Below are 57,671 nucleotides of genomic sequence, written 5' to 3' on the forward strand. Positions count from 1 at the left end.
GCGCCCAACGATTTTGGTTACCCATGACCTTGCCGCCGCACAGATGCTCGGCTGGCCGATACGAGAGTTCTAAGAAAAAACAGGAGTGACCCTGCAAAAGGCCACTCCTGTTTTGTTATTGATTTTTCTCCCACAGCAACGCCAACCCCTTAAACAGCAAATCGGCATCGTACTGCACGGGAAATCTGCAGCAGGGGGTAATGTGGGGCGCCAGCCCGCCCGTGGCAATGACCGTCAGCGGTTTGCCCAGTTCCGCCTGTACGCGCTCGGCCAGGCCGTCCAGCATGGCGGCCGTGCCGAACATGGCGCCGTTGTTCAGCGCCTCCACCGTGTTGCGGCCAATCAATACATCAGGCGGTTCGGGGGCAATGGGCGGCAGCTGCGCCGTTCCCTTGCTGATGGCGCGCAGGCTGGTCTGTACGCCCGGCACAATAAACCCGCCCAGAAACTCGGCGTTTTCCGAGATGACGTTGTAGGTGGTCGCCGTGCCCAGATCCACGGTCATGCAGGGCAGGGGATAGTACGCCGCGGCGGCTGCGGCATCGGCAATGCGGTCACGCCCCACGCGGGAAGGCTCGTCCACCTTAAAGGTCATGCCGCAGTCCAGTTCGCAGCTCACGATCATTGCAGCGCGGCCGGTAAGGCGCTCACACGCCGCTGCCAACACGCTTGTCAGACCGGGCACAACGCTGCAGACGATCACGCCCTCGCACCCGCGGGGGTCGACCTGCAGCCGCGCCAGCAAAAAGCGCAGCTCGGCGGCGTATTCGTCGGAGGTGCAGCGGGGGCGGGTGACCATGCGCACGGTGAACAGAATGTCCCGATGCCCTGTGCCGGCAAGCCCGCCGATGCAGATGTTGGAGTTGCCTATATCTACTGCTAAAACCATGGATTCGGCCTCGTTTCTGAAAAGCTGAACCCATTATAGCAAATCCCGCGCAAAATGTAAATTGACGCCGTGCAGAAAATGGCTTATACTGATAGCATAAGGATGTGATTGCTGTGAATTTACAAGGAAAAACCGTTGTCCTTGGTATTACCGGCGGCATTGCTGCCTATAAAATGCCCAATGTGGCGCACGCGCTGGTCAAGCTGGGTGCGGATGTCCATGTGCTGATGACCAAAAACGCCACCGAATTCATCACCCCCCTGGTGTTTGAAACACTGACCAACCGCCGCTGCATTGTGGATACCTTTGACCGCAATTTTCAATACGATGTAGCGCATATCTCGCTGGCAAATGCCGCCGATCTAATGCTTATCGCCCCCGCCACCGCCAATGTCATTGCCAAGATGGCGCACGGCCAGGCGGACGATATGCTGACCACCGTCACGCTGGCGGCGCACTGCCCCAAGCTGGTGGCACCTGCCATGAACACCCATATGCTGGAAAACCCTATCACGCAGGATAACCTCAAAACCCTTGCCCATTACGGCTTTACGGTCATTCCTTCCGGTTCGGGTATGCTGGCGTGCGGCGATGTGGGTTCGGGGCGCCTGCCTGAGGAGGGCGTTCTGGTAGATTATGTGCTGCGCGAGCTTGCCTGCCAAAAGGATATGCGCGGCAAAAAGGTCGTGGTTTCTGCCGGGGCCACCCAGGAAGCCATGGACCCTGTGCGGTATATCACCAACCATTCCACCGGCAAGATGGGCTACGCCGTGGCGCGCGCCTGTATGCTGCGCGGCGCCGATGTTACGCTGCTTGCCTCTACGGGCTGCCATCTGCCCGCCGTTCCCTTTGTGAAAACGGTGCCTTTTACCACCGCCGCAGACCTGTTTGAGGCCGTAAAAGAAAACGCCATGGACGCCGACGCGCTGGTCATGGCGGCTGCCGTGGCGGATTACCGCCCCGCCGTGGTTGCTGCCGACAAGATGAAAAAGAAGGACGGCGAGCTTTTCGTTGCACTGGAACGCACACAGGATATTCTGGCCTGGGTGGGTGAGCACAAGCCCGAAAAGCTGTTTGTCTGCGGGTTCTCGATGGAAACGAAGGATCTTTTGCAAAATTCCACCGCCAAGCTGCAAAAAAAGAAGATGGATATGATCGTGGCGAATAACGTAAAAGTGGCAGGCGCCGGCTTTGGCGTGGACACCAACGTTGTAACGCTCATTACAAAAGACACCGTCGAGGAACTGCCCCTGCAAAGCAAGGATGATGTGGCCATGCGCATTGTCGACAAAATCGTTCAGTCTTAAAAATTTCCCCCTTTGCATACCATCGTAACAGATGAGTCTGCAAAGGGGGCTTTTTTATGTGTGGCATAGCGGGGCAGGTGGGGCGCAGCGCCCGCACCGTGCAGGAAAACTACGGTGCATTTGACGCAATGCAAAAAACGCTGGCACGGCGCGGGCCTGACCAACGGGGCATCTACTGCAAGGGGCGGGCAGCGCTGCTGCACACGCGGCTGTGCGTCATTGACCCCGAAAACGGCACCCAGCCCATGCAGCTGCAATGGCAGGGCGAAACCTATGTGATCGTATATAACGGCGAACTGTACAATACGCCCGAACTGCGCGCTGCCCTGCAAAGCTGCGGGCATACCTTTGCCGGACATTCGGACACTGAGGTGCTGCTGCACGCCTATGCGCAGTGGGGCAGTGCCTGTGTAGAACGCTGCAACGGCATTTTTGCCTTTGCTGTGTGGTCGGAGCAGCAGGGGATACTGTTTTTGGCACGCGACCGCTGCGGCGTCAAGCCGCTGTTTTACACCCAAAAGCAGGACGGCGTTATCTTTGGCAGTGAGCTGAAAACCCTGCTCGCACACCCGGCGGTAGAGCTGAAAATCGACTCTGACGGTCTGGCGCAGATCATGCTGCTTGGCCCCGGTCGAGTGCCCGGCAGCGGCGTATTTTGCGGTGTGCGGGAGCTTTTGCCCGGCCAATGCGCCGAGTTTGACACCAACACCGGCCACCTGAGCCTGCGCCGCTACTGGTATCTGACCGACCACGAGCATCCCGATGATTTTGCCGCCACCGTGCGCCGTCTGCGTGAGCTTTTGCTGGATGCCATCCACCGCCAGCTGGTGGCCGATGTGCAGGTGGGGGCACTGGTTTCGGGCGGGCTGGATTCCAGCATATTGGCGTCGGTGGCAGATGCCGCCTTTGTCGAGGCGGGCAAGACCCTGCACACGTTTTCGGTGGGGTACAAGGACAATAAGCGATATTTCCATGCAACCAAGTTCCAGCCGGGGGCAGACGCGCCCTTTATCCGCACAATGAACGAAAACCTGCATGCAACGCATCATTGGGTCACTCTGGACACGCCGCAGCTGGTACAGGCACTATACAGGGCTGTGGACGCGCGCGACCTGCCCGGCATGGCGGACGTCGATAGCTCGCTTTTGGAGTTTTGCCGCTGCATCAAGCCGCACGCCACGGTGGTGCTTTCGGGGGAGTGCGCGGACGAGATCTTCGGCGGTTACCCGTGGTACCGCGACCCGACCGTGCGGGAAAAATACGGCTTTCCCTGGGCGCAGTCCACGGCGTACCGCGCGTCCTTTCTGCGCCCCGATGTGTTGGGCGGCATAGACCCCGCCGCCTTTGTGGATGCACACTATCAGCGCGCTCTGGCCGAAACCTCGGCTCTGGCGGGGCTTTCGCCCCTAGAGCGCCGTATGCGCCAGATGACAAACCTGAACTTTTACTGGTTTATGCAGACCCTGCTGGAACGCAAGGATCGCATGAGCATGTACAGCGGCTTGGAGGTGCGCGTGCCCTTCTGCGATTACCGCATTGCCGAGTACATGTACGCGGTTCCGTGGGAGTTTAAGGATTACGCGGGGCAGGAAAAGGGACTTCTGCGCCAGGCTGTGCGCGGTCTGTTGCCGGAGACCGTGCGCACGCGCCGCAAAAGCCCCTACCCGAAAACATGGAACCCTGCCTATATGCAGGCTGTCTGCGCCGAATTGCGGCGGGTCATTGCCGACCCTGCCGCACCTGTTCTGAAAATTGTGCGGCGCGAGGCTTTGCAGCGCCTGATTTCCTCCGGCAGCGATAACCCCGTGCCGTGGTACGGGCAGCTTATGACAACGCCGCAGACCGTTGCCTGGTTTTTGCAGCTGAACTACTGGCTGAAAACCTACCATGTGGAATTGATATGACCCCTATGGGCAGACCCGTCGGTCTGCCCTTTGTTTTTTGTTCAAGTCTTTTACGCACAATTTTCACATTTATCTTTTATAATAAAAAATGAATTGTTGCAGAGGGGGAATCCGATTTGCTGGAGATTCAGCATCTTGTCAAGCGGTACGGCAGCAAAACTGCCGTCGATGATTTGTCGTTTACCATACAAAACACAGGCGTTTACGGCCTGTTAGGCCCCAACGGCGCGGGAAAATCCACCACCATGAACATTGTCACGGGGTATATTTCGGCAACGGGCGGCACGGTTCTGGTGCAGGGGCACGACATTGTGGAGCAGGCGGCCGCCGCCAAGCGCTGCATCGGCTACCTGCCCGAACAGCCGCCGCTGTATACCGATATGACCGTGGAGGAATATCTGCGCTTTGCCGCAGAGATCAAGGGCGTACACCCCAAAAAGCTGCGCAGTGAAACCGTGCAGCAGGTCTGCGACCGCGTAGGGCTGCAGGGAACGGAAAAACGTCTGATCCGCAATTTGTCCAAGGGCTACCGCCAGCGGGTGGGCATTGCCGCCGCGCTGCTGGACGAGCCGAAAATCATTATACTGGACGAGCCTACCGTCGGGCTGGACCCCGCGCAGGTTCTGGAGGTGCGCAGCCTGATACGCGAACTGGGCAAGACCCACACAGTCATTTTGTCCAGCCATATTTTAAGCGAAGTGCAGTCAATTTGTGACGATGTGCTGATATTGGCGCACGGCAAACTGATTGCCCGCGGCACACCGCAGCAGCTGGCGCAGCGTCTTGCCGCCAAGGGCAGTATTGCGGCCACGGCACAGGGCACCCGCGAGGACGTTTTGCGGGCGGCGTCCGGTGTGGCAGGGCTGCAGAACATCACGGTTACAGAGGAAGAAAACGGCGAGATCAGCTTTACCGCCGAAAGCGCTGCGGGGGCCGATTTGCGCGGTGCGCTCTCGCAGGCGTTGGCAGCGGCCGGCTGCCCCGTTCTGCGCCTGAGCGCGCAGACCGCCAGCCTGGAAGATGTATTTTTGCAGCTTACCGAAACTGCACCTGCCGAGGAGGAACAGCCATGACAGCCATTTTTAAGCGGGAATTCCGCAGCTATTTTACCGGTATGGTCGGCTATGCCGTGGCAGCGGTCAGCCTGTTTTTTCTGGGGCTGTACTTTACCAACCGCAATCTTTTGTATCAATCCTCTGATTTCGCGGGCGTTTTGTACACAACTACGTTGATTTTGCTGTTTCTTTTGCCGGCAATCAGTATGCGTTCTTTTGCGGAGGAACGCCGTGCCCGCACCGACCAGCTGCTGCTGACAAGCCCTGTCAGCATACCCGCAATCGTGGCGGGCAAGTTTCTGGCGCAGCTGGCGGTGTTCTGTGTGCCGCTGACGGCAGCTGCCGTTATGCCGCTGATTTTAACGGCGTTTGGCAAAGTTTCGCTGATATCCGCCTACGCCGCGCTGCTGGGATACATTCTGCTGGGCGGCGCCTGTCTTGCGGTGGGAACGTTTATCTCCTGCCTGACCGAAAACCAGATCGTCGCGTATCTTGCGAGCTTTGTGGTGCTGCTGATCGCCTACTTAATGAACGGCATCAAAACCATGTTCACCTCCGGCAACATTCTGGCGTTTGTGGTGTTCGCCTTGGTGCTGCTGGCAGTCAGTGTGGCGGTGGGGGTGCTCTGCAAAAATATTCTGGCGGGCGCGGGTGTGCTGGCTGTCGGCGCAGCGGCGCTGTTTGCGCTGTTTATCTTGCGCCCGACGTGGCTGCTTTCTGCCTTTGATGCGGTGCTTACGGCGCTGGCACTGTTTGCCCCCTATGCCGAAATCGTCGGCGGGTCGTTCAGCCTGCCCGTGATTTTGTATTATCTTTCGGTCATCGGCGTGTTTCTGTTTTTTACAGGGCAGACGCTGGAACGCCGCCGCTGGAATTGACACAAGGGGTGCTGTAATATGAAAAAATGCAAGTTGAAACACGGCAGCACCAAGGCGCTGCGCCACGGGTTGGCCTCGGTATTGCTTTCGGCGCTGGTGCTGGCGGCGGTCATTTTGGCCAACCTGGTGCTGCGGGCACTGCCTACCCAATATACAGAGTTTGATATCTCCACCAGTGCACTGTCCACCCTGACGGCAACCACCAAAACGCTGCTGCAGGGGCTGGACACCGATGTCACCGCCTATTACTTGGGCGAATCCGGGCAGGAGGATGGCAACATTACCCGCCTGCTGAACCGTTATGCGGGCGAAAGCACACACTTTACCTGGCAGCAGCGCGACCCCGTGCTGTATCCCACCTTTGCGGCGCAGTATCCGGGGGCTTCGGCGGACGCGGTGGTGCTGGTCTGCGGCGATAACTACGAGGTGCTGAACTACTCCGGCGATTTGTATGAGCTGGACCTTGACACTTATTATGCCAGCGGCAGTCAGGTCTACACCTTTACCGCCGAAAACGCGCTGACGGGAGGTATTTCCCGTGTTGTGCAGGGGGTCAGCCACACCGTGTACGAGCTGACGGGTCATGGCGAGACAGCGCTGGCAACCGATTTTACCGATACCCTGAAAAACGGCGGTATCACGGTGCAGACGCTCAACCTGACCACCGCGGGCAGCGTGCCGGAGGATGCCGAGGCGCTGATTTTGAATACGCCCCTCAATGATCTGACCGATGCCGAGACAGCCCTGCTGACCGACTATATCCAAAAGGGCGGCAAGCTGTTTGCGGCAACGGATTTCACTGCCGATATGCCGAATCTGACCGCCGTGCTGGCTCTCACCGGTATGGAGACTCAGCCGGGCATTTTGGTAGAGACCGACGCCAACCATTACCCCTACGGCTACCCGCAGACTTATCTGTTGCCCGCCATTGCATCGGGCGAGGTCACGGCGGGGGTATCCGGCAGCATTATGGCGTACACGCCCTTCGCGCAGGGGATATTGGCAGTGGACGATGAAAACTGGACCTACACCGACGTGCTGACCACAAGCGAAACCGCCTATGCGATGCGCGACTACCTGACGGCTGACGAACTCCAAAAGGGAGAAAACGACCCCGAGGGCTGCTTTGCCGTGGCAATGGCAGCCCAAAGCGGCGTGACCGATGCCCGCGTGGTGTGGGTGAACTGCCCGAACTTTTTGTCCGCCACGGCAAACCAAAGCGTGTCGGGCGGCAACGCGCAGGTGTTCGGCAGCGCCGTCAACTGGCTGATCGGGCAGGAAAACACGACTGTCATTGACGGCAAAAGTCTGAGCGCCGAAAGCCTGCAGGTGTCTGCGGGTGCGGCTGCCGGGCTGGGGCTGCTGTTCACGCTGGGGCTGCCCATTGCCGTGCTGGCGGCGGGCGCCGTGGTATGTACCCTGCGCCGCCGCAGATAAGGAGGTTTCCATGCAACGCACAAAACTGTTTTGGCTGGGCGGCCTGGCTGCCGTTGTGGCCTTGCTGGCGGGTGTGCTGGTGTTTTTGACCCAAAACGACACGCAGGACACACTTCTGCCGCTCTGCCCTTATGCCGCCGAGGAAATCACAGCCCTGAGCTATGCCGGCAGCGGTGTCGAGGCTGATTTTGCCAAGGGCAGCGACGATGTCTGGCGGCTTTCCTCCGACCCGACGCTGCCGCTGCAGCAGACCATGGTCGAAAGTACCGTCGAAAGCTATGCCGTGCTGAACGCAAGCCGTAAGCTGGCGGGGGACGAACTGGCCGAGCTGCCCGCGCGCAGCGAAACCCCGCTGATGACCTTTTCTGTCGGGGCAGGGGATAAAACGCTTTCCTACACGGTGGACAGTCTCAATGCCGTCACCGATACCTACTATGTTTACGATGCGGACGGCAATGTCTATGTGGTTGCCAAAAATGACCTGGTAACGCTGTGCAAGTCGCCGCGCAAATACTATAAAGCGCAGACACTTACCGAGTATCAGACCGCCGACATTGCCAAGATGCAGGTCAACGACCTTTGTTTTGCACAGACCGACGGCAGCTGGACGCTGGACGACGATGCCGCGGCAGCCATAGACCAGAGCGCTGTCAACAAGATGGCGGCCACCCTTTTGCAGGCCCAGACCCAATGGACCGTTACCTCCCCGCAGGACGACAGCGTTTACGGCCTGGATGCGCCCGATGTGCGCGCCACCCTGACCTTTACCGACGGCTCCTCGCTGACGGTGGTTTTCGGTGCCCTTTGCCCCGAAAGCGAGGGGGAGAATCTTTGCTATATGGCCGCCGACTGCACCCCCACCGTGGTGTATGAGGTCAGCGCTGCCTACAAGGAGGCCTTTGCCGTAACCAGGGAAAGCCTGCTTGTACAGGAAGAATAACCGCAAAAAAGCCCCGCCGAACCTGTTGCAGGTATCGGCGGGGCTTCGTTTATTTTGGGTATATTATGCCAGCAGCGGCTTTACGGCTTCGGCCAGCTTTTCCTTCTGGGCCTCGGCTTCGGCAAGATCCTTGCCCTTGGTGGTGAAGTAAGTCTTGATCTTCGGCTCGGTGCCGGAGGGGCGAATCACCACGGTGGCACCGCTTTCCAGCGTGTAGATCAGCACGTTGGCAGCGGGCAGGCCGGTTTCCTCGGGCTTTTTGTAGTCCACGGTCTTGACCACGGCGTCACCGTCAAAGTCCTTCGGCGGGTTGGTGCGCAGGTTGGCCATGATGCCGGCCATCTTGTCCATGCCGGACAGGCCGGGGAACTCAAAGCTGTCGACCTTGTTCAGGTAACGGCCGTACTCGGCATAGATGCGCTCCAGCTCTTCCTTGATGGAGCTGCCCTGCGCACGGTAGTAGGCAGCCATCTCGCAGATCAGCATACTGCCGATGATGGCGTCCTTGTCGCGGACATAGGGGCCTGCCAGGTAACCGTAGCTTTCCTCAAAGCCGAAGATAAAGCGGTCGACCTCGCCGTTCGCCTCCAGCTTGGCGATCTGGTCGCCGATCCACTTAAAGCCGGTCAGCACGTTGCGGCACTCCACGCCGTAATGCTCGGCGACCTTGTCCGCCAGCGGGGTGGACACGATGGACTTGCACATAACGGGGGCTTTGGGCATGGTGCCCTGCTCGATGCGGCCTGCGCAGATGTAGTCCAGCAGCAAAACGCCGACTTCGTTGCCGGAAAGCAGCTCATAGCTGCCGTCCTTGCACTTGACGGCAATGCCCACGCGGTCGGCGTCGGGGTCGGTGGCCAGCATCAGGTCGGCGCCGGATTTCTCGGCCAGCTCCAGACCCAGGCGCAGCGCCTCAAAAATTTCGGGGTTGGGGTAGGGGCAGGTGGGGAAGTTGCCGTCCGGCTTTTCCTGTTCGGGCACGATGGTGATATCGGTAATGCCGATGTCGTGCAGGACATGGGTCACGGGTACCAGACCGGAGCCGTTCAGCGGGCTGTACACCAGCTTGAGCCCGGCCGTCTTGCAGATGCCGGGGCGGATGGAGCGCGCCTCAATGGCTTCGTACAGGGCGTTGATGCAATCCTCGCCCACATACTCGATCAGACCCTGTGCAAGACCCTCCTCAAAGGCGATGCGCTTGGCACCGGTCAGGATATCGGTTTTCTGGATCTCGGCATACACGATGTCGGCGGCTTCGTCGGTCATCTGGCAGCCGTCTGGACCGTAAGCCTTGTAGCCGTTGTACTTGGCGGGGTTGTGGCTGGCCGTGACCATAATGCCGGCGTTGCAGTGGTAGTAGCGGGTGGCAAAACTCAGGGCGGGCACAGGCATCAGGGCGCTGTAAATACGCACCTTGATACCGTTGGCGGCTAGAACCTCGGCGGCCGTGCGGGCAAACAGGTCGCTCTTGATGCGGCTGTCATAGCTGATGGCAACGGTCTGGCTGCCGCCCTGGGTCTTGACCCAGTTGGCAAGACCCTGCGTAGCCTGGCTGACAACGTAAACGTTCATACGGTTGGTGCCTGCGCCGATCACACCGCGCAAACCGGCGGTGCCGAACTTCAGCGCCACGGCAAAGCGGTCCTGAATGGCGGCATCGTCATCCTTGACGCTTTCCAGTTCTGGCTTCAGATCTGCATCGCACAGATCGGCAGCCAGCCAGCGGTCATACATTTCTTTATACATAGGTAACGCACCTGCTCTTTCGCAAAATTTACCGCATAATTTGTGGTAGCTTATACTAAATATACCAACTTTGACCGTGCGTGTCAATCGAATTTTGGCTAATTTTGCCCATTCTTTGCGAATCTTTTTTACATCTTTAGCCCTTGCAAAACAACAGGTTCAAGTGTATATTGATTAGTAGTATGTATGGATAAGCGGGGCTGACTATGAAAAACACTTCTGAATTGATCGTTATGCTGACATATAATGACTGCACGGTGCCCAACGCAGCCGAAGTTTTTGAACAGTGCAGGGAAACCCGCGCCCGCTGTTGGGGCTTTAAGGAGCAGGGGATTCCCTTTTCTGAGATGCAGGCGCTGTTTGCCCGCATGAAGGCCTGCGGTAAAACCACCTTTCTGGAAGTGGTTTCCTACACGGAGGAAGAATGTCTGCGCGGGGCACAAACAGCCGCAGCCTGCGGCTGTGATTATCTGATGGGCACACTGTTTTTCGATTCGGTCAATGCAATCTGTCGCAAAAACGGTGTGCGCTACATGCCCTTTGTGGGGCAGGTGACGGGTCGTCCCTCGGTACTGCACGGTACAGCGGAAGAAATGATTCGTCAGGCGCAGCGCTGTCTTGCCAAGGGCGCTTACGGCATTGATCTTTTGGGCTACCGCTACACAGGAAACGGCGCGGCGCTGAACCGTGCGTTCACCGCCGCCGTGCCCGGCCCCGTTTGCATTGCGGGCAGTGTCAACAGCTATGCGCGGCTGGAAGAACTGCGCCAAACGGCCCCCGCTTATTTTACCATCGGCAGTGCCTTTTTTGACCACGCTTTCGGGCAGGATATTCCGGCCCAAATCGATGCGGTCTGTCGTTTTATGGAGGTCGGACATGCTTGAAATGCTGTATCCGTCGGCGTATCTGCCCGACGTGTTTTCCATCGATTACCCCAGGCTGCATGCCCTGGGCTATCAGGGTGTCCTGTTTGATATCGACAATACCCTTGTTCACCATGGGGACGATGCCACGCCGGAAATCGAGCAGCTTTTTGCCTACCTGCACAGCCTTGGGCTGAAAACACTGCTGTTCTCGGACAATTCATGGCAGCGTGTCGAACGGTTCAACCGAAATATCGGTGCGCCGTTTCTGGCAGAGGCCGGCAAGCCCGACCCCGCCGCCTGCCGTAAAGCCGCCGCCATGCTGGGCCTGACGGAATCGCAGGTCGTCTGCGTGGGGGATCAGATTTTCAAGGATATTCTCGGTGCCAACCGCTGCGGCATGGCAAGCATTCTGGTGGATTTTATCCGCCTGCCGGACGAAAAACATTTCGGCAAACGCCGCGCCGCCGAGAAGGTCATTCTGTGGTTTTACCGAAAAAACCGGCGCTGTTACAACCGTCTGGGCATTGCCCGCTAAGGAGAGCACGCTATGTTTTGTGATATCAACCCGACCTGCTATAAAATCGCGCTGCAAAAGGAAATCTGCAAGCGCCATATCAAAAATTTCCTTGCGCATGTCAACTACGCCAAGACCCATCAAACCGCACCGCTGCCGCAAATCGTTTCATCGTGCAGTTCACATTTGATCAAGCGCGGCAAGGACATCGACCCTGTCCTGCAGGAAAACAAGGCGGTCAACATTCGTCTGGCAAACCAAAGGCTGAACGGTATCCTGATACGTCCGGGCGAGACTTTCTCTTTTTGGCAAATCGTCGGAAAGACCACCAAGCGCAAGGGCTATCGGGACGGTCGTATTCTGATGCGCAACCATCTGCTGCCGGGTATCGGCGGAGGACTGTGCAACCTGGCCAACACCATACACCGTGTGGTACTGCTCAGCCCTATGACGGTAACGGAATTTCACAGCCATTCCGATGCGCTGGCTCCCGATGAGGGCGCGCGGGTGCCGTTCAGCTCCGGCACGTCGGTGTTTTACAATAATGGTGATTACCGTTTTCGGAACGATACGGACCAGACATTTCAGCTGCTTTTGTGGTGCGATGCCGATAACCTCTACGCCGAGCTGCGCTGTGAGCATGCCTTGCCCCACAGCTATCGCATTGTTGAGGAAGGGCATCACTTCCAAAAAGAAGGCGACAATTACTATCGCGTATCGAAAATTTACAAGGAAACTCTGGACGCCGTCACAGGTGAGGTCACAGCGCGGGAGTTGGTATTGGACAATCACTCGCAGGTCATGTATGACCCAAGCCTGATCCCCGACGTTCAGTTACTATAAAGAGGTGGCTTATGTATGCAAAGGTGAACAGCCTGGGCGTTGCCGGGCTGAACGGATATACCGTGCAGGTCGAAACCGACCTGTCGGGCGGGCTGCCGCAGTTTACCATGGTAGGCTTGCCGGATTCCGCCGTAAAAGAAAGCAGTGAGCGTGTGCGCAGTGCGCTGAAAAACCTGCATTACCAGTGGCCGGCCAGCCGCATCACGGTCAATCTGGCACCCGCCGATGTGCGCAAAACAGGCCCTGTTTACGATCTGCCGGTGTTTATCAGCATTATGGCGGCACAGGGCAAGCTGCCCGCCGTAAGTGCGGAGAGTGCCTTTCTGGGTGAGCTGGGTCTGGACGGTACACTGCGCCCTGTCAACGGGGTGCTGCCTATGGCGCTGGCCGCCGTGCAAAACGGCGTCAAGGAGCTGTTTCTGCCCGCTGAAAACGCCGCCGAGGCGGCCGTTGCCAAGGGGCTGACGGTCTATCCCGCCCGCACGGCGCAGCAGGTCGTTTTGCATTTGTGCGGTGCCGAAAAGCTGACCCCCGCCGAACCGACCGGCTACGATGCCGACGGCGTCTGGCTGGGGCCTGACATGGCCGACGTGCGCGGGCAGCTTGTGGCGCGCCGCGCGCTGGAAGTGGCTGCCTGCGGCGGGCACAATCTGGTGTTCGTAGGTTCGCCCGGCAGCGGCAAGAGCATGCTTGCCAAGCGTCTGCCCGGCATCCTGCCGCCGCTGACCTATGAGGAGGCCGTCGAAACCAGCGCCGTCTACTCGGTGGCGGGGCTTGTGCCCAACGGCAAGGGCTTGGTGCGCGCGCGTCCCTTCCGCAGCCCGCACCACAGCGTAAGCGCCACAGCCATTGCGGGCGGCGGCAGCGTACCTCGTCCGGGCGAGGTGAGCCTGGCACACAACGGGGTGCTGTTTTTGGACGAACTGCCGGAATTTTCCCGCGAGGCGCTGGAAGTTCTGCGCCAACCGCTGGAGGACGGTATCGTCACCGTCAGCCGTGTGCACGGCAGCGCTACCTACCCCTGCAAATTTATGCTGGTGGCGGCCATGAACCCCTGCAAATGCGGCTATCTGGGCCACCCCACGCGCCCGTGCAGCTGCACGCCCAGCGCGGTGGACCAGTATTTGCGGCGCATTTCGGGACCGCTGATGGATCGCATTGACCTGCATGTCCATGTTGAGCCTGTGGCTTACGGCGACCTGGCGCAGGCGGCAGACGGGGAGTCCAGCGCCGCCATACGCGCCCGTGTTGCCGCTGTGCGCAAACTTCAGCGTGAGCGCTACAAGGCACTGCCCGGTGTCTACTGCAACGCCCAGCTGCCGGGCAATCGGCTGCGGCAGTTCTGCCCGATGACCCCCGCCGCCGAGGCTGTGCTGCGCGCCGCTTTTGAGCGCATGGGGCTGAGCGCCCGCGCCTACGACCGCATTTTGCGGGTGTCCCGCACGGTGGCGGATATGGACGGCAGCGAGGTGCTGGACAGCCGCCATATTGCCGAGGCGGTGCAGTACCGCAGCCTGGATCGCCGCTTTACCCCTGTTTCTTTATAAAAGGGCTTGACAAACGTCGATTTGCCTGCTATAATATTTCAGCAATCGTTCAGATGGCTGCTCCATTCGCACAGGATGGCGGGTGCTGGTAGCCTCAAACAGGAGATTGTGATGAGCGCATATATTGAGTATGGCTCCTATTGTCATGATCGAGAAAGAGGTGAAATTTACCATGAAGCAGGGCATCCATCCCAAGTATGTGGACTGCACCATTACCTGTGCCTGCGGCAACGTGATTCACACCCGTGACACGAAGTCCGAGATCCACGTCGAAGTTTGCAGCAAGTGCCATCCTTTCTACACCGGCAAGCAGAAGCTGGTCGATACCGGTGGCCGTGTTGAGCGTTTCAAGCGTCGTTACGCCAACGTCAACAAGTAATTTGTTTGCAATGTACCCCAGATGGAAACATCTGGGGTTTTTTGTGTACCTGCCGTTTTTTGCGGCGCGGTCAATTTTTTACAGCAGGTGTTTTTATGGCAGACTACAAAACTTTGCGCGGTACCGCCACTTTTGAATACGAGGAAAAGCGCAGCCGCTTTATTGCCACGGCAGCCTTTGCCGATACCGAGGAAAAGGCTCTGGCTGTGCTCAACGCCGTGCGCGCGGCCAACCGCACGGCGCGGCACAACGTCTATGCCTATGTGCTGCAAAACGGGCGCACCCGCTATTCTGACGACGGCGAGCCCGCCAAGACCGCAGGCACCCCCGTGCTGGAGACCATCCACCACGCCGAGGTGTCCGATGTTATCGTCGTGGTAACGCGGTATTTCGGCGGCATTCTGCTGGGCACGGGCGGGCTGGTGCGCGCCTACACCGCAGCGGCGGCGGGCGCACTGCAAAATGCCGAGCTGGTCAGTATGCGGCTGGTGGTGGATTGCAGCATCCGTGTGCCGTATGCCATGTACGAGCAGGCGCAGCGCTGCATCCAGGCTGCCGAAACCCGCTTGGACGAGCCGGTGTTTGACGATGCCGTGACCCTGCGCTGGCGTATGCCGGCAGGGGCGGAAAACGCCCTGTGTGCTGCCCTGCGCGAGCTGATGCGCGGCACAGCGGAGGTGGAAATTTCCCAGCCGCTGTACGCGCCGTTTTGACGCAAAAAATTTACATTATAAAAGTGCTGCCAAAAAAGAGTGTTTTTTGCAGATTTGTCGTATTTATAATTAGAGAAGTATGCAAGGGAGGAATGTTGTGTGACCATACGCGAGCAGACCCAGGCACTGGAGCGCGAAACCCTTAGCCGTTACGCCACCTTGAGCGAGAACAGCAGGGGACGCCGCAGACCTGAACCCGATGACCCGCTGCGGCCCTGCTTTCAGCGCGACCGCGACCGTATTCTGCACTGCAAATCCTTTCGGCGGCTCAAGCAAAAAACACAGGTGTTTCTTTCCCCTGAGGGGGATCACTACCGCACCCGCCTGACCCACACGCTGGAGGTCAGCCAGATCGCCCGCACGATCGCCCGCGCCCTGCGCCTGAACGAGGATCTGACCGAGGCTGTCGCCCTGGGACACGATTTAGGCCACACGCCCTTCGGCCATGCGGGGGAACGCGCACTCAACCGCCTTTGCCCCGACGGCTTTACGCATTATCGGCAAAGCCTGCGGGTTGTGGATTTCCTGGAAAAAGACGGCGAGGGGCTGAATTTAAGCTGGGAGGTGCGCAACGGTATCGTGACGCACACTTCCGGCACCTGGGCGCGCACGCCGGAAGGCTGTGTTGTGCGCCGTGCCGACCACATCGCCTTTCTGAACCATGACATAGAGGACGCCGTATCGGCGGGGGTGCTGAACCCCGAAAGCCTGCCGCGGGAGGCTACCGCCGTGCTGGGCACCACGAAATCCCGACGCATTACGACGATGATCACCGATTTGATCGAGCACAGCGGCAACGGGCAAATCAATTTTTCGCCGGAGATCGAGGCGGCCTACACTGTGCTGAAGGACTTCATGTACGCCACCGTCTATGTGGACAAGGAGGCCAAGCGCGAGGAGAAAAAGGTGGACAAGCTGGTGGCCGAGCTGTACGAGCGCCTTTGCGAGCAGCCCGACCTGATGCCCAACTTTTATCTGCAGATCGCCTACAACGAGGGCGTTGACCGCGCCGTCACCGATTACATCAGCGGCATGAGCGATGAGTTCGCCACCCGCCTGTTTGAACAGTGGTTTGTGCCGCAAAAATGGAGCGTCCTGTAAAAATACGCTGCAACGCTGAAGCAAGGAGGTGCAGCTTGTGATACCGCAAGAATATATCCAGGAAGTTGTCCGCCGCAATGATATAGAAGAAGTCATCGGCCAGTATGTCCAGCTGCGCCGACGCGGGCGCACGTTAAGCGGGCTTTGTCCGTTCCACAACGAAAAAACCCCCTCCTTTGTGGTGTACCCCGACACCCAGAGCTTTTACTGCTTTGGCTGCGGCGCGGCGGGGGACGTCATCAATTTTGTACGCAAGTACAACAATTTAAGCTATGTCGAGGGTGTGAAGCAGCTGGCCTCCCGCGTCGGTATGCCCCTGCCGGAGGAGGACGACCAGGAGTCCCGCGCCCGCCAGCGCCTGTTGGAGATCAACCGCTGCGCCGCCCGCTATTTTTATGAGCAGCTCAACGCCGAAACGCCCGAAGCTGCCCTGGCCCGCCGCTACTGGAAAGAAAAGCGCGGCCTGACCGACGCTACGATCCGCCGTTTCGGCCTGGGCTATGCGCCGCAGGATTTCGGCGGGCTGCTGCACTATCTGCGGCGGCGCGGTTTCAACGAAAGCGAGCTGGAACATTCGGGGCTTATCAAGCGCAGCGAGAAGGGCAATCTGTATGACATCTTCCGCCACCGCGTCATGGTGCCCATCATCGACGTGCGCGGGGCGATCATCGCCTTCGGCGGCCGTGTGCTGGACGATTCCAAGCCCAAGTACATCAACAGCCCCGAAACGATGGTCTACCACAAGTCCCGCACGCTGTTTGCCCTGAATGTGGCGAAAAAATCATCGAACAAACGCTACATATTATGCGAAGGGTATATGGATGTCATTGCCATGCACGTTGCCGGCTTTGACACAGCCGTCTGCGCCTGCGGCACGGCGCTGACCTCCGAGCAGGTCAAGCTGCTGAGCGAATACGCCGACGAAGTCGTCCTTTGCTATGACTCCGACGAGGCCGGACAAAAGGCCACCGAGCGCAGCCTGACACTTTTTGCCAACAGCTCGGTCAAGGTCAGTGTGTTGAGCTATCAGGGGGCTAAAGACCCCGACGAGTTCATAAAAAAATACGGCCGTGACCGCTTTGAAATGATTTTGAACGGTACCGCCAACCCGACCGAATTCCAGCTGAAAAAGGCCAAGGCCAAATATGACCTGCGCAGTGACGACGGCCGGCTGAACTACCTGCAGGAGGCCATCGGCGTACTGACAGCGCAGGGGGTGACCCCGACCGCGCAGGACGTTTACGCCGGACGCCTGGCGGAGGAAACCGGCGTTTCCAAGCAGGCTATTTCGGCGCAGCTCAAGGGCGCGGTGCACTCGGCCGAGCGCCGCAGTTACCGCAAGGAGCAGCGCGGCCTGGCAGGGCAGGGGATAGCCGCCGATATCCGTGTGCCTTACACCCAAGGCGGGGATTCGGCTCTCGGTGCAGCCAGCGCCGGACGCCAGTTGGCTGCCGCGCTTTTACAAAACCCGGAGCACATCCCGTATGTGCGCGCCCGCCTGGATATGTCCACCGTCGTGCTGCCGGAGATACAACAGGCTTTGCAGGCGATTTTCCGCTGCGTCGACGAGCAGCTGCCCCTCAACGTCACCACGCTGCAGCAGCTGCTGGACGAAAAAGCCTTTCAGCAAATCATGCTGGCACAGGCACAAAACCACGACCACCGTCTGAACCGACAGGATATAGATATGTATCTGGAACGGCTGCAAACGATAAAACCGCTGAGCCAGCAGGTGGCCGGCACGGCAGATGACCGCTTTTTGCAGATGTTTTCCGAACTGAAAAAAGCCAAGGGCGTAGCCGATACGCCCGAATCCGAACCCTGATATCCGCGATATTTTGCGTACCGTATATATAAAACCAAAGGAGAATCTACTTATGGCAGAAAAGAAAGATCCCGTCCGCAGCCTGATCGAGACCGGCCGCCGTGCCGGTAAGCTGACCAACACCGAAATCGGCGACGCCATGGAGGAAAGCGGCCACGTTCTGGACGTGGAAGCCATGGAAAAGCTCTACGAGGAGCTGGAAAGCAACGGCATTGAGGTCGTGGATGACGACCCCATCGACCCCGCCGATGCCGGACTGCTGCACGAGGAAGGCGGCGAGGAATTTGACGACGCCCTGAACACCGACGGCATCGCCATCGATGACCCCGTTAAGGTCTACCTGAAGGAAATCGGCCGCGTGCCGCTGCTCAGCCCTGAGGAGGAAATTGATCTGGCGCTGAAAATTCAGGCCGGCGGCCCCGATGGCGAAAAGGCCAAGCAGCGCCTGAGCGAGGCCAACCTGCGTCTGGTCGTTTCCATCGCCAAGCGCTATGTGGGCCGCGGCATGCAGTTCCTTGACCTGATTCAGGAGGGCAACCTGGGTCTTATCAAGGCGGTCGAAAAGTTCGACCACACCAAGGGCTTTAAGTTCTCTACCTACGCCACCTGGTGGATCCGTCAGGCCATCACCCGCGCCATCGCCGACCAGGCGCGCACCATCCGCATCCCCGTGCATATGGTCGAGACCATCAACAAGGTCAAGAAGGTTTCCAGCCAGCTGCTGCATGAGATGGGTCACGACCCCAGCGCCGAGGAAATTGCCGAGCGTCTGGAAATGCCCGTGGACAAGGTGCGCGAGATCATGCGCGTAGCCCAGGAACCCGTCAGCCTGGAAACCCCCATCGGTGAGGAGGAGGACAGCCACCTGGGTGACTTCATCCCCGACGATGACGCCCCCATCCCTGCCGAGGCTGCCAGCCAGACCTTGCTGAAGGAGCAGCTGGCCGATGTGCTCAAGACCCTGACCCCGCGTGAGGAAAAGGTCCTGCGCCTGCGCTTTGGTTTGGAGGACGGACGCCCCCGCACCCTGGAGGAGGTCGGCAAGGAGTTCAACGTCACCCGTGAACGTATTCGCCAGATCGAGGCCAAGGCGCTGCGCAAGCTCCGCCACCCCAGCCGCAGCCGCAAACTGCGCGATTTCCTGGATTGATAAAAAGCTAGTCTAAGGGCTGCACCCGCACAGGGTGCAGCCCTTTTTGCACCGTTTGCCGCGTTTTGTCAAGTGCCAACATCACCGAAATGTTGCCGTGCACCTTGTATAAAATGCCCAAAACATCGCACAAGAATACCGTTTAAGAATTTGTCAAGTAACGCAAAACAGGGCAAAATCGTCAATTTGCCGAAAATAAGCTACACGCTGCCGGGCGTTTAATGGCAAGTAAAAAACTTGTCAAAAACCTTGAAAAAGGCTTGACAGCAAGCCTTTTCCCGTGTATACTGGTACAGTATCAAAAAAATGGAATAGAGCGCCCTAAAGGGATTTCACAAAAACGGCAAAATTCAAAAGTTTGTGAAAAACGCCGAATATATCCCGTTTTACTGCGGTTTCTTTGGAGCGCTTTCGCCAATTCTCTACACCAAAAAACTTACGGAATAGGAGTGGTCGCGTTTTATGGTAAAGGTCAAGCCCGTACAAAACGGCAGAACGACCCGCATGAGCTTCTCCCGAATCAACGAAGTGATCGGTATGCCCAATCTGATCGAGATTCAGAAGAACTCGTACAACTGGTTCCTGCAGGAGGGTCTGCACGAAGTATTCCACGATATTGCCGCTATTGAGGACTATACCGGCAATCTGGTTCTGGAATTCATCGACTACCGTCTGGACAAAAACCCCAAGTATACCATTAAAGAGTGTAAAGAACGGGATGCCACATACGCGGCACCTCTGTACGTTACCGCCCGCCTGCTGAACAAGCAGACCGGCGAGGTCAAGGAGCAGGAAATCTTCATGGGTGACTTTCCCCTCATGACCGATTCCGGTACCTTTATCTCCAACGGTGCCGAGCGTGCCATCGTTTCCCAGTTGGTGCGTTCTCCCGGCGTGTTCTACGGCTCCAGCAAGGACCGTACCGGCAAGGATCTGTTCACCGCCACCATGAACCCCAACCGCGGCGCATGGCTGGAGTACGAGACCGATTCCCAGGACGTTTTCTATGTCCGTATCGATAAAAACCGCAAGCTGCCTGTCACCACCCTGATTCGCGCCTTGGGTCTTTCCACCGACGAGCAGATCAAGCAGTTCTTCGGCGATTCCGAGCCTAAGATCAACGCTTCTCTCGAGAAGGACATCACCCACAATACCGAGGAAGGCCTGCTGGAGGTTTACCGCAAGCTGCGCCCCGGCGAGCCTCCGACGGTCGAAAACTCCCGTGCTCACCTCGACTCGCTGTTCTTCGATGCCCGCCGCTACGACCTGGCTCGTTTCGGCCGCTATAAGATGAACAACAAGCTCGGCCTGGCCCGCCGCATTGCCGGCTACAAGGCTGCCGAGGACATCATCGCCCCCCTGACCGGCGAGCTGCTGGCCGCCAAGGGCGAGAAGATCAACATCGAAAAGGCCAATGAGATCGACGCTGCCGGTGTTACCCGCGTTCTGATCCTGGTCGAGAAAAAGGGCGAGGAGCCGCATCCCTTCATCGTCATTTCCAACGGCTATGTCAATGCCCAGCCCTTCTTCAGCTTTGACGTTGAGGCCGAGGCCGGCATCAACGAGCGCGCCAACTTTGCCGAGATCCGCAAGATCCTCGACGCCACCTCCGACCCTGAGGAACAGAAGGAACTGCTGCGTCAGAACCATGACATTCTGATCAGCCGCACCGTCACCGTAGACGATATCTTTGCCTCCATCAACTACCTGCTGGGCCTTGACCACGGCATCGGCGTCACCGACGAAATCGACCATCTGGGCAACCGTCGTGTGCGCAGCGTCGGTGAGCTGCTGCAGAACCAGTTCCGCATCGGTTTCTCCCGCATGGAGCGTGTCATCCGCGAGCGCATGACCCTGCAAAATCAGGAAAACGGTGAGATGACCCCGCAGAGCCTCGTCAACATCCGCCCCGTCGTCGCCGCCATCAAGGAGTTCATCGGTTCCAGCCCGCTGTCTCAGTTCATGGACCAGAACAACCCTCTGGCCGAGCTGACCCACAAGCGTCGTCTGTCCGCCCTGGGCCCCGGCGGTCTGTCCCGTGACCGCGCAGGCTTCGAAGTCCGTGACGTTCACTACACCCACTACGGCCGTCTGTGCCCCATTGAGACCCCCGAAGGTCCCAACATCGGCCTGATTTCCTACCTGGCTACCTATGCCAAGATCAACAAGTACGGCTTTGTTGAGGCACCTTACCGCAAGGTCGACAAGGAGACCGGCGTTGTCACCGATGAGGTCGTCTACATGACCGCCGATGTCGAGGACGAATACATCGTCGCGCAGGCCAACGAACCTCTGGACGAGAACAACCGCTTTGTCCGTCCCCGCGTTTCCGGCCGTCATCGCAACGACATTCAGGAATTCGACGCATCTCAGGTCGATTACATGGACGTTTCTCCCCGTATGATGGTCTCTGTAGCTACCGCCTGCATCCCGTTCCTGGAGAACGACGACTGTAACCGTGCCCTGATGGGTTCCAACATGCAGCGTCAGGCTGTGCCTCTTATGGTCACCCAGCAGCCCATCGTCGCCACCGGCATGGAGTACAAGGCCGCTACCGACTCCGGCGTCTGCATCCTGGCAGCACGCCCCGGTACCGTTGAGTACGTCGACGCCGAAAAGATCATCGTCCGCTGTGAGGACGGCTCCGCCGACACCTACGAGATGATCAAGTTCATGCGTTCCAACCAGGGCAACTGCAACAACCAGCGTCCCATCGTCGAGGTGGGCGACACCGTCAAGGAAGGCGATGTACTGGCTGACGGTCCCGCCACCAAGAACGGCGAGATCAGCCTGGGCAAGAACGCTCTGGTCGGCTTTATGACCTGGGAAGGCTACAACTACGAGGACGCCGTTCTGCTGAACGAAAAGCTGGTGCGTGAGGACGTCTACACCTCCATTCATATTGAGGAGTATGAGACCGAGGCCCGCGACACCAAGCTGGGACCTGAGGAAATCACCCGCGATATCCCTAACGTCGGCGACGAGGCCCTGAAGGACCTGGACGACCGCGGCATTATCCGCATTGGTGCCGAGGTCAAGACCGGCGATATCCTGGTCGGCAAGGTCACCCCGAAGGGCGAGACCGAGCTGACCGCCGAGGAGCGCCTGCTGCGCGCCATCTTCGGTGAGAAGGCCCGCGAAGTCCGCGACACCTCTCTGCGTGTGCCCCACGGTGCCTACGGTATCGTTGTGGACATCAAGGTGTTCACCCCCGAAAACAGCGACGAGCTGCAGCCCGGTGTGCGCATGTGCGTGCGCTGCTACATCGCCCAGAAGCGCAAGATCAGCGTCGGCGATAAGATGGCCGGCCGTCACGGCAACAAGGGCGTTGTTTCCCGCATCCTGCCGCAGGAGGATATGCCTTTCCTGCCCGACGGCACCCCGCTGGACATCGTTCTGAACCCCCTGGGCGTTCCCTCCCGTATGAACATCGGTCAGGTTCTGGAAGTCAACCTGGGCTATGTTGCCAAGGCTCTGGGCTGGAAGGTCCAGACCCCCGTCTTTGACGGTGCCCACGAATCCGACCTGCGCGATTGCTTTGCCCAGGCCCGCGAGAACTGGCACGGCGAGAATGCGCCCGAATATCCCACCGCTTTGCCGCGTCTGATGGGCGAGAAGGGTCATATCATCGACTTCTCCAAGATCGATTTGACCGACGACGGCAAGACCACCGTCTATGACGGCCGTACCGGTGAGCAGTTCCCCAACAAGGTCACGGTAGGCTACATGTACTACCTCAAGCTGCATCACCTGGTCGACGATAAGATCCATGCCCGTTCCACCGGTCCCTACTCCATGGTCACCCAGCAGCCTCTGGGCGGCAAGGCGCAGTTCGGCGGCCAGCGTTTCGGCGAGATGGAAGTCTGGGCGCTGGAAGCTTACGGCGCCGCTTACACCCTGCAGGAGATCCTGACCATCAAGTCCGACGACGTCGTGGGCCGTGTCAAGACTTACGAAGCCATCGTCAAGGGCGAGGACATCCCGCGCCCCGGTATCCCCGAGAGTTTCCGCGTTATGCTCAAGGAACTGCAGAGCCTGGGTCTGGATATCGTTGTGCAGGATAAGGAAGGCAACGCTGTGGATATGCGTCAGGAATTTGACGATGACGACAGCAGCTTTGAGAACAGCGACTACGATATTGGCGACAATGTTATGGTTGAGAGCGAGCTGCAGGACGATTACAGTGTGAAGGATGCCGATGACGGCTTTGATGAGGATCTGGACGAGGATAACGAGCCCAGCGCCGACGATCTCGCCGCCATTGAGTCGGATTCTTTCGACGACTAATTAGAACTGTAACGTAAGTCATACTTGAATTTGAGAGGGTTCGCTGAATGGAAAATAAAGAATTCGATTCGATTAAGATCGGCCTTGCCTCCCCGGATCAAATCCGTGCCTGGAGCTATGGCGAGGTCACCAAGCCCGAAACCATCAACTACCGCACCCTGAAGCCGGAGCGCGACGGCCTGTACTGCGAGCGCATTTTCGGACCTACCAAGGACTGGGAATGCCACTGCGGCAAGTACAAGCGCATCCGCTACAAGGGCAAGATCTGCGACAAGTGCGGCGTTGAGGTTACCCGTGCCAAGGTGCGCCGCGAGCGTATGGGCCACATTGAACTGGCCGCGCCCGTTTCCCACATCTGGTACTTTAAGGGCATCCCCAGCCGTATCGGCCTGATGCTGGACATCAGCCCCCGTCAGTTGGACAAGGTTCTGTACTTTGCCAACTACATCGTGACCGATCCCGGCTTTACTCCGCTGGAAAAGAAGCAGCTTCTGACCGAGCGCGAGTACAAAGAAATGCGCGAAAAGTACGAGGATACGTTTGAAGCCGGTATGGGTGCCGAAGCCATCCAGAAGCTGCTGGCCGAGATCGACCTGGAAAAGCTCAGCACCGAGCTGCGTGAGGAGCTGGAAAAATCCAACGGTCAGAAGCGTGTCCGTCTGCTGAAACGTCTTGAGTGTGTCGAGAGCTTCCTCGAGAGCAAGCAGCGCCCCGAGTGGATGATCATGACGGTCATCCCCGTCATTCCGCCGGATCTGCGCCCCTTGCTGCAGCTGGACGGCGGCCGCTTTGCCACCTCCGACCTGAACGATCTGTACCGCCGCGTGATCAACCGCAACAACCGTTTGAAGCGTCTGCTGGAGCTGGGTGCCCCCGATATCATCGTGCGCAACGAAAAGCGCATGCTGCAGGAGGCTGTTGACGCCCTGATCGACAACGGCCGCCGCGGCCGCCCCGTCACCGGCGCCAACAACCGCGCCCTCAAGAGCCTGTCCGACATGCTCAAGGGCAAGCAGGGACGTTTCCGTCAGAACCTGCTGGGCAAGCGTGTTGACTACTCCGGCCGTTCCGTTATCGTTGTCGGCCCCGAACTGAAGATGTACCAGTGCGGTCTGCCCAAGGAGATGGCACTGGAGCTGTTCAAGCCCTTCGTCATGAAGGACCTGGTCGAGAAGGAAAAGGCCAACAACATCAAATCTGCCCGCAAGATGGTCGAGCGCGCCCGTCCCGAGGTCTGGGACTCTCTGGAAACCGTCATCAAGGGCCACCCCGTACTGCTGAACCGTGCACCTACGCTGCACCGTCTGGGCATTCAGGCCTTCGAGCCTGTCCTGGTCGAGGGCCGTGCCATCAAGCTGCACCCGCTGGTCTGCACCCCCTTCAACGCCGACTTCGACGGCGACCAGATGGCTGTGCACCTGCCCCTGTCCACCGAGGCTCAGCGCGAAGCCAAGATGCTGATGCTGGCTTCCGGCAACCTGCTCAAGCCCTCTGACGGCGAGCCCGTCACCGTGCCCACGCAGGATATGATCCTGGGCAGCTACTACCTGACCCTCGTCAACCCCGACGATAAGGGTCACGGCAAGATCTTCCGCGATGAGGCCGAGGCCATGATGGCCTACTCCGAGGGTCTTATCACCCTGCAGGCTCCCATCAAGGTGCGCCGCACCCTGACCTTCAACGGGGTAGAGGAGAGCGCTCTGGTCGATACCACCATGGGTCAGATCATCTTCAACACCCCCATCCCGCAGGATCTGGGCTATGTGGATCGCAACGATCCCGCCACCAAGTTCGACTACGAGATGAACCCCCGCACCCTGAAGATCGCATCCGGCGGCAAGAGCGACAAGCTGACCAAAAAGGGTCTGCCTGACATTATCTCCCGCTGCCTGACCAAGCACGGCACCAAGACCTGCGCCATGATGCTGGACGCCATCAAGGCACAGGGCTATAAATACTCTACGCTGTCCGCTATCACCGTCGCTGTTCCCGATGCCATTATGCCTGAGGAAAAGCCGGAAATTCTGGCCGCTGCCGATAAGAAGATCGAGAAGGTCATGAAGAACTTCAACCGCGGTCTTATCTCCGACGAGGAGCGCTATCGCAGCACCGTTGCCATCTGGCAGCAGGCTACCGAGGAAGTTTCCGAGGCTTTGAGCAACAACCTGAAGAAGAACCACCAGCGCAACCCCATCTACATGATGTCCGATTCCGGCGCCCGTGGTTCTATGGACCAGATCAAGCAGCTGGCCGGTATGCGCGGTCTGCTGGCCAACACTGCCGGTAAGACGCTGGAAATGCCCATTCGCGCCAACTACCGTGAAGGTCTGAACATTCTGGAATACTTCATCTCCTCCCGTGGCGCCCGTAAGGGTCTGGCCGATACCGCTCTGCGTACCGCCGACTCTGGCTACCTGACCCGCCGTCTGGTCGATGTTTCTCAGGAGGCCATCATCCGCGAGGAGGACTGCCACGCCACCGAGGGCATCTGGGTCCGCGAGATCAGCGAAGGCAACTCCGTCGTTGAATCCTTCAAGGAGCGTCTGAACGGCCGTTATGCGCTGCATGACGTCATGGATCCCGCTACCGGCGAGCTGCTGGTCAGCAAGGACAAGATGATGGATATGTTCGACGCCGAGAAAATCGCCAACGCCGGCATCACCGAGCTGGAGATCCGCTCCGTCATGACCTGCCGTGCACACGTCGGCGTCTGCGCCCGCTGCTACGGTTCCAACATGTCCAACGGCCAGTGCGTCCGCGTGGGTGAGTCTGTCGGTGTTATCGCCGCCGAGTCCATCGGTGAGCCCGGCACCCAGCTGACCATGCGTACCTTCCATACCGGCGGTATCGCATCGGCCGAAGATATCACGCAGGGTCTTCCCCGTGTTGAAGAGCTGTTCGAGAGCCGCCGTCCCAAGGCCATGGCCATCATGTCCGAGATTGCCGGCACCGTGCACATCGACGACACCAAAAAGACCCGCCATGCCGAGATCAACGGCGTGGACGAGAACGGCGCACCCATCACCAAGAGCTACCTGATTCCCTTCGGTCAGCGTCTCAAGGTCATGGAGGGCGACGAGGTCGCCAAGGGTGCTCTGCTTACCGAAGGCCATGCCTATCCGCAGGATATCCTGGCCGTTCAGGGTACTGTCGCCACCCAAAACTATCTGATCAGCGAAGTTCAGAAGGTTTACCGTCTGCAGGGCGTTGATATCAACGATAAGCATATCGAGATCATCGTCCGCCAGATGATGCGTAAGGTCCGCATTGAGGATTCCGGCTCCAGCGACTTTATCGTAGGCAGCGTGGTCAACCGCCGCGATGTCATGATCAAGAACGAGGAGATCCAGGCCCGCATCGACGCCGGCGAAACCGACCTCAAGCCGATTCGCGCCAGCCAGATCCTGCTGGGCATCACCAAGTCCAGCTTGGCCACCGACTCCTTCCTGTCTGCCGCATCCTTCCAGGAGACCACCCGTGTCCTGACCGATGCCGCCATCAAGGGCAAGGTCGACCCGCTGGCCGGTCTGAAGGAGAACGTCATCATCGGTAAGCTGATTCCCGCAGGCACCGGTCTGCCGGAGGTTGAAGCTGAACTGGAACAGGCAGAGATCGAGCGCGACGCTGCCGAAGCCGCTTATGACCACTGATTTGTAACCTGCAAAGGCTCCCGCCGCAAGGCGGGAGCCTTTTTGTATACTGCCGCACAGTCGTCGCCTGTTGACGTACACTCACCGCGGGTATATAATAAGGTAGTATAAAAGGAATCCTGCCAAGACCGCCGTGCGGCCTTGCACGAAATAACAGGAGGTACTCCATGTCCGAAAATGTTTTGAAAGAACGCAGCGAGCTGGACGCCCGCTACAAGTGGGATCTGTCGGCCATGTTTGCCGATGATGCCGCGTGGGAAACTGCCTTTGCTGCGATGGATGCCGACATTGACGCTGTGGCCGCTTTTGCGGGCAAGCTGCACGATGCCGACACGCTGAAAGCCTATCTGGATGCCCAGACCGCTCTGCAGCGCAAGCTGGAATGTCTGTACTGCTACGCCTCCCAGCGCCACGACGAGGATACCCGCGCCGAGGATGCCCAGAGCATGTATGCCCGTATCAGCAGCAAATACGTCAAGCTGGTCACCGCGCTGTCCTTCTTCCAGCCGGAACTGCTCGGCCTGCCCGAAGAGCAGCTGAACGCGCTGGTCAACGCCCCCGCTGTGGCTGACTACAAGTTCCTGCTGCAGGATCTGCTGCGCAGCAAACCGCACACTCTGAGTCAATCCGAGGAAAAACTGCTGGCCAGCTTCGGTGAGGTCATGCAGGCGCCTTCCGAGGCATACAAGAGCCTGGACGACGCCGATATGGTGTTTGAATCCGCCAAGAATGCCGCCGGTGAGGAAGTCGAGGTTACCGGCTCCGGCTTTGTTCCTCTGCAGATGACCAACGACCGCGTTCTGCGCGAGAACGCCTTCCGCAGCTTCTACAAGGGCTACCGTCAGCACATCAACACCTTTGCCGCCACCTATGCGGGTGCGGTCAAGGCTGCCGTGGCCGAGGCAAACGCCCGCCACTATGAATCCTCCCGCGCTATGTCCATGGCAGGGGAGAATGTTCCCGCCGAGGTCTACGACAATCTGGTCGCCACCGTGCGCAAGCACATGCCTGCCATGCACCGCTATGTCCGCCTGCGCAAGAAGATGCTGGGTGTGGACGAACTGCATTTCTATGACGTGTATGCTCCGCTGGTCGGCGACCTGAACAAGACCTATTCCTACGAGACTGCGCAGGAAATGGTGCTGAAGGCCGTTGCCCCCCTGGGCGAGGATTACGCCGAGACCGTCCGCAAGGCTTACGCCGAGCGCTGGATCGACGTTTACCCCAACCGTGGCAAGCGCGGCGGTGCCTACTCCGGTGGCTGCTATGACTCCAAGCCCTATATTCTGCTGAATTTCAGCGGCACGCTGGACAGCGTGTCCACCTTGGCGCACGAGATGGGGCACACGATGCACAGCTGGCGCTCCCGTCAGGCACAGCCTGCTCAGTACGCCGATTATACACTGTTTGTCGCCGAGGTTGCCTCCACCGTCAACGAGAACCTGCTCATTGAGCAGCTGCTCCAAAACGAGAACGACCCCCAGACCCGCCTGTATCTGCTGAACCAGTATCTTGAAAACTTCAAGGGTACCGTCTACCGCCAGACGATGTTTGCCGAGTTTGAGCGCGAGGCTCACGCCATGGTCGAGCGCGGCGAGGCCCTGAACGCGGCTGCCCTCAACAGCCTGTACAAGCGCCTTGTCACCGATTACTTCGGCGAGGATATGGTCATCGACGATGAGATCCAGTACGAATGGGCGCGCATCCCGCACTTCTACCGTCCGTTCTACGTCTACAAGTACGCGACCGGCTACTCCACCGCTGTGGCTCTGTCTGAGGGCATTCTCAAGGAGGGTGCGCCCGCCGTCAAGCGCTACAAGGAGTTCCTCTCCATGGGCGGCAGTGCCTACCCGCTGGACGAGCTGCGCCACGCCGGTGTTGACCTTGCCACCTCCGCGCCGGTGGATGCCGCCCTCGAAAAGTTCGAGCGCATCCTGGACGACGCCGAGGCTACGTTGGCCAAACTGTAAAACAGGCAGGGGAGCACGCACGAAAGCGTGCTCCTTTTTGCTTTTTTGCGGGCACAGCACGGCAAAAAGGGCAGGGGAGGACCCTGCGAAAAAATTTCTATGTTTTGTACGAATTTTTCAATATTTTTTTGGCAATACTCTTGACAATCGGCGTCAAATGCTGTAAACTAATCATTGCGTGAGTTAGGGGATAGTGCGGCAAAAATGCCGTACCAAACCCGGAAACAAGCGTGAATATGTGAAGAAAGGAGAAAAGAAATGCCTACTTTTAACCAGCTCGTGCGCAAAGGTCGTGAGGTCCTGGTCCACAAGAGCACTGCTCCTGCCCTTCAGAAGAGCTACAACTCCCAGAAGAAGCAGTACACCAACCTGAACAGCCCCCAGAAGCGTGGTGTTTGCACTGCCGTCCGTACCATGACCCCCAAGAAGCCTAACTCTGCTCTGCGTAAAGTTGCCCGTGTCCGCCTCACGAATGGTATCGAGGTCACCTCTTACATTCCCGGTATCGGCCATAACCTGCAGGAGCACAGCGTTGTTCTGATCCGTGGCGGTCGTGTCAAGGATCTGCCCGGTGTCCGTTACCACATCATCCGCGGTACTCTGGACACCCAGGGTGTTGCGAACCGTAACCAGGCTCGCAGCAAATACGGTGCGAAGCGCCCCAAGGCCGGTGCCAAGAAGTAAGGAAACATCTTTTCGCCATAAAATAGGCCCATGCCTTTTTTGTGGCACAACGGGAGTTTCTTAACTTTCGAGTACCGATGATATCATTCTATGTGAAGGAGGGAAGAAAGATGCCCAGAAGAGGTAATGTCGCGAAACGCGAAGTTCTGGCCGATCCTATTTACAATTCCAAAGTTGTCACCCGTCTGGTCAACTACATCATGCTGGATGGCAAGAAAGGTGTTGCTCAGGAAATCGTTTACGACGCATTTGACATCGTAAAGGAAAAGACCGGCAACGATCCTCTCGATATGTTCGAGAAGGCTATGGAAAACATCATGCCTAACCTCGAGTGCAAGACCCGCCGTGTCGGCGGCGCTAACTACCAGGTTCCCCTGGAAGTCAGCCCTGCCCGCCGCGAGACCCTCGGTCTGCGCTGGCTGACTGCTTACAGCCGCGCCCGCGGTGAGAAGACCATGTCTGCTCGCCTGGCTGCCGAGATCATCGACGCCACCAACGGTGTCGGCGGTTCTGTCAAGAAGCGCGAGGACACCCACAAGATGGCCGAGGCCAACAAGGCTTTTGCCCACTATCGTTATTGATTCGCTGTCGAGGAGGTATAAGCCATGGCAACACCGAGAGATGTATCTCTGCAAATGACCCGTAATATCGGTATCATGGCCCACATCGACGCAGGTAAGACCACCACCACCGAGCGTATCCTGTACTACACCGGTATTAACCATAAGATCGGTGAAGTTCATGACGGCGCTGCTACGATGGACTGGATGGAGCAGGAGCAGGAGCGTGGCATCACGATCACTTCTGCTGCTACCACCTGCTACTGGAGCCATACCGAGACCCAGCACGATCCGGCTCTCTTCAAGAAGAACCGTCATCGTATCAATATCATCGACACCCCGGGCCACGTTGACTTCACCGTTGAGGTTCAGCGTTCCCTGCGCGTTCTGGACGGCTCTGTTACCGTTCTGGCCGCTAAGGGCGGTGTTGAGCCGCAGTCTGAGACCGTTTGGCGCCAGGCTGACGAGTACAAGGTTCCCCGCATGGTTTACGTCAACAAGATGGATACCATGGGTGCCGATTTCTACCGCTGCGTTCAGATGCTCCATGATCGTCTGCACGCCAACGGTGTGCCCATCCAGCTGCCCGTCGGTCAGGAGGATACCTTCAAGGGTATTATCGACCTGATCGATATGCAGGCTGACATCTACTATGATGACATGGGCAATGACGTCCGCGTTGAGCCGATTCCTGCGGATATGCAGGAGAAGGCTCAGGAGTACCATGACAAGCTGGTCGAGGCTGTTGCCGAGACCGACGAAGAGCTGATGATGAAGTACCTGGAAGGCGAAGAGCTGACCAAGGAAGAAATCAAGGCTGCTCTGCGCAAGGCTACCATCTCCAACGAGATCGTTCCTGTTGTCTGTGGCTCCTCTTACAAGAACCGCGGCGTCCAGAAGCTGTTGGATGCTATTGTTGACTACATGCCGGCTCCTACCGACGTTGAAGCCATCAAGGGTACCAACCCCGAGACCGGCGAGGAAGAGGATCGTATCTCTTCCGACGACCAGCCTTTCGCAGCTCTGGCTTTCAAGATCATGACTGACCCCTACGTTGGTAAGCTCTGCTTCTTCCGCGTGTACTCCGGTACGCTGGATGCTGGCACCACCGTTTACAACTCCGTCAAGGATAACAACGAGCGTATCGGCCGTATCCTTCAGATGCACGCCAACAACCGTAAGGATATCGACACCGTTTACGCTGGCGATATCGCGGCTGCTGTCGGCCTGAAGAACACCACCACCGGTGACACTCTGTGCGACGAGAAGCATCCCATCATCCTCGAGTCGATGAACTTCCCCGAGCCCGTTATCCGCGTTGCCATCGAGCCCAAGACCAAGGCTGGCTCTGAGAAGATGGGCATTGCTCTGGCAAAGCTCGCTGAAGAAGACCCGACCTTCCGTACCTGGACCGATGAAGAGACTGGCCAGACCATCATCGCCGGCATGGGCGAGCTTCACCTCGAGATCATCGTGGACCGTCTGCTCCGCGAGTTCAAGGTCGAGGCCAATGTCGGTGCTCCCCAGGTTGCTTACCGCGAAACCATTCGCAAGGAAGCCAACCAGGAGACCAAGTACGCCCGCCAGTCTGGTGGTAAGGGCCAGTACGGTCACGTCAAGATCAAGGTTGAGCCCAACCCCGGCAAGGGTTACGAGTTCGTCAACGGTGTCGTTGGCGGCGCTATCCCGAAGGAATATATCCCCGCTGTTGACAATGGTATCCAGGGCGCTATGAAGTCCGGTGTTCTCGCCGGTTACCCCGTCGTGGATGTCAAGGTCACCCTGTGGGATGGTTCTTACCACGAAGTCGACTCCTCCGAAATGGCGTTCTCCATCGCCGGTTCTATGGCTTTCAAGGAGGCCATGAAGAAGTGCGATCCCGTCATTATGGAGCCTATCATGAAGGTCAACGTTATCGTGCCCGATGAGTACATGGGCAACGTTATCGGCGACCTAAACAGCCGCCGTGGTCAGATCAACAACCAGGAGTCTGAGGGTGGCACTGCTCGTGTTACCGCTTTGGTTCCTCTGTCTGAGATGTTCGGCTATGCCACCGACCTGCGTTCCAAGACCCAGGGCCGTGGCCAGTACTCCATGGAGCCTGATGAATATCAGCAGGTTCCCAAGAGTGTTGCCGACAAGATCATGACCGAGCGCAGCAAGCAGAATTAATTAAAAGTTTTACTTGATTTTTTGCGCAAAATCTAGTATGATAGCCTTATCCAAGGCACATATAAATGTTTTAACTAAAGGAGGACACTTCCAATGGCTGAAAAGGAAAAATTTGACCGCTCTTTGGAGCACGTCAACATTGGTACCATTGGTCACGTTGACCATGGCAAGACTACCCTGACCGCTGCCATCACCAAGACCCTGGCTCTGAAGGGCGACGCCGACTTTATGGATTACTCCAGCATCGACAAGGCTCCCGAAGAGAAGGCTCGTGGCATCACGATCAACACCGCTCACGTTGAGTACCACACCGAGAAGCGCCACTACGCTCACGTTGACTGCCCGGGTCACGCCGACTACATCAAGAACATGATCACCGGTGCTGCTCAGATGGACGGCGCTATCCTGGTCGTTGCTGCTACCGATGGTCCCATGCCCCAGACCCGCGAGCACATCCTGCTGGCCCGTCAGGTTGGCGTGCCCAAGATCGTTGTTTTCATGAACAAGTGCGACATGGTTGACGACGAAGAGCTGCTGGATCTGGTTGAGATGGAGATCCGTGAGCTGCTGAGCGAGTACGACTTTGATGGCGACAACACCCCCATCATCCGTGGCTCTGCCCTGAAGGCTCTGGAGAGCACCAGCACTGATCCCAATGCCCCCGAGTACAAGTGCATTTGGGAGCTGATGGATGCTGTTGATACCTACATCCCCACTCCCGACCGCGCTGCTGACAAGCCCTTCCTGATGCCCGTTGAGGACGTTATGACCATCTCCGGCCGTGGCACCGTTGCCACCGGTCGTGTTGAGCGTGGTACTGCCCACGTTGGCGATCAGATGGAAATCGTCGGCATCAAGGAAGAGAAGATGACCACCACCATCACCGGTCTGGAAATGTTCCGCAAGAGCCTGGAGTTCGCTCAGGCCGGCGACAACATCGGCGCCCTGCTGCGTGGTGTTGACCGCGATCAGATCGAGCGTGGCCAGTGCCTGTGCAAGCCCGGTTCCGTTCATCCCCACACCACTTTTGATGGTCACGTCTACGTCCTGAAGAAGGAAGAAGGCGGCCGTCATACCCCGTTCTTCAACAACTATCGTCCTCAGTTCTATTTCCGTACCACCGACGTTACCGGCATCATCACCCTGCCCGAAGGCACTGAGATGTGCATGCCCGGCGACAACGTTGATATGCACGTTGAGCTGATCACCCCCGTTGCCATGGAAGAGGGCCTGCGTTTCGCTATCCGTGAAGGCGGCCACACCGTTGGTTCCGGCGTTGTTTCCAAGATCGAGAAGTAATTTCTTGCTCTAAAACAGCAATATTCAGGCGCACACCGAAAGGTGTGCGCCTGTTTTTTTGTTATGGCAACACCGCACAATTCCCGCCTAACGGTTTAAGCACCGCTCCGACGGCTGCGGCACGGCATCTGCGTTGCCAAAATGCTCGCCAATACACAAAGTATTGCCTGCGCTTTTGGCTTAGCAGCTGCCGCACCTCGCTCGCCGTATCGGCACTTAGAATTATGCGGTATTGCCTTATCAAAATCCGCAAAAAAGGTTGCGCAACCCTGCATTTTGGGGTACAATAAACATCGGAAAATATCGAAATCAGTCGGGAGAATTCTAGCATGCAATATAAAGTTCTGGCGTTGGACTTGGACGGAACCTTGACCAACCACGACAAAATCGTTACCCCCCGCACCAAAGCGGCCCTGCGCAAGGCTGCCGAGCGCGGTGTCTGTATCGTTCTGGCCAGCGGCCGCCCCACCGTAGGCATTGAACCGTTGGCGCGCGAGCTGAATCTGGACAAGTTCGGCGGCTGCATTTTGAGCTACAACGGCGGCAAAATTATCGACTGCCAAACCGGGCAGACGCTGGTGCAGCATGCTTTTCCGCCGGACCTCATCGAGCCGGTGTGCACCTTCTGCCGCTACTGGAATGTCGTACCCCTGACCTACGACGCCCACGGCATCGTTACCGAAAACCCTGACAACCCTTATGTGCAGGAGGAGGCACGCATCTGCAAAATTTCTGCGCGAAAGGTCGAAAACCTGCCCGCTGAGGTAACTTACCCCATCAATAAGCTGCTGCTGACGGGCGACCCTGCCGACATGCCCCACGTTGAGGAGCTGATGCAGCAGGAGTTTGCCGGCAAGTTGTCGATTTATCGTTCTCAGCCGTTCTTTATCGAGACAATGCCTCTTGGTATCGAAAAATCTGCCTCGCTGCAAATTTTGCTGCGCGCCAAGGGGCTGACCGCCGCAAACCTTATGGCGTGCGGCGACGGCTGGAACGACCTGCCGATGCTGAAATTTGCCGGTTTGGGTGTCGCCATGGGCAATGCCCAGCCGGAGGTCAAGGCCGCGGCTGACTATATCACGGCAGACAACGAGCACGACGGCGTGGGTCTGGCTGTGGAAAAATTCATCTTGCATGAGGAGAACTAAACGGTGAATCTGATTGTTTTTGACCTGGAATGGAATATCGGCTATCAGCCCAAAACATTTCTGTACCACGGCACCGAGCTGACCCTGCGGGGCGAGATCATCCAGATCGGTGCGGCGCGCATCAACGAGCGCGGTGACGTGCTGGATACCTTCGAGGCAACGCTGAAGCCCCACATCTTCCGCAAGCTGCAGCACCACATTGCCAAGGTCACGGGTCTTTCCCAGGGGGATTTGGACGCCGGTCTGCCCATCCGTGAGGGGCTGCAGCGCTTTATGGACTGGGCAGGGGAGGACGCCGAGCTGATCGAGTGGGGACTGGACGATGTGCCCGTGCTGAAGCAGAACCTGTTCCTGTGCGGTCTGGACGAAAACTGGCCGCACGGCTGGTACGACCTGCAGCGGCTGTTTTTGCAAAGCTACCCGCGCCGGGAAGGGGAGGGGCTTACGCTGGAGAGCGTGGTCGATCGTCTGGGTATCCCCAAGGAGGAGTCCTTCCACAATGCGCTGGACGATGCGCTGTACACCGTGAAAATCTGCCGTAAGCTGCCCTTGGCCGAGGGGCTGGCAACCTACCCCACCGAGGAGGAAATGCTCAAGGAGGCCCTTCTCTCCGGCAGTGAGGGCGCAACCGATGTGCAGACCTTCATGTACCGGCTGGAACACGATGACTATCGCAATGTGCCGGAACTGGCACAGGCAGCCTGCCCGACCTGCGGCAAGGTACTGGCACCCGACGAGGTCTGGCTCAAGCGCGGCAACACAGGGTACTACACACGCTGCGTCTGCCCGAATTGCAGCGCCTGGTATCTGCGCTTCAAGCTGAGCCGCCGCGACGGCCTGCACTGGAGCTTTGCCCGCTGCGTGGAACCGGTCAGCGAGGCTGCCGATGCGCGTTGGTTCAAGCAGCGCGCCGCGCAGTTGGAGCGTATGAAGCGCAAGGCACAGAAAACCGAGAACTAACAGAAAAGCAGCCCGCGAAAATTCGCGGGCTGCTTTTGCCTGTCTTAGTAGGTGATGATAATACCCTGATCCTGTGCGTAGAAGCTGCACAGACCGGAGCAGGGCAGGATGCGTACAGGTGCCTCCGGCCATTTGGTGTGGATGCCATGTTCCAGCAAACGCGCGGCTGTCTGGTTGCCGCACTCGCTGATCATAACGGGATGCACGCCGTCGTAGCGGTCCTCATCCATTTGCTCCAGAATACGCGCCAGCACACGGGTTTCGCCGCGGGTCTTGAAGTAAAAGTCGATCTTACCCTCGGACGTGCGGCGTCCCAGCACGCGCATGTTCAGCTTGCCGGCAATGAAACCCACCACCTTGCTGACGCGGCCGTTCTTGACCAGGTTGTCAAAGCTGGCCAGTGCAAACAGGATGTGGGTGGACTCTGCAAATTTTTGCAGGGCAAAGCAGATATCCTCAAACTTCTGGCCTTCACCGATCAGCTTGTTGGCAAGCTCGGCACCGTCGCCCAGGGCACCGCTGCAGCTCAGGGTATCCAGGATGAAAATCTTCTTGTCGGGATGTTCCTCCAATACCATGTCGCGGGCTGCCATCGCGGCGTTGTAGCTGCCGGACAGATTGCTGCTGATGGTAAAGGCGAATATCTGATCTGCCTGCAGAAAATACTCGGCCCATTCCTCAGGGCTGGGGCATGCGCTGGTGCTGGCACCGTTGTACTCGTTCATCGCCTGCAGCATCTGCGGCACGTTCAGCGTAGGCAGGTCAACATACTCGCGCTCGCCCACGCGGATCTTAAAGGGGACAATGGCAAAGGAAACGCCGGGTGCGGGGTTCTTTAGCTCGCGTATTTCACAGGAACTGTCCGCAACGATCATCCAATCCATATATCGGAACCTCCGTTTCACTATTATGGCAATACCGCATAATACCCGCTTAACGGTTTGGCACCGCTCCGGCGGCTGCGGCACGGCATATCGGCACGCGGTATTGCCTTATACATCTTTATCTTATTATAGAGAACATTTGCCGCCGCGTCAAGTAAATCCAAAGGAAATGCCGCATTTGTAAAAGATTGCGGTTCTTATTGCCATTTGCGGGTAATTGGGGTATAATAACATACAAACGAGCATCCATCTTAGGGAGGGATACCATGGCCGATTTTTATACCTATCGCAATAAGGTCGCAAGTCGACGCCGCAAACGCCGCATGATGATCGTTTTGGTTATCGTGTTGACGGTTGTGCTGGCTGCGGCAGGTTGGTATAACTTCCATCCTACGAATATGCAGCAAGGCGAACCGACGCCCCCGAAATCTTCGTCGGAATCCCTGCCGGAATCTACGGCTGAACCGTCTCCGACGCCGGAAGCCACCCCGCAGCCCACTCCCACGCCCACGGCGGCACCCGCCTCTGTCGAGCCGCGCCGCATCCTGCCCGCCGTGGACACAGCGGTTTGGGATACCGCCGCACCGGTGACGCAGACCATTGATGACGGCTATTTCAGCACAGACCACCGTATGGCGGCCGTGCCGATGCTGGGCACCGTGACCAAAGACTACTTTAACACCGTGACTTTTGTGGGGGACAGCATTGCCTCCGGTCTGGGCATCTACGCCACAGGCTACCAGAACGCCAAGTACGCCACCTATATCAGCGCGGGTGTGGATACCTTTGTCAACAATGTCAAGGTCAAGAACGCCGTTACCAATGAGCAGGAAACCCCCATTGAGGCCATTGCGGCAAGTCAGCCGGACTACGTCTACCTGCTGGTGGGCACCAACAATCTGGTGCGCCAAGGCGGCGAGGAAAACTTTATCGCCTACTATGAACGACTGATCGACATCCTGCGTGAAAACCTGGATCCGGGCGTTATTTATTATATTCAGTCCATTCCCGCCGTGCAGGAAGATGTCGTCAATACCAAGCCGGGTCTGGACAACGCCCGCATTGCCACCGTCAATGATATGCTGGCCAATATGGCGCTGCGCAAGGGCTGCTACTTTGTGAATATCGGCGAAACGCTGAACAGCCTCACCGACGGCAGCCAAAAAGATGAGTACGAGACCGCTGACGGTGTGCATTTTAACCCGTCGGGCTATCGTGCCTGGGCAGATTATCTGGCAAGCCATACCATTTGGAACCGCCGAAGCATTTATGCGGGCCAAAATCCCTATTATATCTACGGAACCTGACATTAAACAAACCCCGCCTATGGTGTAAAAAACACCGTGGGCGGGGATTTTTGTACAATAGTACAAGAAAAAAATTATTTTCTGTCGAAAGTACACAAATCAAAAACATCAACTTTGAATATTTTGGCGTTTTTTTATAAAAATCCCTTGAATTTTCCGTTCAAAACGAGTAATATAGAATTAGTTAAATCAGTAGCGGTGTTATTGCGATACCGCTGCAAAAAGGGGAGATCACGTTGAAACAACGCAACCAAACGCCCAATCCCTCTGATTTGCCGATTTACCTGTTCAAGCAAGGCAACAATCAGGAGGCTTACCGCTATTTCGGTGCGCATTTGTGTGAAGAAAACGGCCAGCCCGGAGCAGTGTTCCGCGTATGGGCCCCCCACGCAAAGGCTGTATCGCTGGTGGGCGAATTTAACAGCTGGACGCCGGGTGAGCATCCGCTTCACACCGTGACCGACGGCATCTGGGAACTGTTCGTTCCTGGCATTCAGGAATTTGACACCTACAAATATTGCATTACCACGCAGGGCGATGAGCTTATCTACAAGGCTGACCCCTACGCTTTCCATACCGAGACCCGCCCCTCCAACGGCAGCAAGGTCTACGATATCGAAAACTACACCTGGGGCGATGCCGCATGGAGCGCCGCACAGGCCAAGAAAGATCCCATCAACAGCCCGATGTCCATCTACGAGATGCAGGTCGGCAGCTGGAAGATGAAGGATCCCGAAAAACAGATCCCGTACAACTATGCAGAACTGGCCGACGAATTGATCCCGTACATAAGGGATATGGGCTACACCCATGTGGAGCTGCTGCCCATTACCGAGTATCCCTTTGACGGCAGCTGGGGCTATCAGGTCACCGGCTACTTTGCCCCGACCAGCCGCTACGGCACCCCCAAGGACTTCATGACCCTGGTGGACAAGCTGCACCAGGCCGGTATCGGTGTCATTTTGGACTGGGTACCTGCGCACTTCCCCAAGGACGGCTACGGCCTGTACATGTTTGACGGCGCCCCCTGCTATGAGGACCCCAACCCCCGCCGCGGCGAGCACAAAGAGTGGGGTACGATGGTCTTTAACTACGGCATGAACGAGGTTGCCAGTTTCCTGATGTCCAGCGCTATGTTCTGGGTCGACCGCTACCATATCGACGGCCTGCGCGTTGACGCCGTGGCCAGTATGCTCTATCTGGACTACAACCGCAAGGACGGCGAGTGGGAACAGAACGCCAAGGGCGGCAAGGAAAACTTGGAGGCCATCGCCTTCCTGCAAAAGCTGAACACCGCTATCCTGACCAAGTTCCCCCACAAGATGATGATTGCCGAGGAATCCACCGCATGGCCTCTGGTCACCAAACCGGCTGCTGACGGGGGATTGGGCTTTAACTTTAAGTGGAACATGGGCTGGATGAACGATATGCTCAGCTACATGAAAACCGACCCGCTGTTCCGCGCAGGAAACCACAGCAAGGTGACGTTCAGCTTCTTCTACGCATTCAGCGAGAATTTCGTGCTGCCGATCAGCCACGATGAGGTCGTGCACGGCAAGTGCAGCCTGCTGAACAAGATGCCCGGCGATTACGAAGAAAAGTTCGCAAACCTGCGCACCTTCTTTGGCTACATGATGGCTCATCCCGGCAAGAAACTGCTGTTTATGGGCCAGGATTTCGGCCAGTTCATTGAATGGGACGAAAATAAGCAGCTTGACTGGATGCTGCTGGGCTACGACAAGCACAAGGCCCTGCTGGATTATGTGCGCGCGCTGAACCACCTCTACCGCGACACGCCCGCCCTGTGGCAGGTCGATTACAGCTGGGAAGGGTTCCAGTGGATCGTGCCCGATGACAGCCAGCAGAGCGTGATCGCCTTCCTGCGGCGTGATGCCGCCGGCAAGATGCTGTTGGTGGTCTGCAACTTCAACCCTGTTCTGCGCAAGGATTACAAGATGGGTGTGCCCAATGCAGGTACCTATAAAGAAATCCTGAACTCCGACGATGTACGTTTCGGCGGTTCCGGTGTCACCAACGGCTCTGTCAAGAGCGAAAAGGGCGAGATGCACGGCTTTGAGCAGCATATTTCTCTGACGCTGCCGCCCATGTCCACCATGTATTTCCAGGTTCCTGCCGCCCGTAAGCACCGCGCCGAAAAGGCTGCAGCTACCGAAAAACCTGCCGCAAAAAAGGCAGAGATCACCACCGCCAAGGCTGCCCCCAAGCGCAGCCGCACCAAAACCGCCAAAACGCCGGCCAAATGACCGTGCGGAGTGGATATAGTTACTAAACGGCTCACGCCGGCAAATTTAAGGGGAGAAATCTTATGGCAAAAGAAATGATCGCAATGATTCTGGCAGGCGGCCAGGGTTCGCGCCTTTATGCGCTGACACAAAAGCTCGCCAAGCCCGCAGTTCCTTTTGGAGGAAAGTATCGCATTATCGACTTCCCGCTGTCCAACTGCGTCAACTCCGACATTGATACCGTTGGTATCCTGACCCAGTATCAGCCCCTCGTATTGAACGAGTATATCGGCAACGGCCAGCCTTGGGACCTTGACCGTCTGCACGGCGGTGTGCATGTTCTGCCCCCGTATCAGCAGGCCTCCGGCTCTGACTGGTACAAGGGCACGGCAAACGCTATTTACCAGAACCTGTCCTTTATCGACCGTTATGATCCGAAATATGTCATCATTCTGTCCGGTGACCAGATTTGCAAGCAGGATTACTCTGACTTCCTGCGTTTCCATAAGGAAAAGAACGCCGAATTCTCCGTCGCCGTAATGGAAGTGCCATGGAGCGAGGCATCTCGTTTCGGCCTGATGGTCACCGACGAGAACGACAGGATCAGTGAGTTCCAGGAGAAGCCGAAGGAGCCGAAGTCCAACCTGGCATCCATGGGTATCTACATCTTCAACTGGGATATCCTGAAGAAATACCTGACCGAGGACGAGGCCGACCCCAACTCCGAGAATGATTTTGGCAAGAACGTCATTCCTAACCTGCTGCGTGACGGCCGCCGTATGTACGCCTATCACTTCAGCGGCTATTGGAAGGACGTCGGCACCATCTCCAGCCTGTGGCAGGCCAACATGGAAGTTCTGGACCCCGGTCATTCCGGTATCAACCTGTTTGATGAAAACTGGAAGATCTACTCCCGCAATACCGGTAAGCCCTGCCAGCGTATCGGTGACGATGCCACCATCGTCAATTCGATGGTTTCCGAGGGCTGCCGCGTTAACGGTACCGTCAACAACTCCATCCTGTTCCCCGGCGTCGTAGTCGAAAAGGGTGCCACCGTGGAGGCCGCTGTTATCATGGGCAACACCGTCATTAAGGCGGGTGCCTCTGTCAAACATTGCATCGTGGCCGAAAACGTCACGATTGAAGAAGGTGCCACTGTGGGTGCCATGCCCGAAGGCGGCCTGAATATCGACGAACCCGGCGATGTCGCCACCGTCGGCTCCGACGTGCGCATCGGCAAGGGTGCTACCGTCGGCCCCAAGGCAATGGTTTCCAGCGATGTAAAGGATGGTGAGGAACAATGGTAAATAACAACATCAACGCTCTCGGCGTCATTTTTGCAAACACCTATGACAACCTCGTTCCCGAACTGGTGGCAGAGCGCGCTATGGCCTCTATCCCGTTCGGCGGACGTTATCGTCTGATCGACTTTGTCCTGTCCGGCATGGTCAACTCCGGCATTGACAACATTTCCATCATCGTGCGTAAGAACTACCACTCCCTGATGGATCATCTGGGTGCCGGCCGTGAATGGGACCTGACCCGCAAGCGCGGCGGCCTGAACATTGTGCCCCCCTTTGCTGAGCGCAGCGTGAAGATGTACTCTGGCCGTGTGGATGCTCTGGACAGCATCCTGGACTGGCTGGAGGGTCAGAAAGAGCGCTATGTTGTCCTTTCCGACTCTTACATGGCTATGAACTTTGACTTCGGCAAGCTGGTGGATACCCACGTTGCCTCCGGTGCCGATGTGACCATGGTCTACAACCGCGCCCCCATTCCTGAGGGTGCCCGCAGCGACAACTACACCCTGCGCATGGATGAGAATGGCCGCGTGACCGAGATTTTGACCAATGACTACCGCTGCGGCGAGCAGAACCTGGCCATGAACATCTACGTCATTGAGCGTGAGAGCCTGATCCACCTGATTCACGACGCTGCCGTGCGCGGCCTTGTCTATTTCGAAAGAGACATCCTGGCCCGCAACCTCAAGCTGCTGAACGTTCAGGGCTATGAGTTCCACGGCTATGCTTCCCGCGTTTCTGACATGAAGAGCTACTTCGACGAGAATATGCGCCTTCTGCAGCCCGACAGTATGGAGCAGCTGTTTGATGCCGCCCCCATTTACACCAAAATTCGCGACGATAACCCCACCCGCTATGTGGAAGGCAGCGCTGTGAAGAACAGTCTGCTGGCCGACGGCTGCGTAATTGAAGGCACGGTCGAGAACTGTGTGCTGTTCCGCGGCTGCCAGGTCAAGAAGGGTGCTGTTGTTCGCAACTGCGTCCTGATGCAGGATACCGTTGTGGAAAGCGGCTGTGACGTAAGCTACGTCGTTACTGATAAAAACGTCCACATCACCGCCGGTAAAAAGCTCAACGGCACCGAGACCTTCCCGGTGTTTGTAGCCAAAAAGCACAGCGTGTAATAAGCTCATAGAGGTGTGTTCCATATCTCCCCGGAGCTTGCCTTTGATGAGAGGACGGGGGAGGGATGACCCTGCCCCGTCCTCAATATTTTAATGATTCTCCTACCACACGGAGGTACTTATGAAAATTTTGTATGCTTCCAGTGAGGCCGCCCCTTATGCAAAGTCTGGCGGTCTGGCTGACGTTGCGGGTGCCTTGCCCAAGGCCTTGGTGAAGGACGGCGTGGATTGCCGCGTTGTCATGCCGCTGTACGGCGATTTGAAGTTCAAGGATACCTTGACCTACGTTACCAACTTCAGCGTCCCTGTGGGCTGGCGCAGCCAGTATTGCGGTCTGTTCAAGAGCGAGCTGAACGGCGTGACCTTCTACTTTATCGACAACGAGTACTATTTCAAGCGCAGCGGCCTGTACGGTTTCTATGACGATGGCGAGCGTTTTGCCTTCTTCTCCCGTGCCATTCTCGAGATGCTGTTCTACACCGACTTCGAGCCGGACATCATCAACTGCAATGACTGGCAGACGGCCCTGACCCCTGTCTATCTGAACCTGTACTACCGTCATCTGGACAAGTTCAGCAAGATCAAGACGGTTTTCACCATTCACAACATTGCATATCAGGGCAAATATGGCCTGGATATTCTGGAGGACACCTGCGGCATCGGTGCCCGCGACGCCCATGTGGTCGAGTTTGACGGATGCGCCAACTTCATGAAGGGCGCTATCGAGACCGCCGACAAGGTCACCACTGTCAGCCCCACCTATGCGCAGGAAATTCTTGACCCATGGTTCAGCCATGGTCTGGACGGTCTGCTGCGTCAAAAACAGTATAAGCTGTGCGGCATCCTGAACGGCATTGACGTGGACGTCTTTAACCCTGCCACCGACCCTGACATTCCGCAGCATTACGATGCCAACACCTTTATGGAAGGTAAAGCTGCCTGCAAGGCGGCCCTGCAGGACGAGTTCGGGCTGAACAAGGACGGCAGCCCCGTTATGGCCATGGTCACCCGTCTGGTCGGCCACAAGGGCGTTGACCTTGTGCAGGCAGTTGCGGAAGGGCTGCTGCAGCAGGGCATTGAGCTGGTTATTCTCGGCTCGGGTGAGTCCCAGTATGAGAATTTCTTCAATGAGCTGGCTGCCCGCAACCCCGGCCGTGTGGGCGTTTATATCGGCTTCAATGCCAAGCTGGCGCAGCATATCTATGCCGGCGCCGATATCTTCCTGATGCCCTCCCGTTCCGAGCCTTGCGGCCTGGCACAGATGGTTTCCTGCCGTTACGGCACCATCCCTGTTATCCGCGAGACGGGCGGCCTGAAGGACTCCATCCACGACTCCGGCGACGGCTACGGCAATGGTTTCACCTTTGCCAACTACAACGCCCACGAGTTGTATGAAGCCTGCTGGCGCGCCAAGGAAGGCTACTGGCAGAAGGACGGCTGGCCTGTATTGGTCAAGCGCGCCATGGAGTGCGACTTCAGCTGGTCCAACTCCGCCAAGAGTTACGAGGGGCTGTACAACGAGGTCGTAAACCTCTGGTAATTCAAATACCAAACAAAAAATACCGGCAACCAAAAGGTTGTCGGTATTTTTTATGGCAGAAAATTTAATCCTTGCTGTGCAGGTGGTTTTCCACCCATTTGATCAGCAGCTCCAGCGCCACCAGATTCTCGCCGCCTTCGGGTACGATCAAATCCGCCTTGCGCTTGCTCGGCTCCACAAACTGCTCGTGCATGGGCTTGACGGTGGTCAGGTACTGGTTTACCACGCTGTCCAGCGTGCGTCCGCGCTGCTTAACATCGCGCATAATGCGGCGCAAAATGCGTACATCGGCATCGGTATCCACAAAGACCTTCATGTCCAACAGTTCGCAAAGTTCGGGCGCGTCAAAAATCAGGATACCCTCCACAATAATTACAGGCGCAGGGTCGACGTGTACAGTCTCATTGCTGCGGTTGTGGATCGTGTAATCGTACACCGGCACCTGTACCGCATGTCCCGCGCGCAGCTCCCGCAGGTGCGCCACCATCAGGGCGGTGTCAAAGCTGTCGGGGTGGTCGTAGTTTAGCTTGCAGCGTTCCTCATAGGGCAGCTCGTCGTGGCGCTTGTAGTAGCTGTCATGGTTCAGGACGCTGACCTCATTTGTTCCGAAATGTTCCCGCAGTTTTTCGGTCAGCGTGGTCTTGCCGCTGCCGGAGCCGCCTGCAATGCCGATCACAATGGTTTTCATCTGTATCCCTCTCTTACACATCCAGTCGCAGCTCGCGGCCGGTAGGCTCGTAGCGGCGGCAGCTGACGCCGGTCATCTTGAACATACGGCGGCTTGCGATATTCGCGGGCGTGTCATGATATTTATCCGACAGGTAAATCAATTCCTTGATGCCGCTTTGGATGATTGCCTTAGCGCACTCATTGCAGGGGAACAGCGTAACATACATACGCGACCCCTTCAGGTTGTTGTTGGGGCTGTTCAAAATCGCGTTCAGCTCCGAGTGGCAGACATACATATACTTGGTTTCCAGCGGGTCACCCTCGCGCTCCCAGGGCATTTCGTCGTCATCACAGCCTATGGGCATACCATTGTACCCCAGCGACAGAATTTTGTTTTCCGGGCTAACAATACAGGCGCCCACCTGGCTGTTGTTGTCCTTGCTGCGCATGGCGGAAAGCAAGGCAATGCCCATAAAGTATTCGTCCCAGCTGATATAATCGGTGCGTTTCATCGTGTTTTTACATCTCCCTTGCAAGGGCAATACCGCGCAATTCCAGGTGCCGCCGGAGCGGTGGTTATTGCCCAAGGATATCTTTCTTATATTATACATATCTGCGCGTCAGGGTGCAAGGCTGTTTTGCAAATATTTGCGGCGTGTTGCCTCGCCCCCGCGCAGGTGGCGTTCGGCCTTGTTCCTGCGCATAACGGCGCGTACCTCTGCCCACAAGCCGGGGTCACGGCTGCGCAGGCGGGCATGGTCTTTCCAGACGGTGCTTTTGCTTATGCCGAACACAGCCGCTGCACGGCGCACGGTGGCACCGTTCTGCACAATGTAGCGCCCTATGGCTACGGCGCGTTCTTCGGGGTCGCCTTTCATGAACCGGCCTCCTTATGTGGATTTTTTCTGCCCAATCCTATGTAAAAGTGCTACCGGATATGCTGCAAAAAATCCATAAAAGGGGAGTACCAGCCGCACAATGCACAGCGCCCCCAAGGCTTATGCCTTGGGGGCGCTGTGCTAAGATGATTGTTATGTCAGTATATCATCCTCAAAATAATCTGTATCAACGCGTTTGATTTTGTAGACTTTTTGTACAGATACACCAAGTCCGTACTCTATCATCAATGCAGTTAACTGTTTTCCGTCAACCAAAATAATATGCTGTGCTTCCGCATACTCTCTGGCACCTTTTGAGAACTTGGCAGTTGTGATAAATAAACCTTTCTCAATACGAGGCGGTCCCATCATGGCGCCAAAGAATTTTTGAATTTCCGGTTTCCCGATTGTAACGTCCGGATTCCATCGCTTTGCCTGTATATAGATTAGATTGAATCCTAGTTTATCCTCGTTGATGACACCGTCAATCCCATCATCGCCACTGTACCGTGTTTTAAATCCGTCACCATAATCCATAGCCTTCATGAGATCGACAACTAACTGCTCGAAGAAACTCGGCGACCTCTGCATGATTATATCCAGCAAATCATCGGCAAGATTTTCATTCAGTGTCTTATGAATGGAATCCAACTGCTCCTCTGGCGTTCTTTCGTCTTCATGGTTGGAATTAACAACTGCCGACGCATCATGCTCAGTTTCTGCCAGACTACCGCTCACAAATCTTGCAAAGTTGGGATAATGGTTTTTCAAATATTCGTTTGTAATTGGCACACCACTGTTCAGCAGCGCCTTTCCCTCACTTGTAATCACATAATTTCCTCGTGAAGGTGACTCAATTAGCCCGGCTTTTTTCAGATATGTTTTTGCCCAGTTTAATCGGTTAATAAAAATTGTTTGACGTTGGCTGGGCAACTGTTCAGCCAATTCTTCAACGGATAAGTTTAAATTTTCGGCAACTTTGGTAGCGGTTTCCTTCATGCAATAAATTTGTCCATCCTGTATGACATCAAGGAGCGGTTTATATAGTTCATTGTATTTAGGCAGTGCCATTCCTTCATCTCCATTCAAATCCAAAAGAGTTTTCAATTTCATGAATTCATGCTAGGGGGGACTGCTTTGATTTTTAGTGTGACCTAGGATGCTGGTGTTGTGCAATGAAGGCTAGGGCTAATCTACAGGTAATTCCTCAGTAATTCCTTAAAAAATTCATGTTCAAAGGGATTTATGCCCAAGGGTCAGCCTCCTGCGGAATACGGATGCCGGTCAGAAGCTGCTGCTCCCACAGAAACCACTGCCCAGTGGACGGTTTGTGCCGCAGCTTCAGCGGGCGCGGGCTGTCGGCACCGCTGCAAGCCACATACAAGGTCAGGTATCCGTCAGCAAATTGCGCCCGGCTGTACGCATTTTCCGAAACAGTGACTCGGTACGGCTGCACAGGCGTGTAGTTGTTTTCTGGCGTGGAACCGACAAAGTAGGAACGCATCAGGTATTCTTTGCCGCGGAAACGGTCGCGGATAAACTGCTTGTCGATGCCGTTCAGGGGGCGGGGGCCGCGCAGGAAATCCAGCATTTTCTCGGTCTCGGCAGGGTTTTCCGGGTACAGCGCCAGCGCCGCCACCGTCAGGGCGGCAACCTCCTCCGGCACAGTCAGCGCCGCTTGGGGCATGGCTTTCAGCTCGTCCAAGGTTTTGGGCAGGGCGTTCAACGTGATTTCACTCATCTGGGTACCTCCTTTTTGTTGGTTTTGTTTATGAATTTATCCTGTCACGCCTCGCGTGTCAGGCATACGACTGCTTCGGCATGGGTTGAGAAAACATTGAAAGTACTGTTTAGTGATGAGCGGACTTTTCAGCATGGATATAGTTATTGTTCTGATGGCAATTTTGATTTGGGCGCTTTTAAAAAGGCCTGAAGGGTCTACACGCAATATTTCTTTATTATAGGAATATGATTTAACACTATTGATACAAAAAGTGAACATATAAACACAACCGCCGATACTATAGGAACAGATGCAACCGAGTTAAAGGATAACGTATTAAAGTTAAAATGTAATGATAATTTTTCTATAAAAAATGCATGAATCAAATACGCTCCAAAAGTATATCCTGAAATCATAAAAACGAATGAATTAAGCTTCTCATTTTTAAATTTGTGATATTTAAACAATGTATGAATGCATATTGCCTCAAGCATTACATTAACACGAAAATTACCATAATAGGTGCCACATGGTTTCTGCGTCTTTATGGCCAAATCCAAATCCGCCAAAACTGTAAACGCAAATCCAAGAATCCCTAAAAAATAAATGAGTAGACGTTGTTTTTTTCTGAGCTCAATATTATCAAGATAATATCCCAACACAAAATAAAAGGAATATCCCAGTACCATATTCATGTTCATTGTTGATACATGTGAATTGGCAACGCTAACCAAATTTGCTAATTGTTCGTGATTTTCAACTATAAAATCATTTAATAACTGAATGCTCCATGGAATCATAACCGCAAATATAAATGACAATACTAAAAAATACTTCGTGGTAAAACTATCCGCTATAATTTTTTTATAAAATGGTATGCACATATAAATGCCGATAATCATAAGAATAAACCACATATGATAATGCCCAGATACCATAGCGTCAATATGTGTCTTAATGCCATAAAGCAGTCCGTTTTCAAAGTATTCAGGTGTCATCAATGCATAGAATATGCTCCATGTCAAAAAAGCTATTACCATCCTAAAAATATACTTACTATAAATTTTTCTTATTGATATATCTCTACTTAAGAACAGGGAACCACTTACCATTACAAAAATAGGTACACCCCAACGCACGACGCTGTCATAAAAATTGAATGATTGCCATTCAAACCCATTAACATCAATAAAGTACCAATTTGAAGCTGCTACATGAAGTACAACTACAGCAAATGTGGCTATTAGCCTGAGATAATCACAATATGTTTTTCTCTCCATATTTCCTTCACCTATAAAAGTTTACTTTTTGTTGCTAACATTTTTTTCCATCTTATCATATAAGAATCGGCGCCGTCATGATTTATGCGAAAAAGTTGGAATCCATTATTAGGTCCCCTTTTAACTATTCAATCACAATAAAATATTTCAAAGCATTTATGATTACTTCGCTTTTCTCGGGAGTAACTAATCCAGACTAATAATCGTCCGATTTAGAGAGATTATAGTTCTCTCTCCCATCTCTTATAGACATCTCACACTTTACTTGGGTTATATAAGCAGAATGGAGCCTAAAACCGTATTTTTCTACAACGTGCTCATTGATTTCTTTGTATGTAGTGTGCTTATTTATATCATTCATATAGCTGCCATCAGGCGTGTAATCAATAGTTGCAGATTGCTGATTTGTTGGGAAACAAGAGGACAACCGTCTCCACTCGTCCTGAGAGTTTGGTATATCACTTTTCGCGTGACAACCAAACAATCACCTCGACGTGCTTTGTCCTTGGGAACAAATCTACCGGCTGCACACGTTGCGGTGCGTATCCGTGGTCGGCCAGCCAGCGGGTGTCGCGGGCGGCGGTGGCGGCATTGCAGCTGACCATCACCACCGTGCGGGGCGCCATCTCCACAATGGCGGTCAGGGTCGCTTCATCGCAGCCCTTGCGGGGCGGGTCTACCACAATTACATCCGGGTGCTGTCCTTCGGCGGCAAGGGCGGCTGCCGCCTGCCCGGCGTCCTGGCAGCGGAAATCCGCCTTGTCGGGGGTAAGCCCCAGCCGTGCCGCGGTTTTCTTTGCACCTTCCACGGCTTGGGGCACGACCTCCACGCCCAGCAGACGGCCGCAATCCGGCAGCATCGAAAGCCCGATCGTACCCATACCGCAGTACAGATCCAGCAAAAAATCGTCGGGGCGCAGCGCGGCATATTCCCGTGCCTTGGCATACAGTACCTCGGCGGCGGGGGTGTTGACCTGATAAAACTCATGCACGCCCATCTGCAGGGCAACCCCCGCCAGCGTGTCACGGATAAAGCCGCTGCCCAGCACCGTGCGGGTGTTCTTTCCCAAAATCACGTTGGTGCGGGCGGTGTTCTCGTTGACCAAAACAGTCGTCAGCGCAAATTCTGTTTGCAGTGTCTCGCACAGCTGCCGTTCACGGGGCAGGGAAGTGCCGTTCAGCACAAAGCACAAAAGGCGCTCGCCGCTGTGCCAGCCCTGCCGCATATACAGGTGACGCACAAGCCCCGTGTGGCTTTCCTCATTGTAAGCGGATGCCCCTGCCTGCTCCAACAGGGCGCAGGCGCGCTTGGCCAGCTGGTTCATCCATTCGGGCTGCAGCTTGCAATCCTCGCACAGCACAATGCGGTGGCTGCGCCCGGCGTAAAAACCTGCGATAAGATGCCCGTTTTCATCCGTTCCCACAGGCAGCTGTACCTTATTGCGGTAACGGTCTGTGTTTTCGGCGCCGATAACCGGCAGCACCGGCACGTCCAAGCGCCCCAGCCGAGAAAAAGCGTCCTGCACAAAGCGTGTCTTGGCCTCACATTCGGCTGTGTATTCAATATGCCGCAGTCCACAGCCGCCGCAGGGACCGGAAACGGGGCAGTCACTCTGCCGCCGTGCAGGGCCGGGGGTCAGCAGTTTTTCCAATCGGGCAAAGGCATAGTTCTTCATGGGTTTGACGATCCGCACCTCGGCCACATCGCCGGGGGCGGAATCGGGGACAAACAGCGCCATACCGTCCTTGTGGGCAACGCCGCTTCCGTCACTGGACAGGGATTCTATTGTAACGGTCAAAATTTGGTTTTTCGCAAATGACATTATAACTCCTCTGCTGCGGTTAAAATCGCGGGTACGGCGGTTGCTGCGTGCGGGTCCTTATCCATCGTTGCCAGATATTTGCTGGGGGGCACGCCTTTGACCTTTTTGAATACGCGGGAAAAATAGAACTGGTCAAAAAATCCCACAGAAACGGCAATTTCAGCAATGGACAGGTTCGAGCTTTTCAGCAGGCTGCAAGCCTCACCCACGCGGTAATTGGTCAGGTAATCGATAGGGCTTTGCCCCACGTTGGACATAAACACGCGGTACAGGTGGCTGCGGCTGACGCCGACCGCCTTGGCGATATCGTCCACCGAAATATCGTGCGAATAGTTAAATTGGATGTACTTGATGGCCGCCAGCACATATTGACTGCTGGAGGAACCGACGTTGGGCATTGTGTCGCGGGCTTCCTTCATCATATGCGCCATAAAGATGTACAGATATCCCGTCATCAGCGCCTCACACTGCGGCTCCGGCCCGCGGGAAAGATAGATGTTGTACAGTGCCTCCCGAACGGCATGCAGGTCCTTGCAGTGGTGCACAGGCCGTGCATCGCTGAACGGCATCTGCTGCACCAGCTTGCTGGCACAGGCCCCGTTAAAGCCGACCCAGTAATACTCCCATGGGTCGGTCTCGTCTGCCGCGTAGGTGACAAGCTGGTTCGGCTTGACCAAAAACAAATCGCCCTCCTGCAGGGTGTGGGACACACCGCCCACCTGATACACACCCTTGCCGGAAACAACAAGATGGATCAGGTAATGATCCCGCACGCCCGGTCCCCAGGTGTGGCCGGGCCGACAGGATTCGCGCCCGCAGTTAAAAATGGAAAGTTCCACGTTGTCTGTGTAATTCTGTTTATAGGACTGTTTGCTTTCGTTGGACATCATGCACACCTCAAATTTACACGGCTTAAGGGCGCGCTATCGCCCTTTTAATCATTATACCAACACATTCATCAAAAGTCCATAAAAGAAAAGAAAAAAATTGTTTACTTTCCCGCAAAATTTGTTATACTTAGAGTATAAATGTGCGTTTTGAAGGACGCGCTGGCCGTGTGCCCAAATTTTGAATGTGTAAATTGTGCATATTGCCAAAAGCAGTGCACAGGAAAGGCGAGTGGAACCTATGGCAAATTGTTTGGAACTCAAGCAGCAGATCCTGCAAGGCGAGTATGACGCCGCTTTTGCAAAATTGTATGGTGCAGGGCAGGAGATTGCCGCCCAACAGCGGGAGCGTTATGTTACCGTGATCGACCGCTTTGCGGACAGCTTTGGCGCAGAACGCACCGTGCGGCTGTACTCTGCCCCCGGCCGTACCGAGATCGGCGGCAACCACACCGACCACAACAACGGCGTTGTGCTGGCCGGCTCTGTCAACCTGGACATTGTGGCGGTGGTTTCCCCCAATGAAGAAAACGTCATCCGCATGAAATCCTACGGTTTTGAGAAAATCGACGATGTAGATCTGTCTGTTATGACTCCGCAGCCCAACGAGGCCGAGCACTCCGCCGCCCTGATTCGCGGCGTGGCCAAGGGCATTCTGGACGCCGGCGGCAAGGTCGGCGGCTTTGACTGCTACTCCACCAGCAGTGTGCTGCGCGGTTCCGGCCTGTCCAGCTCTGCCGCCTTTGAGGTGTGCGTCGGTGCCATTTTGCGCGGCGAGTACAATGACAACGACATGGATAAGCTCAACCAGGTCAAAATCGCCCAGATCGGCCAGTATGCCGAAAACGTGTTCTTCGGCAAGCCCTGCGGCCTGATGGATCAGACCGCCTGCGCCGTGGGCGGTGTTATCACCATCGACTTCAAGGACCCCGCGCATCCCGTTGTCGGCCAGACCGAGATCGACCTGGCCAAGCACGGCTTTGCCATGTGCATCACCGACACCAAGGGCAGCCATGCCGACCTGACCGATGACTACGCCGCTATCCGCCGCGAGATGGAGAGCGTTGCCGAACAGTTTGGCAAAAAGGTGCTGCGCGACGTGGACGAAAACGAATTCTATGCCGCTATCCCGAAACTGCGCAAGGCAGTGGGGGACCGCGCCGTTGTGCGTGCCATCCACTTCTACAACGATTGCCGCCGCGCCGCCCAGCTGTGCGACGCTGTGCGCGCCGATGATTTCGATACATTCCTGCGCCTGATTATTGAAGGCGGCCACTCCAGCTTTGAGTTCAACCAGAACGCCTACAGCATCAAGGCCCCGCAGGAGCAGGGCGTGCCCCTGGCCCTGGCCATCAGCCAGAAGATCCTGAACGGCCGCGGCGCATGGCGTTTGCAGGGCGGCGGCTTTGCCGGCACCATTCAGGCGTTCGTCCCTTATGACCTGCTGGATGTCTACCGCACTGCCATTGATGCCTGCTTCGGCGAAGGCAGCTGCCATGTACTGAACATCCGCAACTACGGCGCCGTTCCCGTCACCCCCGATATGTAAAGACAATCGATAGTCTTGAGAAACAGTCAGGACCCCCGGCTAAGCCGGGGGTCCTGACTGTTGTTGAAGCATTGCAGTAAGTCAAATTAGAACCCATCAATTATACGCTCAATCGCGGTAGGAACAAAAATAGACATCACAACTAACCATACGGCTGCAATAGCTTGAATAAGATTGTCGGGCAACCCAATAAGAATGTCGGGAAACCATACAAATGCAGGGGCAATAAGGCACCGTATAAGGTAACCGACAAATTCGCCGATGCTGAACATACCCAAATAATCAATTGGCTTATATGGGTCGCGTTTGCGCCGTGTGTGGCCATCGACATACATACGTTGTTCAATATACCAGCCGATTGCAAAAATTGCGACAGCACCCCAATATAATGTATCCATTTTTATCACCTATACCTGCAATCAGAATAAAACGACTCTCATAAAGAATGTTTTTCTCTATAACTTTCTTGCATAGAAAGCGCATATCCCCGTCCCATTACGGTTTTCAAATCATCCGGGCCTAAATCCAGTTTCTTCCGCAGCTTGGCAATATGCACATCGACTGTCCGTGTCTGAATCGGCACGGTGATATTCCATGCAGATGCCAGCAGAAAGTTTCGCGAGCAGATATGCCCGGAATGGTCGAGCAGCGTAATGAACAGCTGATATTCTGTGGTTGTCAGGTGAATGCGGCAGCCCTGCCTTTGAACAGAAGAATCCCTTTCATCGATGGACAGATTTTTATATTATTTCATCCGGAATACCTAAGGTCAATACCGCACAATTCTAAGGCAATGCCGCATAATTCTAAGTGCCGATATTCTATCTTCATTCAACCATCTTGAATTTTGCCTGCATCTGCGCCACACATTCCTCCAAAGTCAGATTGCCGGAGCGATACGCCCGAAAGGCGGGCCACATGGCGTCATCCCAACCGAAGGGGGCAAGATAGGCATCTGCCGGCAGTGTGCATACCGCACGATACTGCTGATAATGGCGTTCCTGCAAAGGGAAGGTATGCATTTCGGCCGACGAAAACCGCGCAAAATCCGCCTCTCGGTTCATCAGGGCAGACTCCGTTGTGTAAATGTTCTGTGTAAAGGCGCCTGTGCCTAACAGATATTGCACAAACTGCTCCGCGTAGTCCTTTTGGTCGGAAGCAGTGCTTATTCCCAGACAGTCCGCATAAGACTGCCGATATTTACATGCTGTCGGCATGGGCAGGATCTTCAGTGTGATGCCGTTTTCAGATTCTGCGGTGCTCAGGCGCTCAAAGGTATCCTCGTAGGAAGCGCCTTGCCCGTAACAGAAAAGTGCGTTGTCAAAAAAGCCCTTCGACCAATAGTACGATGCATTTTCGGGAATACGATAGAGGTGCGTTTTTTCTGACAGGAGTGTGTTCAATTTCTCCAAATCGGGCTGCATGGCGGCTATATCTCTTGTGCTGTCCAGCAGGAAAGCCCCAACGGTTTCATTGACCGCGTAAGCGCTCATACAAGCAAACAGCGTATACGGTGCATTTTCGTCTTTCCAGCGCATACCAAGGTCAAAAATTTGTGTCCACGTCAGCGAATCGGTGTCCCATGTAAGACCCAACTGTTCGCCCAAGGTCTGGTTGTAAATCAGATACTGCGGGTTTACCCCCAACGGAATCGCGCGCAGGGTTCCGGTTTCGTCACGCAAGGGCGCAAGCATAACGGTGTCCAGCGCGTCAAGGTCAGGGCAGCCCGAAAGGCAATCATCCAAGGGCGCTAAGGAACCTGCGTTCAGGATGCCTTTGCCATCCAAATACTGACCGGACAATTTCCCCGGCAGCAAAAACAGATCCCCGATATCCCCGGTCATCAGACGCAGGTTGATTTTTTCGGCATATTGTTCGCTGTGATGCAGGTAGTCATCGGCAGATTTATAGTCGGTATCCCACGAAAATTGAACATCCGGATGTGCTTTGGAAAATCTGCGGGCAGCAGCGTCCAACGCTTCCTCTTTGTAGGGCGCAGTGATCGTGAGCGTGACAGCAGCAGCGGCATCCGGCAAATAAGGGGTGAACCGCCACAGCGTTTTTTCCGCTTGCCGAAGGTTGTCAAACCAGACGGTATAGTCCGCGCCCACGGCAAAGTCAGCCCTCGCCATCTTGTTTTGGGTATAATCGTCCGGGGATTCCGCACCCCAGTCAAACAATTTGTACAGCGTCACGCCGCTGGTCGGGTCCAAGGCGTAAATGCTGCCCTGCGCACCGATCGTGGACGAACAGACGAACAGCTCATCTTTTCCGCTGCAGAACACCTTCTGCGGGGCAAGCTCGCTGTCGCTCTCTCTTTGCCAATGGGTTTTCTTTTCCTCCAGGTTGTACTTTACCAGCAGGGGTGCGGCAGAGGTACACTGAATATAATAGAGATTTCCCGCACTGTCCAGGGCAAAATCGCTCACATTTGCGAATTTTTTCTCGGTCTGCGCCTGCGTGTCATACAACACCAGGGTATCAGCCAAGCTGTCGGCTTCGTCCTGCCCCATCAGCAGGACATAATTCTGCCAGACTGCCATCTTGTCTGTAAAGGCGTATTGAAACGGACATTCCCCCAGAGTCTGGGCGTCTTTTTCGGTCGGATACAGCGTGTATTCGTTTGCAGCCGGGTCTTGCGAAAGCAGCCATAATTGACCGTCCCGCCAGTAGGCACCGCACAAAATGCTGCCGGATTCAAATTGTTCCTGTATCAGGGACGTGTCCGGGACAGCCACGGCAGAGCCGTCGGCGGCATCGGTAACATCCAGAATGCGACCGTCCTGCGCGCTGAAAGAGAGCTTTACCACCGCATCGTCCTGCAGAAAGAACTGCTGCTGAAACCGATACGGCTCTGTCAGCGCTTCGCTTTCGGCAGCATCCGCCCGAAAGGCATAGCGCATAACCGAAGGGTCGATCACGCCGGAGGATTCCCCGCCGGTGGGGGACTCCGCCGGTCTGCTGCAGCCTGCCAATAAAAACGACAGGCAGAAAAGTACAGCTAAAACGGCACAGAATTTTCGCATACAAACACCGACTTTCTTTTCATAGCTTTACCCAAAACCACCCCTGCCAAAATCACGGCTGCCGTTGCAGCGGCGGACAAAACCAGCCCCGTCTGCAATTTTGTGAACAGCGCCCGGCTGTAAGCGCTGCCGTCCGCCGGGAATGTCTGCTGCAGCCAGCTGCGGTAATGGTCAAATCGAAACAGACTTTCCGACGGCAGAAATCCCGGCGGAACAAACAACGGCATACGCACAAGGCAAATCGTTACCGCCGCCAGCAGGCACAACAGCACGACGGCCCTGACGAGCGAAACCGCCAGCTGCCGGCGACGGGATATCAGGTACTGCTTAAAATACAGCTTCTGCAAGGCAAACTCTGCCTGCGACAGTTCGGCTTTTCCCAGCAGGAACAGCGCCCGGCACAACAATGCCCAGACGACAAGCAGCGCAGGGAACAGCCATAGCGTATAGCATTGGCGGACAAACGCAGCTGCCCAGCTGTAATCCCTCAGGGTGAATTGCTCCGCCGCAACGCCGTTTTGCAAAAGGGTTTGTGTTATCTGCTGCGCGCTAAAAAGCCCGGTGTCCTCAATTTGCCAGCAGGTATCGGCTTTGGCAAGGGTGTATTCCGCCAGCAGGGGACGCGGGTCAACGGCGGGGTCGATATACAGCTCCACAATGCCGCCCAATCTGCGCCCGTCATCCCGTCGGACGGTTTCCGTGTCGGCAGTAAGCGCCAAGGTGGAATACAGCACGGCATCTTCTCCGCCGGACACATCCCCCTCCACGGCACAGAGGGTATCGTTTTCTGCCAGCAGATACACAGCCGCCTTGCGAAGGGCGGTGTCGTCCGCCACATAGCAGTAGGCTTGCCCGTCCTCCCAAATCAGGCAGTTTGTCGGCAGCGTACAAGGGTAGCCTGTATCCTCCAACACGGCGGGGCGGATGGTGACGCACGCCACCACAGGGGTGCGCAGCTCGTACAGCTTGCAGCTGAGCAGCGTACACAGCAGCATGGCGCACAAAAACGCCCAAAGTTGCTTTGTCATGACCGCGCCCCCTTACAGGATATTGCTCAGGCATATACCGCGTTCCAGCCCCTCCCGGCAGGAGCAATACACCAAAAGCGGAAGAATGGCATACACAACATCCGCTGCATAGCGCACGGGGCCGAAATGCTGCCCGCTCAGCTCTAACGCCAGCGTCGAAAGGCGGCTGTCCTGCACAAACAGCAGAACCTGATCAATGCAGGACCAGTTCATAAAAAAGGACAGAACCGCCAGCGCCGTGAACGCCGGGCGGCACATCGGCAGAATGAACCGCAAAAATATCTGCCACTCGGTGGCGCCCTCTGAACGCGCGGCGTTGAGAATGTCCGGGTCGATCCCGCGGATATACTGGGCGATGAGTACCGGACCGAAAGCACCGACGGCATTCGGCAGGATAACCGCCCACGGCGTATTGCTGCATCCCATACGATGCAGCGCCAGATACTGCGGAACCAGCGTTGCCTGAAACGGCAGGATCATCACAAAAATATACAGGGTGAAAACGGCACCCATCAGTCTGCCGCGGCTTTGGGCAAAAGCATAGCCCGCCAAGGCGCTTAACGGCAGTTGAATTGCCAGTATGGC

The 57,671-nt window shown here is 56.2% G+C and carries 47 protein-coding genes (2 of these 47 cut by a window edge); 31 read left to right on the forward strand and 16 right to left on the reverse strand.

Annotated features, from left to right (window positions below; genetic code table 11):
* Positions 1 to 73, forward strand: partial view of an ATP-binding cassette domain-containing protein gene (locus Q0I19_RS02930; protein WP_294758050.1) — the final stretch only. 491 nt of this gene lie to the left of the window's left edge; only the last 73 of its 564 coding nucleotides appear in the window; its start codon lies beyond the left edge, outside the window; its stop codon occupies positions 71 to 73.
* A gap of 42 nt (positions 74 to 115) precedes the next feature.
* Here the strand turns inward: Q0I19_RS02930 and Q0I19_RS02935 are convergent, their stop codons facing one another.
* A complete protein-coding gene (locus Q0I19_RS02935) occupies positions 116 to 889 on the reverse strand; it encodes a type III pantothenate kinase (protein WP_294758048.1) in 774 nt (257 codons plus the stop codon).
* 113 nt (positions 890 to 1,002) lie between these two features.
* Here Q0I19_RS02935 and coaBC point away from each other — a divergent pair, with 113 nt between their 5' ends.
* From coaBC to Q0I19_RS02965, 6 genes are all read left to right on the forward strand, one after another.
* A complete protein-coding gene (coaBC, locus tag Q0I19_RS02940; RefSeq protein WP_294758047.1) occupies positions 1,003 to 2,196 on the forward strand; it encodes a bifunctional phosphopantothenoylcysteine decarboxylase/phosphopantothenate--cysteine ligase CoaBC in 1,194 nt (397 codons plus the stop codon).
* Between the two features lie 56 nt (positions 2,197 to 2,252).
* A complete protein-coding gene (gene asnB / locus Q0I19_RS02945) occupies positions 2,253 to 4,100 on the forward strand; it encodes an asparagine synthase (glutamine-hydrolyzing) (protein WP_294758046.1) in 1,848 nt (615 codons plus the stop codon).
* Positions 4,101 to 4,216: 116 nt separating this feature from the next.
* The gene (locus tag Q0I19_RS02950; protein ID WP_294758045.1) at positions 4,217 to 5,173 is read left to right on the forward strand and encodes an ABC transporter ATP-binding protein; all 957 of its coding nucleotides are present in this window, start codon (positions 4,217 to 4,219) and stop codon (positions 5,171 to 5,173) included.
* Positions 5,170 to 6,033, forward strand: a complete 864-nt coding sequence (locus Q0I19_RS02955; protein WP_294758043.1) for an ABC transporter permease — start codon at positions 5,170 to 5,172, stop codon at positions 6,031 to 6,033. Before Q0I19_RS02950 ends, Q0I19_RS02955 begins: the two co-directional genes overlap by 4 nt.
* Before the next feature lie 18 nt (positions 6,034 to 6,051).
* Positions 6,052 to 7,470, forward strand: coding sequence for a Gldg family protein (locus tag Q0I19_RS02960; RefSeq protein ID WP_294758041.1), 1,419 nt, complete (start codon positions 6,052 to 6,054; stop codon positions 7,468 to 7,470).
* 10 nt (positions 7,471 to 7,480) lie between these two features.
* Complete coding sequence (locus Q0I19_RS02965; protein ID WP_294758040.1) at positions 7,481 to 8,410, forward strand: DUF4340 domain-containing protein; 930 nt, start codon at positions 7,481 to 7,483, stop codon at positions 8,408 to 8,410.
* Between the two features lie 63 nt (positions 8,411 to 8,473).
* Here Q0I19_RS02965 and Q0I19_RS02970 read toward each other — a convergent pair whose 3' ends face one another.
* Positions 8,474 to 10,156, reverse strand: coding sequence for a phospho-sugar mutase (locus Q0I19_RS02970; protein ID WP_294758039.1), 1,683 nt, complete (start codon positions 10,154 to 10,156; stop codon positions 8,474 to 8,476).
* Between the two features lie 206 nt (positions 10,157 to 10,362).
* On the opposite strand from Q0I19_RS02970, the gene Q0I19_RS02975 reads away from it, so the two are divergent.
* The 18 genes from Q0I19_RS02975 to Q0I19_RS03060 all read left to right on the forward strand — a co-directional run bounded on the left by Q0I19_RS02975 (position 10,363) and on the right by Q0I19_RS03060 (position 35,824).
* The gene (locus Q0I19_RS02975; RefSeq protein ID WP_294758036.1) at positions 10,363 to 11,040 is read left to right on the forward strand and encodes a hypothetical protein; all 678 of its coding nucleotides are present in this window, start codon (positions 10,363 to 10,365) and stop codon (positions 11,038 to 11,040) included.
* Positions 11,033 to 11,557 (forward strand): YqeG family HAD IIIA-type phosphatase, encoded by a 525-nt coding sequence (locus Q0I19_RS02980; RefSeq protein ID WP_294758034.1) that lies wholly within the window; start codon positions 11,033 to 11,035, stop codon positions 11,555 to 11,557. Before Q0I19_RS02975 ends, Q0I19_RS02980 begins: the two co-directional genes overlap by 8 nt.
* Before the next feature lie 12 nt (positions 11,558 to 11,569).
* Positions 11,570 to 12,379 (forward strand): VanW family protein, encoded by an 810-nt coding sequence (locus Q0I19_RS02985; protein WP_294758032.1) that lies wholly within the window; start codon positions 11,570 to 11,572, stop codon positions 12,377 to 12,379.
* Positions 12,380 to 12,390: 11 nt separating this feature from the next.
* Complete coding sequence (locus Q0I19_RS02990) at positions 12,391 to 13,926, forward strand: YifB family Mg chelatase-like AAA ATPase (protein WP_294758030.1); 1,536 nt, start codon at positions 12,391 to 12,393, stop codon at positions 13,924 to 13,926.
* 172 nt (positions 13,927 to 14,098) lie between these two features.
* Positions 14,099 to 14,305: a 50S ribosomal protein L31 gene (gene rpmE, locus Q0I19_RS02995; RefSeq protein ID WP_294758368.1), complete on the forward strand. Its 207-nt coding sequence runs from the start codon at positions 14,099 to 14,101 to the stop codon at positions 14,303 to 14,305.
* Between the two features lie 95 nt (positions 14,306 to 14,400).
* Positions 14,401 to 15,018 carry a YigZ family protein gene (locus Q0I19_RS03000; protein ID WP_294758028.1) on the forward strand — a complete coding sequence of 206 codons (618 nt, stop codon included), beginning with the start codon at positions 14,401 to 14,403 and terminating at the stop codon, positions 15,016 to 15,018.
* A 99-nt stretch (positions 15,019 to 15,117) separates the two neighbouring features.
* Positions 15,118 to 16,119 (forward strand): deoxyguanosinetriphosphate triphosphohydrolase, encoded by a 1,002-nt coding sequence (locus tag Q0I19_RS03005; protein ID WP_294758026.1) that lies wholly within the window; start codon positions 15,118 to 15,120, stop codon positions 16,117 to 16,119.
* 37 nt (positions 16,120 to 16,156) lie between these two features.
* The gene (dnaG, locus tag Q0I19_RS03010; RefSeq protein WP_294758024.1) at positions 16,157 to 17,944 is read left to right on the forward strand and encodes a DNA primase; all 1,788 of its coding nucleotides are present in this window, start codon (positions 16,157 to 16,159) and stop codon (positions 17,942 to 17,944) included.
* A 52-nt stretch (positions 17,945 to 17,996) separates the two neighbouring features.
* Positions 17,997 to 19,094 carry an RNA polymerase sigma factor RpoD gene (rpoD, locus tag Q0I19_RS03015; RefSeq protein ID WP_294758022.1) on the forward strand — a complete coding sequence of 366 codons (1,098 nt, stop codon included), beginning with the start codon at positions 17,997 to 17,999 and terminating at the stop codon, positions 19,092 to 19,094.
* A gap of 462 nt (positions 19,095 to 19,556) precedes the next feature.
* Positions 19,557 to 23,381 (forward strand): DNA-directed RNA polymerase subunit beta, encoded by a 3,825-nt coding sequence (locus Q0I19_RS03020; RefSeq protein WP_294758020.1) that lies wholly within the window; start codon positions 19,557 to 19,559, stop codon positions 23,379 to 23,381.
* A gap of 47 nt (positions 23,382 to 23,428) precedes the next feature.
* Positions 23,429 to 27,031: a DNA-directed RNA polymerase subunit beta' gene (rpoC, locus tag Q0I19_RS03025; RefSeq protein ID WP_294758019.1), complete on the forward strand. Its 3,603-nt coding sequence runs from the start codon at positions 23,429 to 23,431 to the stop codon at positions 27,029 to 27,031.
* Positions 27,032 to 27,198: 167 nt separating this feature from the next.
* Positions 27,199 to 29,001 carry an oligoendopeptidase F gene (gene pepF, locus Q0I19_RS03030; protein WP_294758017.1) on the forward strand — a complete coding sequence of 601 codons (1,803 nt, stop codon included), beginning with the start codon at positions 27,199 to 27,201 and terminating at the stop codon, positions 28,999 to 29,001.
* Positions 29,002 to 29,259: 258 nt separating this feature from the next.
* Positions 29,260 to 29,685, forward strand: a complete 426-nt coding sequence (gene rpsL, locus Q0I19_RS03035; RefSeq protein ID WP_294758016.1) for a 30S ribosomal protein S12 — start codon at positions 29,260 to 29,262, stop codon at positions 29,683 to 29,685.
* 110 nt (positions 29,686 to 29,795) lie between these two features.
* On the forward strand, positions 29,796 to 30,266 hold the full coding sequence (rpsG, locus tag Q0I19_RS03040; protein WP_294758014.1) for a 30S ribosomal protein S7: 471 nt from the start codon (positions 29,796 to 29,798) through the stop codon (positions 30,264 to 30,266).
* Between the two features lie 24 nt (positions 30,267 to 30,290).
* Positions 30,291 to 32,417, forward strand: a complete 2,127-nt coding sequence (gene fusA / locus Q0I19_RS03045; protein ID WP_294758012.1) for an elongation factor G — start codon at positions 30,291 to 30,293, stop codon at positions 32,415 to 32,417.
* A gap of 93 nt (positions 32,418 to 32,510) precedes the next feature.
* Positions 32,511 to 33,716: an elongation factor Tu gene (gene tuf, locus Q0I19_RS03050; protein WP_294758010.1), complete on the forward strand. Its 1,206-nt coding sequence runs from the start codon at positions 32,511 to 32,513 to the stop codon at positions 33,714 to 33,716.
* Between the two features lie 329 nt (positions 33,717 to 34,045).
* The gene (locus Q0I19_RS03055) at positions 34,046 to 34,864 is read left to right on the forward strand and encodes a Cof-type HAD-IIB family hydrolase (protein WP_294758009.1); all 819 of its coding nucleotides are present in this window, start codon (positions 34,046 to 34,048) and stop codon (positions 34,862 to 34,864) included.
* A 3-nt stretch (positions 34,865 to 34,867) separates the two neighbouring features.
* A complete protein-coding gene (locus Q0I19_RS03060) occupies positions 34,868 to 35,824 on the forward strand; it encodes a 3'-5' exonuclease (RefSeq protein ID WP_294758007.1) in 957 nt (318 codons plus the stop codon).
* Between the two features lie 44 nt (positions 35,825 to 35,868).
* Here the strand turns inward: Q0I19_RS03060 and Q0I19_RS03065 are convergent, their stop codons facing one another.
* A complete protein-coding gene (locus Q0I19_RS03065; protein WP_294758006.1) occupies positions 35,869 to 36,708 on the reverse strand; it encodes a DegV family protein in 840 nt (279 codons plus the stop codon).
* Between the two features lie 266 nt (positions 36,709 to 36,974).
* Between Q0I19_RS03065 and Q0I19_RS03070 the strand changes: the two genes are divergently transcribed.
* The 5 genes from Q0I19_RS03070 to glgA all read left to right on the forward strand — a co-directional run bounded on the left by Q0I19_RS03070 (position 36,975) and on the right by glgA (position 44,223).
* Complete coding sequence (locus tag Q0I19_RS03070; RefSeq protein ID WP_294758005.1) at positions 36,975 to 38,015, forward strand: GDSL-type esterase/lipase family protein; 1,041 nt, start codon at positions 36,975 to 36,977, stop codon at positions 38,013 to 38,015.
* Positions 38,016 to 38,251: 236 nt separating this feature from the next.
* Complete coding sequence (gene glgB / locus Q0I19_RS03075; RefSeq protein WP_294758003.1) at positions 38,252 to 40,279, forward strand: 1,4-alpha-glucan branching protein GlgB; 2,028 nt, start codon at positions 38,252 to 38,254, stop codon at positions 40,277 to 40,279.
* A 62-nt stretch (positions 40,280 to 40,341) separates the two neighbouring features.
* Positions 40,342 to 41,565, forward strand: a complete 1,224-nt coding sequence (locus Q0I19_RS03080; protein ID WP_294758002.1) for a glucose-1-phosphate adenylyltransferase — start codon at positions 40,342 to 40,344, stop codon at positions 41,563 to 41,565.
* A complete protein-coding gene (gene glgD / locus Q0I19_RS03085; protein ID WP_294758001.1) occupies positions 41,559 to 42,683 on the forward strand; it encodes a glucose-1-phosphate adenylyltransferase subunit GlgD in 1,125 nt (374 codons plus the stop codon). Before Q0I19_RS03080 ends, glgD begins: the two co-directional genes overlap by 7 nt.
* Before the next feature lie 121 nt (positions 42,684 to 42,804).
* Positions 42,805 to 44,223: a glycogen synthase GlgA gene (gene glgA / locus Q0I19_RS03090; protein ID WP_294758000.1), complete on the forward strand. Its 1,419-nt coding sequence runs from the start codon at positions 42,805 to 42,807 to the stop codon at positions 44,221 to 44,223.
* A gap of 64 nt (positions 44,224 to 44,287) precedes the next feature.
* Here the strand turns inward: glgA and udk are convergent, their stop codons facing one another.
* The 8 genes from udk to Q0I19_RS03130 form a co-directional block, all read right to left on the reverse strand.
* Positions 44,288 to 44,911: a uridine kinase gene (udk, locus tag Q0I19_RS03095; protein ID WP_294757999.1), complete on the reverse strand. Its 624-nt coding sequence runs from the start codon at positions 44,909 to 44,911 to the stop codon at positions 44,288 to 44,290.
* Positions 44,912 to 44,924: 13 nt separating this feature from the next.
* The gene (locus Q0I19_RS03100; protein WP_294757997.1) at positions 44,925 to 45,404 is read right to left on the reverse strand and encodes a dCMP deaminase family protein; all 480 of its coding nucleotides are present in this window, start codon (positions 45,402 to 45,404) and stop codon (positions 44,925 to 44,927) included.
* A 108-nt stretch (positions 45,405 to 45,512) separates the two neighbouring features.
* Complete coding sequence (locus Q0I19_RS03105; RefSeq protein ID WP_294757996.1) at positions 45,513 to 45,770, reverse strand: sporulation transcriptional regulator SpoIIID; 258 nt, start codon at positions 45,768 to 45,770, stop codon at positions 45,513 to 45,515.
* 153 nt (positions 45,771 to 45,923) lie between these two features.
* Positions 45,924 to 46,841 (reverse strand): restriction endonuclease, encoded by a 918-nt coding sequence (locus Q0I19_RS03110; RefSeq protein ID WP_294757994.1) that lies wholly within the window; start codon positions 46,839 to 46,841, stop codon positions 45,924 to 45,926.
* A 172-nt stretch (positions 46,842 to 47,013) separates the two neighbouring features.
* Complete coding sequence (locus Q0I19_RS03115; RefSeq protein ID WP_294757992.1) at positions 47,014 to 47,511, reverse strand: hypothetical protein; 498 nt, start codon at positions 47,509 to 47,511, stop codon at positions 47,014 to 47,016.
* Between the two features lie 197 nt (positions 47,512 to 47,708).
* Positions 47,709 to 48,773, reverse strand: a complete 1,065-nt coding sequence (locus Q0I19_RS03120; protein WP_294757990.1) for an acyltransferase family protein — start codon at positions 48,771 to 48,773, stop codon at positions 47,709 to 47,711.
* Between the two features lie 458 nt (positions 48,774 to 49,231).
* Complete coding sequence (gene rlmD, locus Q0I19_RS03125; RefSeq protein WP_294757987.1) at positions 49,232 to 50,596, reverse strand: 23S rRNA (uracil(1939)-C(5))-methyltransferase RlmD; 1,365 nt, start codon at positions 50,594 to 50,596, stop codon at positions 49,232 to 49,234.
* Positions 50,596 to 51,486, reverse strand: a complete 891-nt coding sequence (locus tag Q0I19_RS03130) for an AraC family transcriptional regulator (protein WP_366012301.1) — start codon at positions 51,484 to 51,486, stop codon at positions 50,596 to 50,598. The genes rlmD and Q0I19_RS03130 overlap by 1 nt, the downstream gene beginning before the upstream one ends.
* A gap of 238 nt (positions 51,487 to 51,724) precedes the next feature.
* Between Q0I19_RS03130 and Q0I19_RS03135 the strand changes: the two genes are divergently transcribed.
* A complete protein-coding gene (locus Q0I19_RS03135) occupies positions 51,725 to 53,032 on the forward strand; it encodes a galactokinase family protein (protein ID WP_294757984.1) in 1,308 nt (435 codons plus the stop codon).
* 86 nt (positions 53,033 to 53,118) lie between these two features.
* Here the strand turns inward: Q0I19_RS03135 and Q0I19_RS03140 are convergent, their stop codons facing one another.
* From Q0I19_RS03140 to Q0I19_RS03155, 5 genes are all read right to left on the reverse strand, one after another.
* The gene (locus tag Q0I19_RS03140; RefSeq protein WP_294757983.1) at positions 53,119 to 53,430 is read right to left on the reverse strand and encodes a hypothetical protein; all 312 of its coding nucleotides are present in this window, start codon (positions 53,428 to 53,430) and stop codon (positions 53,119 to 53,121) included.
* 38 nt (positions 53,431 to 53,468) lie between these two features.
* Positions 53,469 to 53,768, reverse strand: a complete 300-nt coding sequence (locus Q0I19_RS11450) for a winged helix-turn-helix domain-containing protein (protein ID WP_366012313.1) — start codon at positions 53,766 to 53,768, stop codon at positions 53,469 to 53,471.
* A gap of 91 nt (positions 53,769 to 53,859) precedes the next feature.
* Positions 53,860 to 56,058 (reverse strand): ABC transporter substrate-binding protein, encoded by a 2,199-nt coding sequence (locus tag Q0I19_RS03145; RefSeq protein WP_294757981.1) that lies wholly within the window; start codon positions 56,056 to 56,058, stop codon positions 53,860 to 53,862.
* Positions 56,034 to 57,086 (reverse strand): hypothetical protein, encoded by a 1,053-nt coding sequence (locus tag Q0I19_RS03150; RefSeq protein WP_294757979.1) that lies wholly within the window; start codon positions 57,084 to 57,086, stop codon positions 56,034 to 56,036. The genes Q0I19_RS03145 and Q0I19_RS03150 overlap by 25 nt, the downstream gene beginning before the upstream one ends.
* 12 nt (positions 57,087 to 57,098) lie before the next feature.
* Positions 57,099 to 57,671: the 3' portion of a carbohydrate ABC transporter permease gene (locus tag Q0I19_RS03155; protein ID WP_294757978.1), read on the reverse strand. The gene runs 201 nt beyond the window's last position; only the last 573 of its 774 coding nucleotides appear in the window; the start codon falls outside the window, past its right edge; its stop codon occupies positions 57,099 to 57,101.

Source organism: uncultured Gemmiger sp. (assembly GCF_934561205.1).
Taxonomy (GTDB): domain Bacteria; phylum Bacillota; class Clostridia; order Oscillospirales; family Ruminococcaceae; genus Gemmiger.

Bases quoted from the DNA above. Each gene is read 5' to 3' on its own strand.
- Q0I19_RS02970 (WP_294758039.1), bottom strand. From the start codon at position 10,156: ATGTATAAAGAAATGTATGACCGCTGGCTGGCTGCCGATCTGTGCGAT.
- tuf (WP_294758010.1), top strand. From the start codon at position 32,511: ATGGCTGAAAAGGAAAAATTTGACCGCTCTTTGGAGCACGTCAACATT.
- Q0I19_RS02975 (WP_294758036.1), top strand. From the start codon at position 10,363: ATGAAAAACACTTCTGAATTGATCGTTATGCTGACATATAATGACTGC.
- Q0I19_RS03020 (WP_294758020.1), top strand. From the start codon at position 19,557: ATGGTAAAGGTCAAGCCCGTACAAAACGGCAGAACGACCCGCATGAGC.
- Q0I19_RS03080 (WP_294758002.1), top strand. From the start codon at position 40,342: ATGGCAAAAGAAATGATCGCAATGATTCTGGCAGGCGGCCAGGGTTCG.
- pepF (WP_294758017.1), top strand. From the start codon at position 27,199: ATGTCCGAAAATGTTTTGAAAGAACGCAGCGAGCTGGACGCCCGCTAC.
- fusA (WP_294758012.1), top strand. From the start codon at position 30,291: ATGGCAACACCGAGAGATGTATCTCTGCAAATGACCCGTAATATCGGT.
- rlmD (WP_294757987.1), bottom strand. From the start codon at position 50,596: ATGTCATTTGCGAAAAACCAAATTTTGACCGTTACAATAGAATCCCTG.
- Q0I19_RS02955 (WP_294758043.1), top strand. From the start codon at position 5,170: ATGACAGCCATTTTTAAGCGGGAATTCCGCAGCTATTTTACCGGTATG.
- Q0I19_RS03110 (WP_294757994.1), bottom strand. From the start codon at position 46,841: ATGGCACTGCCTAAATACAATGAACTATATAAACCGCTCCTTGATGTC.
- Q0I19_RS03145 (WP_294757981.1), bottom strand. From the start codon at position 56,058: ATGCGAAAATTCTGTGCCGTTTTAGCTGTACTTTTCTGCCTGTCGTTT.
- Q0I19_RS03150 (WP_294757979.1), bottom strand. From the start codon at position 57,086: ATGACAAAGCAACTTTGGGCGTTTTTGTGCGCCATGCTGCTGTGTACG.
- Q0I19_RS03105 (WP_294757996.1), bottom strand. From the start codon at position 45,770: ATGAAAGGCGACCCCGAAGAACGCGCCGTAGCCATAGGGCGCTACATT.
- glgA (WP_294758000.1), top strand. From the start codon at position 42,805: ATGAAAATTTTGTATGCTTCCAGTGAGGCCGCCCCTTATGCAAAGTCT.
- Q0I19_RS03070 (WP_294758005.1), top strand. From the start codon at position 36,975: ATGGCCGATTTTTATACCTATCGCAATAAGGTCGCAAGTCGACGCCGC.
- Q0I19_RS03065 (WP_294758006.1), bottom strand. From the start codon at position 36,708: ATGGATTGGATGATCGTTGCGGACAGTTCCTGTGAAATACGCGAGCTA.
- Q0I19_RS02965 (WP_294758040.1), top strand. From the start codon at position 7,481: ATGCAACGCACAAAACTGTTTTGGCTGGGCGGCCTGGCTGCCGTTGTG.
- Q0I19_RS03100 (WP_294757997.1), bottom strand. From the start codon at position 45,404: ATGAAACGCACCGATTATATCAGCTGGGACGAATACTTTATGGGCATT.
- Q0I19_RS02960 (WP_294758041.1), top strand. From the start codon at position 6,052: ATGAAAAAATGCAAGTTGAAACACGGCAGCACCAAGGCGCTGCGCCAC.
- Q0I19_RS02985 (WP_294758032.1), top strand. From the start codon at position 11,570: ATGTTTTGTGATATCAACCCGACCTGCTATAAAATCGCGCTGCAAAAG.
- rpmE (WP_294758368.1), top strand. From the start codon at position 14,099: ATGAAGCAGGGCATCCATCCCAAGTATGTGGACTGCACCATTACCTGT.
- Q0I19_RS03140 (WP_294757983.1), bottom strand. From the start codon at position 53,430: ATGGATACATTATATTGGGGTGCTGTCGCAATTTTTGCAATCGGCTGG.
- rpoD (WP_294758022.1), top strand. From the start codon at position 17,997: ATGGCAGAAAAGAAAGATCCCGTCCGCAGCCTGATCGAGACCGGCCGC.
- Q0I19_RS02935 (WP_294758048.1), bottom strand. From the start codon at position 889: ATGGTTTTAGCAGTAGATATAGGCAACTCCAACATCTGCATCGGCGGG.
- rpsL (WP_294758016.1), top strand. From the start codon at position 29,260: ATGCCTACTTTTAACCAGCTCGTGCGCAAAGGTCGTGAGGTCCTGGTC.
- glgD (WP_294758001.1), top strand. From the start codon at position 41,559: ATGGTAAATAACAACATCAACGCTCTCGGCGTCATTTTTGCAAACACC.
- Q0I19_RS03135 (WP_294757984.1), top strand. From the start codon at position 51,725: ATGGCAAATTGTTTGGAACTCAAGCAGCAGATCCTGCAAGGCGAGTAT.
- rpsG (WP_294758014.1), top strand. From the start codon at position 29,796: ATGCCCAGAAGAGGTAATGTCGCGAAACGCGAAGTTCTGGCCGATCCT.
- asnB (WP_294758046.1), top strand. From the start codon at position 2,253: ATGTGTGGCATAGCGGGGCAGGTGGGGCGCAGCGCCCGCACCGTGCAG.
- Q0I19_RS02990 (WP_294758030.1), top strand. From the start codon at position 12,391: ATGTATGCAAAGGTGAACAGCCTGGGCGTTGCCGGGCTGAACGGATAT.
- Q0I19_RS03115 (WP_294757992.1), bottom strand. From the start codon at position 47,511: ATGAGTGAAATCACGTTGAACGCCCTGCCCAAAACCTTGGACGAGCTG.
- Q0I19_RS02980 (WP_294758034.1), top strand. From the start codon at position 11,033: ATGCTTGAAATGCTGTATCCGTCGGCGTATCTGCCCGACGTGTTTTCC.
- Q0I19_RS03000 (WP_294758028.1), top strand. From the start codon at position 14,401: ATGGCAGACTACAAAACTTTGCGCGGTACCGCCACTTTTGAATACGAG.
- Q0I19_RS03130 (WP_366012301.1), bottom strand. From the start codon at position 51,486: ATGATGTCCAACGAAAGCAAACAGTCCTATAAACAGAATTACACAGAC.
- Q0I19_RS03055 (WP_294758009.1), top strand. From the start codon at position 34,046: ATGCAATATAAAGTTCTGGCGTTGGACTTGGACGGAACCTTGACCAAC.
- udk (WP_294757999.1), bottom strand. From the start codon at position 44,911: ATGAAAACCATTGTGATCGGCATTGCAGGCGGCTCCGGCAGCGGCAAG.
- rpoC (WP_294758019.1), top strand. From the start codon at position 23,429: ATGGAAAATAAAGAATTCGATTCGATTAAGATCGGCCTTGCCTCCCCG.
- Q0I19_RS03120 (WP_294757990.1), bottom strand. From the start codon at position 48,773: ATGGAGAGAAAAACATATTGTGATTATCTCAGGCTAATAGCCACATTT.